The sequence below is a fragment of the Streptomyces sp. CLV115 genome (assembly GCF_038448545.1).
Taxonomy (GTDB): Bacteria; Actinomycetota; Actinomycetes; order Streptomycetales; family Streptomycetaceae; genus Streptomyces; species Streptomyces sanglieri.
On record NZ_JBCEWQ010000002.1, the window covers coordinates 1 to 56546 of the forward strand.

Sequence of the window (56546 nt, forward strand, 5' to 3'; positions counted from 1 at the left end):
CCCCCCGCCCCCCCCCCCCCCCCCCCCCCCCCGGGCTACGACGACGGACCGGGGCGAAGAGGGGGCGCGGAGAGGGCGAAGAGAGGGGGCGGCCGGACCGAAGAGGGCCGGGCCCCGACCCCGGCCGTCTTCGCCGGGCCGCCCCTGCCGCCGTCGGTCCGACCGCCCCGCGCCGCCCGGACCAGGAGGTATCCGTACGCATCGGAACCCTGCGCCGGTAGAGTGACCGGCCGAACCAGGGGAGGCGCCGATGCGGACGCTGTCAGGGATACGGAGGCGGAGCGGGACGTTCGGGGCCCGGGTGGGCACGGCACTCGCGTCGCTCGTGCTGCTCGGCAGCGCCGGAACGGCCGTCGCTGCCGAACCGGGCACCGTGCCGGGCGTCACGGCAACGCCCGGGGTGACCGCCACCACCACGCCGAGCGGCCGGCCCGCCGACGGCGCGACCCAGTCCGAGCGCCTGGCCGCGGAGCTGCGCCGGAACCCGGTCTACGTCTCGGCCGACCGTCCACGCAGACTGCCCCGCTCGCTCGCCCCGGACATCGCCGCCCTCGCCGAGCGCACAGGCGTGCCCACCTATGTGCTGGCGTTGCCCGCGGGGGACGCCACGCTGCTCGGCCTGGTGCACGACCGGCTCGGCGAGGACGGGCTGTATGTGCTGATCAGCGACCACAGCCGCATCACCGCCTCCGCGTTCGGCGTCGACGTCCCGGTCGAGGAGGCCGGCCGTATCGCCCTGTACGGCACCCCGCACGGGGCCGGCCCGCTCGCCGCGTTCGAGTCCTTCGCCGACGCGATCGCCTCCGGCCACGACCGGGCCGCCGCCAGGGCCGACGAGCTGTACGACCGCTACCACGAGGACGGCTCGCCCGACCTGTACATCAGCTCCACCGACCGGCAGAACCAGAACCTGCTGCTCGGCCTGGCCGTGGTGGTGATCCCCGGCCTGGTCCTGGCCCTCGGCATCCGGCTCTCCCGGCGCCGCTCCGACCGGCCGGAGCCGACCGGCCCGCAGAAGGCAACCGGCTCGCGGGCCCCGGCCGTCCGCCTGGAGAAGGGGTCCGGGAAGGGCTCGGGCAAGGGGTCCGGTGCGAGTTCGGGCAAGGGGTCCAGTACTGGCTCGGGCAAGGGGTCCGGCAAGGGGTCCGGTGCGGGCTCGGGCAAGAGTTTTGGCAAGGCCGCTGCGAAGTCGAAGGCCCCGGCCCGTACCACTTGGCCCGCCTACCGCCGACGTGGTGTGCTTCCCGTGACGGTGGTGGCCACGGTGGCCGCCGCGGTCGCCGTGGTGCTGGCCGCGCCCACCGTCTTCCCGCAGACCGTCGACAGCCCGTATCTCGACGTCACCCAGGACGACCTGAACGCGCGGGTGGAGGAAGTAGCCGCCGGGCTCGCCGACGGGCCGGTCTACCAGGACCCGTCCACCGCGTACGTGCTGACCGCCGCCGACCTCCCCACGATCCGGCAGCGGATCGCCGAACTCGCCCCCAGGGGCCCGGTTCACGTACTGGCCACGACGACCGGCAGCGACGACGAGAGCGGCGGCGTCAGCAGCACCCTGCTCGCCCGGGTCCACCAACGCACCGGCCAGAACGGCGTCTACGTGCTGATCGATCCGGTGTCCGGCCGGATCGACCTGGAGACCTTCGGTACCGACCAGGACTCCTCACGCCGCTTCAGGCGTCTGCCGTCCGGCGTCAGCTACCCCGAGTACCGCAGGGACGGCGACCTGCGGGTGGTGCCACGCCTGGAGCAGACCCTGGACGCAGTCGCCGCCGCCCGGCCGGAGAGGGGCTACGACTCGGCGCCCCAGGACACCGAGCTTCCCCCGCTCCACGACAATCGGCTGCCCGCCCTGTTCAGCAGCGACTTCGGCCCCGGGCTCATGCTCGGAACGATGCTGCTGGGCGTGCTGCTGCTGATCGCCTGGCTGGTGATCGCCGTCGCCCGGGCCGTGCTGCGTTCCCGCCGCGCGGGCGCGGCCGACCCCTCGCCGGCGCAGCACTCCGGGCCCGGGCACGCCACAGCGCTGCCGTCTGTCCGGCAACTGCGCTCCTGGGCCACTGCCGACGTCCGCGAACTCACCGGGCGGCTGGCCGCCGCCGACCAGGCCGCGCCCGGCCGCGCCCGCGCCTGGGACTGCCTGGACGCCGCCGGGCTGCTGGCCGACTCCGGTGACGAGCACCCGGACGGAACCACGGAGGCGGGCAACCTGGCCGCCGTCGCGGTGCTCGCCCGGGCCGGGCTCGCCGCACTCCAGGGGCAACCCGACGCCGGCCTCTGCCGGCTCAACCCGCTGCACGGCGCGGCCACCGGGGGCAAGGTCCCCGGATGGTTCGCCGACATCGGCATCGGCCCCAGGTCCGCACGGCTGTGTCCCGCCTGCCACCATGCCCTCCGCGGCAGCGGCGCCGGCCGCAGCACCGCCGACCGGGCCGCCCGCGAACACGAAGCCGCTGAACGTCTGCTGAGCCTGCCTGGCGCGGACAGTCGTTCCCGGACCGCCTGGGACGGGGCCGGGCAGGTCCTGCCGGCCGCCCGTGAAGGGCTCGAAGCACTCATCCTCAGGGCCAGGGAGTCCGCCAGTGTCCAGTGACCGCCCGACCGGCGAACGGCCGACCAGCATCCACCTGAGCAGTGACCGCCCGACCGGCGAACGGCCGACCAGCAACCACCCGACCAGCAACCACCCGACCAGCAACCCCCCGAGCAGTGACCGGCCGAGCCGCTTCCGCCAGGTCGGCGCCCTCCGGGGCCGCGGCGCCGGACTGCTGACCGCGCTGCTGCTGGCCTGCACCTCTCTGCTCGGCACCGGCGCCCCCGCCCGGGCGGAGACCGCGGGTACGGGACCGACCGCCGCGACGATCGCCGAATCGCTGGCCAAGGACCCCGTCCACGTCGACCCGTCGTATGCGGCCGCGGTCGACCCGACCCAGGAGCAGGCCCTCGTCGACCGGATCGCCGCGACCGGCCTGCCGATCAAGGTGGTGCTGGTCCCCCTGAAGAAGGGCGACGCCTTCGACGGCGACGCAGGCACCCTCGCCGCGGTGGTCAAGGAACGGCTCGGTGAGCAGAAGCTGATCCTGATCACCACCGACGAGTACGGGAAGCGGCTCACCGGCACCGAGTGGCCGGCCGACACCCATCAGACCCGCGACGCCGTCTCCGCCGTCGGCTTCCTCAGGGAACTCGACGACGCCGGCCTTGCCGCCCGGGTCGCCAAGGCCGTGGAACTGATCAAGGCCGGCAACGGCACCGAGGTCTACGAGGCCGAGACCGCCAGGATCGACAAGGAGTACTCGGCCCGACCGAAGGACGAGGAGCACGCTTCCGGCGGCGGCTCGACAACCCTGCTCGCGGTCGTCGCGGTGCTGGTCCTCGCCGTCGCCGGTGCCGCCTTCGTGATGCGCCGCCGCCGCTCGCCCCGGCACACCGTCTTCAGCTTCCCCGACGCCGTCTTCGCCGCCGACCAGGCCGCCGACGAGGCGGGGATGCGCCTCCGGGCCGCCGCCGAGCTGCTCGCCCTGGGCGAGGCCGTGGAACAGGCCGACGGCGCCGACACCCCGGGCCTGAGCCGTGCCCTGGACGCCTACGACGCGGCCGGCCGGGTGCTGGACGCGGGGCGGGGCCTCCCCGACTTGGTCGGAGTGCTGGCCCTGGTCGAAGAAGGACGCTCCGCGCTGGTCCCGGCCCCCGGCCTCCCGCTGTGCTTCTTCGACCCCCGGCACGGCACCGCCGTCCGCCGGACCACCTGGCGCCCGCTCGGCCGCCGGGAGCGGGTGGACGTCGCCGTCTGCGAGGACTGCGGCCAGGCCCTGCGCGCCCGCCGCTCGCCACAGGTGCTCGCGGTCCGGGACCGGGGCCGCACCGTCCCCTATTTCGAGGTGCCCGCCGAACGCAGCCTGTGGGCCGCCACCGGTTACGGCTCGCTGCTCTCCGGCCCCGACGACACCCTCGCCGCCCGGGTCGGCACCGGTGAGTTCAGCCGCGCCCGGCAGCGGTCCGAGGACCACGACGGTGCGGCCACGGACTGATCCCGACGAACCGCTGATCCCGACGAACCGCTGAACAGGGCGAACCGCTGACGGGCCGCCGGTTCCCGGCGGCCCGGTCCGCCGGCCGGCGCGGCACATCGGCGACGGCTACCGGCGCCGCTCCCGCTCCCAGTCGGCCCGGACGAGTTCGTACTCGACGTCACCGTGCTCGGAGCCCGGGATCGTCTCCGGCCAGTCCTCGACGAAGGTCCGGAGGAACGCCAGCCCCGATTTCTCCATCACCCGCCGGGACCGGGTGTTCACCGTCATCGTGTTCGCGGTGACCCGCTGCACCCCGAGATCCGTGAACCCCTTGTCGATCAGGGCCCGTGAACCCTGGGTGGCGTACCCCTTGCCCCAGGCCGCCTTGTTCAGCCGGTAGCCGAGCTCGACCACGAACGGGCTCTGCTCATCGACCGGGCGGAACGCGAACCAGCCCAGGAACGTCCCGGTGGCCCTCTCGTCGGCGGCCCAGTAGCCACGGGTGCCGAAGCACGGATGGTCGTGGAGGAGCCGGGGCAGCGTCTGTGTCCGGATCGCCTCACGGCTTGTCGGCCGGCCGCCGTTGATGAAGCGCATGACATCGGGGTCGTTGTCCAGCGCGAACAGACCATCCACGTCGCTGCTGGTGTCGGTGAACGGGCGCAGCACCAGCTGCTCGGTCTCCAGGAAGACATGCATGCCGTGATCATCACCACCGGCGGTCGTACCGGCCACCCAATATCCACGGCAGACCGATGAGCGGCGAGCGGGCTCGGGTCCGGGCGAGGACGGGTCACGGTCGCGCCCCGCAGTCGTACGTACCTCGGTCACCTCGCCGGTACGTATGCCGACGCCATCGGGGTGAGACGGGTCCGGCGGCACAGATACGTGTACCGACCTGCGGTTCAACGCACGCCGGGGCGCCGTTTCGTGCGGCAGGCTGGGCGTGCCGCTGGGGAGGCGGAGTTACTGCACAGCGTCGGCGGACGAGGCTGTCGCAGACCCGAGTGCTCCTCACCCCCAGCGGCGCCGGAAACATGTGCCCGCGCTGTCGGCGGTGCAGGCGCATGACTCCGGCTGTCGGGCCCGGGGTGACGGCCTCGGCCGCCGCCCGCGCCGCGGGGACGGCCGGACACACTCGCCCGCCCGACCGCTCGGCTGTGCGGAGCAGCACCCTCCGCCTCGTCTACCGGCGCCGTGCCTCGACCATGAAACAGCCGAACTCGACCGCACGGACGTGCACGAGGGCCACTTCCGGATCGGCGAAGACCTCGTGCAGCGCGTCGTCCACCTCGGCCGCCCGCTCCTTCGGGATCTCGATCAGCCGCCCGCCGAGGATGTGTCCCTGGTCGTCGTAGGCGCGCAACACCCGTCGGGCACCGTGGAGTTCGACCGGGTATGCGGTGCCGGAACCGGGTCCGTCGCACCCCTCGGCGTGGACGAAGACCGGACCGCACTCGTCGTACGGTCCGGGCTCGGCATTCGTCTTTGCCGCCCAGCGCCGCAACGGCGCGTACGAGACGAGGACGATCCGCTCACCCGCCTCGCTGTGCCGCAGACAGCAGCGCAGCGGGGCACCGCCCTCCGGATCGGTGACGGGCGTCCGGGCACGGCCGGCGTCGTCCCGCTCCCGAAGCTGCTTCAGTACGGTGGGGTCGATGGCCCGCACCTCGTAAGTGGTGGTCATGGCTCCAGCATCCGCAGCCGCCCGTCCCGGTGCTGGCGGAAATCGGACGCGGCCCTGTCTGACATCGGCCGCTTCCGGCGGTGGACGCCCGGTGACGCGCACGACGCACCGGCCTCGCAGTCCGCGCCCACCAGGTGGATCGGGTCGACGGGATCCGGCTTTCCCGCAGTGTGCAGGAGAGAACGTCGTGGCAGACCGGCAGACAGGCAGACCGGGGGACCGGACAGCACAGCCGTGCCGGTCGCACTCTGGTGGGCGATGCACGTTCAGGTCGATCCGGTGTCGAGCAGCTGGGCCGGCAGCAGAAAGGCCTGCTCCTGGCCACCACCTGACGGCCGGAAGACTCCGCCCGGGCCGACGCTACCCGGCCGGGCCCAGGGCATCGCGGACGATCGCGGCGGACGCCCTGGCCGCCGCGAGGACCGGAGCCGTGTCGTGGGCCGCGCGGCCGAGCATGAAGGCCCCTTCCAGCAGGGCGATCACCGAACCGGCGGTGTCCCGGGCGGTCTGCGCCTCGATGCCCGCCCCGGCGTAGAAGCCGGCGAGGGCATCGACCCACGAGGCGAAGACGTCCGCCGTCGCGCGACGCAACCCCTCGTGCGTACTGGCGACCTCCAGCGCCACGGTGGCGATCGGGCACGGGTCGGTGAAGTCCAGTTCCCGGAGAGTCTCGGCCGCGCCGGTGAAGGCGGCGGCGGTGGCGGCTGCCGGATCCGCCTCGGGATCGGCGAACAGACTGCCGATCAGCTCCAGATACGCGGCTCCGGAGGTACGGATCACCTCCTCGCCGAGCTGGCCCTTGCCACCCGGAAAGAAGTGGTACGCCGAGCCGTACGGAGCCCCGGCCGCCGCGACGATCTGCTTCATGCCGGTCGCCGCGTAGCCCTGCCGCCGGAAGAGTTCGGTGGCGGCGGTGACGATCCGCTGCCTGGTGTCGCCGGTGGTCCTCATGCCGGATAGTCTCTCACTAGATCGGTCTATCAAGTAACGGTCATGGGGAGGCCACGCGATGCCGGAGATCGAACTGAGCGCCGGAACCATCGAGTACACCGACACCAGTACCGACATCGATGCCGACACCGGTATCCATGCGGGCACCGGGGACGGAGCGAGAGAGACCGTGGTGCTCGTCCACGGCCTCGCCTTCGACGAATCGGTCTGGGACGCGATCGTGGCGGAGCTGCGCGAGGACTTTCGCGTGGTGGTCCCCGTCCTGCCGCTCGGCAGTCACCGCCACCCGATGCGGCCGTCGGCGGATCTGTCCGCCCAGGGGGTCGCGGACCTGCTCGCCGAATTCCTGGAGCGGCTGGACCTGCGTGCGGTCACGCTGGTCCAGAACGACGCGGGTACCGCTCAGCTCCTGCCCGGCGTGCGCGACGAGCGCATCGCCCGGCTGGTACTCACCTCCTGCGAAGCCCTCGACAACTACCCGCCGGGCGTCCAGGGCCGCACCCTGCTGGCGGCGAGCCGGGTGCCGGGCGGGCTGTTCCTGCTGCTCCAGTCGTTCCGGGTGCCCTTCCTGGTGTCGATGCGCAGCTCACTGGGCGGCATGACGGCGCGCGGGATCCCGTACGAGCGGGTGCGCCGCTGGTACCGGCCGCTGCTCACCGACCGGGCCGTCCGCGCGGACCTCGCCCGCTTTCTGCGCTCCACCCGGAAGGACACCTATCTGCGGGCCGCCGAACGGCTGCGGCACTTCGACCGGCCGGCACTGGTGGCCTGGGGCGCGGAGGACCGGATGATGCCGCACAGGACCGGCCGGCGCCTGGCCGAACTGCTGCCCCGGGGGCGATACGTCGAGATCCCCGAGGCCGGCACGCTGGTCCCCATGGACAACCCGGCGGCACTCGCCCGGGAACTGCGCCGGTTCATCGAGGAGGACGCCTGAACGCTCGTCCGCCGGCCACCGCGGGGCAGCCCGTAGTCTGTACGGAGCAATACGTGCGCGGGCACGAAAAGAGGAAGCATCATGTCCTTCGCTCCCCTCGGCCGGCACAACGGCGAGCACAGCGACTACTGCAACACCAGCCTGTGCTGCCGCTGCCAGCAGCGGAACTGGACTACCCAGCAGGGCAACGAGCGGCTGTGCGGGCCGTGCGCGGCCTGCTGCCGCGAATGCGGCAGAGCGCCCGCGTCGCACCTGGACGGGCTCAACGACGGGATCTGCGTGGACTGCCGCGGACTGTGCACCCGCTGCCACAGCCCGCTGCCGGACGGGGGAGCCTGCCACTGCCAGCAGTGGAAGCAGAGCCCGGGCAACGACCCGATCCGCTTCATCATGCAGGGCTTTCCCCAGCCGCTGCTCCAGGCCCTCGGGCACCGGGTTCCACGCACCCTGCCCGACATCCTGTTCGAGGAGCTCAAGCACCGCACGGCCGCCCAGCTCCTCGACCGTATCGAGAGGCGCTGGAGCAACCGCTGGTCGCACGCGGTCCATGAACGCGACGAGGAGAACCGTCGCCGCTGGGCGCCCCAGGAGATCGCCGAGGCGCTCGTATGCCCCGGCAGCTGTTCGAACCGGGCGTGCGAGGACGGCTACCTCCTCGCCGACGGAGCGCCCTGCCCCTACTGCCGCCGGCCGGCCCACCGCTTCGTCCCCGCCACGGCGGAGGCGATCTCCACCTCGGAACACGCGCGGGCGACGGCGGCGCAGATCCGGCAGGCGCTCATCGGCAACCGTTCCACCGGAAGGAAAATCAGCCGCGGAGCGCCGTCGGGCGCCCGGCCGGTCTCTCCCACCGACTGACGGCCGAGAGCGCCGGCCCGCACCGATCGGCCGATCGGTACGGGCCGGCGCTCTCGGCGCCCCTTCGGGATCAGTGCGTCGACTCCACCGCAGCGGCGTTCTCCTGCGCGAGCCGTTCCATGCCGCTCTGCGTCTTGAGCGGCTTCTCCTTGATGAACAGCACCGCGACCAGGGCGAGGAACGCGAAGGGGGCTCCGATCAGGAAGACATCCGCGGTCGCGACCCCGTACGCGTGCTCGACGATCTCCCGGGCCGGTTCGGGAAGCTTGGAGAGGTCGGGAACGCCGTGGCCGGCGCCCCCGTTGTCCGCCGCCCCACCGAAGCCCTTGGCCATCTCGCCGGCCACCCGGTGACTGAGCACGGCACCCAGCGCGCTCGTGCCGATCGCTCCACCGAGGCTGCGGAAGAACGACAGCACCGAGGTCGCAGCTCCCAGCTCCGAGGCGGGTACGTCGTTCTGGGCCGCCAGCACCAGGTTCTGCATCAGCATCCCGACGCCCACACCGAGCACCACCATGTAGACGCTGAGCAGTCCGAACGAGGAGTCCGCGCTGATCGTGGACAGCAGACCCATGCCCGCGGTCATGATGATCCCGCCCGCGATCAGGAAGCCCTTCCACTTGCCCCGGGCGGAGATGATCTGCCCGGCGACGGTCGTGGAGATCATCAGACCGAGGATCATCGGCAGGCTCATCAGACCCGCGGCGGTCGGCGTCTTGCCGAGCGAGATCTGGAAGTACTGGGAGAGGAACACCGTGCCACCGAACATGGCCACGCCCACCAGCAGGCTCGCCACGGTCGTCAGTGCCACGGTGCGGTTGCGGAAGATGTCCAGCGGGATGATCGGTTCCTGGACCTTGGACTCGACCAGTACCGCGGCGAGCAGCAGGACCACACCGGCGGTGACCAGTGCGGCGGTCTGCCACGAGGCCCAGTCGAACCGGTTGCCGGCGAGGGTCACCCAGAGCAGCAGTGCGCTGACCCCGCTCATGATGAGTACGGCGCCGAGATAGTCGATCTTCACTTCTCTGCGGACCGTGGGCAGCTTCAGGGTGAGCTGGAGCAGCACGATCGCCAGCAGAGCGAACGGCACACCGATGAAGAAGCACCAGCGCCACCCCAGCCAGGAGGTGTCCACCAGCACACCGCCGATGAGCGGTCCCGCGACGGTGCCGACGGCGAACACGGCGCCGAAGATGCCGGAGTAGCGGCCGAGTTCACGCGGCGGGATGATCGCGGCCATCACGACCTGGGCGAGCGCCGTGAGGCCGCCCGCGCCGATGCCCTGGACCACACGGCTCACGATGAGCAGGCCGACGCTGTGCGAGAAGCCGGCGACGAGCGAGCCGACGACGAACATCGAGAGGGACAGCTGGATCAGCAGCTTCTTGTCGTACAGGTCGGACAGCTTGCCCCAGATCGGGACGGTCGCCGTCATCGCCAGAAGCTCGGCGGTGACCACCCAGGTGTACGAGGACTGGGTGCCGTTGAGGTCGGCGATGATCCGGGGAAGCGCGTTGGAGACCACGGTGGAGGCCAGGATGGCCACGAACATGCCGGCCATCAGGCCCGACATGGCCTGGAGTATCTGACGACGCGACATGGCTGGTGCGGCCCCCTCGGGCGCACCGGCCGTGCCGGCTTCGGGTGTGACGGCAGCGCTCATCGGCTGGCGTTCCTCATTCTCTGGATTCTCGGGTGTACGGCCCCGGTGCGGGACCTTCGAATGTGCTTCAGTCGCCCAGGCCGGCGGCCAGCGAGGCGAACGCCTCGTGGTAGATGCTCTGGAACGTACGGGTACGGCCGGAGGCCACCCAGAGCTCGACGGCGGCGCGCACGGCGGCGAGCGTCACGTGTGCGAGGAGCCTGGGGTGGAGATCGGACTCGGGATCCTGGCCGAGGCGCTCGGCCACGGCGGCGATCAGCGCGCGCTCGTCAGCGCCCCGGGCGGCCAGGAAGCCGGGCAGCAGCGAGGGGCTGGTCCTGAGCAACGCCATCTGGAGCTCCCAGCGCTCGTGGTCCTCCTCGATGTGGGCGAGTTCCTGGCCGATCGCCTGGCGCAGGGCATCGAGCGCCGTGAGTTCGTCCGGCGCGTCGAGCACCGCCCGACGGATCCGCTCGGCGTTGTCCTGGGCGGGGCGGGTGATCGCGTCCTCAAGACCTGCGAAGTAGTTGAAGAAGGTGCGCACGGACACGCCGACCGCATCGGTGACCGCTTCCACGGTCACGTGCTCGATCCCGCGGTCCGCGGCCATGCGCAGTGCCGCGTCCGCCAGTGCGTTGCGCGTCGCGCGCTTCTTGCGCTCGCGCAGCCCGAGGGCCGGGTCGTCGGCGTTGGCGGTGTTGTCGGCACTCATGAAGTGCATGCTATGCAAAATTGCGTGATGTGCAAAATTCTCTGCCTGGTGCGCGTGTGCCCGGTCGGGCCGCCGGAACCGGAACCCGGGGTCACGGCCGGAGGGAGGATCCCCTGCCGTGGCGCGTCATGACACTCCTGGTGGTCGGTGCGCCATGAACCGGGCATTCTCGCGGCCGGGGAACCGGGCACTCCCGCCGCCCGGTGCGACGGGCTCGACGCCTCACGCCTGCCCTCGGGCCTGCGGGCGGGCAGCACCCTTCCCGGAGGGTTCGGCATCCGCCTCGACAGTCGCGCCACCCGGCGCCGGCTCCGTACGGCCCTGTGCGGCGCCCATAGGTTCCCTGCCGGAGAGGCCCCAGCCCGTGTGCCGGGACGGGCGGCGCGGGAGGGAGCCCCCTGCCGCCCACCCGAACCACCCCACCCGCGCCCCCATTCGGGGAGGCCGGAGAGATCAGGGAGTCTCGTGTGCCGAGGCCGGGTACACCATCCTGTCCACGGACAGGAGCTCGTCGATCCGCTCGGTGAGGTCCTGCGCGAGCAGCGGACCGCCGTCCGCCGAGCGGATGCCCGGGGTCTCACCCGTCAGTACCCGGCCCAACCGTCCGCGCCCGGCGCTCAGCACCTCGCCCGTGACCGGCACCCCGTCCGCGAGCAGCGCGGCCACCACCGGCGCGACCGCCTCGGGCGGCGCCTCCTCCCGCATCCGCTCCAGCACCTCCGGCGGGACGCCCTCGGTCGCCGCCGACATCCGCGACCAGGCCACCGGGGCCACGGCATTGACGCGGATGCCGTACGGGGCGCCTTCGGCGGCCAGCGTCCGTGTCAGCCCCACGATCCCCGCCTTGAGCAGGGAGTACGCGGCGTTCCCCGCCATGCCGTAGAGACCCGCCGACGAGGTGACCAGGACGATCCGGCCCCGGCCGCGCTCCGTGAAGTGGGGCCAGGCGGCCCGTACCAGTCGCCAGGCGCCGAGGGAGTGAATGGCCGTCATCCGCTCCAGCAGCGCCTCGTCGATGTCGGTGAAGTCCAGTCCCGGCCGGTAGATTCCGGCGTTCGCCACGATCCCGTCGACCGAGCCGAACTCGGCACGTGCCAGAGCGATCAGTGAGCGCGTCCCCTCGACGCCGCTCGCGTCCGCGGTACTCGCGACGGCCGTTCCGCCGGCCGCCCGGATCTCCGCGACGACCTGCGCCGCCGGGCCCGCGTCCCGGCCCCCGGTGCCGTCCGCAGCCGTCCCCAGGTCGTTGACGACGACACGGGCGCCGCGCCTCGCGAGATCCAGGGCGTAGGCCCGGCCGAGGCCCCGGCCCGCGCCGGTGACGACGACGGAGCGCCCGTCCAGCCTCAGTGTGTCCCGCCTCATGCCGAGACCCCCGTACCGAGAGCGAAGCCCCGGTAGCCGGACCGCGCGACTTCCTCGCACCGTTCCCGGTAGTGGTTGAGCCCACCCGCGTACGGCATGAACACCCGTGCCTTTCCCTCCACGTTGGCACCCACGTACCAGGAATCGGCGCGCGGGTAGAGGGTCGTGTCGGCGACCTCGTTGACATGGGCGACCCAGGAGTCCTGTGCCTCGGGCCGCGCCTCGATCCGGTCCACCCCGTCCTCGCGCAGCCGCCGCAGGCAGTCCACGATCCAGTCGACGTGCTGCTCGACCGCCCGCACCATGTTGACCAGCACCGACGGGCTCCCCGGTCCGGTGACCGTCAGCAGGTTGGGAAAGCCGGCCACCGCCAGGCCCAGGTAGCTGCGCGGTCCCGAGGCCCACTGCTCCTTCAGGGCCCGGCCGCCCGAACCGCGGATGTCGATACGGGTGAGCGGTCCGGTCATGGCGTCGAAACCGGTCGCCAGCACCAGCACGTCGGCCGGGTAGGCGCCGGTTTCGGTGCGGATGCCGTTCTCGGTGATCTCCACGAGCGGTTCGGCCCGCAGGTCGACGAGGTCGACGTTCTCCCGGTTGTACGCGGAGAAGTAGCCCGTGTCGACGCAGATGCGCTTGGTGCCGATGGGGTAGTCCAGCGGAACGAGCTTCCGTGCCGTCTCCGGGTCGTCCACGGCGTCCCGGATCTTCTCGCGGACGAACTCGGCGAGGTGCTCGTTGGCCTTCCCGTCCGTCAGTATGTCGCTGAAGACCGACATGATCTCGGTCCCGCCGATGGCCCACTTGCGTTCGAAGACGGCCCGGCGCTCCGCGTCGCCCACATCGAGGGCCGAGCGGCCGGTGGAGGCGATGTAGAAGCCGGAGAATCCGGAACGGGCATACGTGCGCAACTCCTCCAGCTCCGATTTGGCCCGCCAGTTCTCCCGGCCCGACAGCGGCCGGTTGCGGGCCGGGAGACTGTAGTTGGGCGTTCGTTGAAATACCGTCAAGTGGCTTGCTTCCGCCGCGAGTTCGGGTACGGCCTGAATGCCCGAGGAGCCGGTGCCGATGACGGCCACGCGCTTGCCGGCCAGATCGACGCCCGCGTGCGGCCAGCGGCCGGTGTGGTGCACCTCGCCGCCGAAGCCGCCGAGACCGGGCAGGTCGGGCACGCGGGACGCGGACAGGCAGCCCACGGCGGTGACCAGGAACCTCGCCCGGGCACGGCGGCCGTCATCGGTGGTCAGGAGCCAGGTCCTGGTCTCCTCCTCCCAGACGGCCGAGGCCACCCGGGTCTGGAATGAGATCATCGGCCGCAGGTCGAAGCGGTCCGCGACGTGTCGGGCATAGCGCAGGATCTCGGGCTGGGTGGCGAAGCGTTCGGACCAGTCCCACTCCGCGTGCAGCTCGGGGGAGAACGAGTAGCAGTAGTCCAGGCTCTCGACGTCGCAGCGGGCTCCTGGATAGCGGTTCCAGTACCACGTGCCGCCGACGTCGTCGCCCGTCTCGAAGGCGTGGCAGCTGAACCCGTGCGCGCGCAGCCGGTACAGGGCGTAGAGGCCGCCGAACCCGGCGCCGACGACGAGTGCGTCGTACTCCGGTACGGAGGTTGCTGAGTCGGTCATGTGCGGCTCCTTGCGGGGGAGTGGGGTGTGTCAGACGGAGAGGCCGCGGCGCAGCGCGCCCAGCGCACCCTCGGTCATGCGGCGGGTCACGGCGGTGTCGGGCATGAAGCCCGCCGCGCCGTGGAAGGTGCCGGGAAACAGGTGCAGTTCGGTGGGAACACCGGCCTGCACCAGACGTCGGGCGTAGTCGAGGCCCTCGTCGCGCAGCGGATCGAGGTCGCTGACCGCGACGTACGCGGGCGGCAGCCCCGTCAGGTCCTCGGCGCGGGCGGGCGCGGCATAGGCCGGTACCGGGTCGTCGGGGTCGCGGTCCGCCCCGAGATAGGCCCGCCAGCTGTGTACGGCGTTGGGACGGTTCCACACCGGTGTGCCGGTGAACTCCCGCATCGAGGGTGTCTCCAGGCGGTCGTCCAGTTCGGGTATGTCCAGCAACTGGAAGCACAGTGCCGGTCCGCCGCGGTCCCTGGCCAGCAGGGCGAGTGCGGCGGCCAGACCGCCCCCGGCACTGATCCCCGCGACGGCGATCCGGGCCGGGTCCACCCCCAGGCCCGCGGTGTTCCCGGCCAGCCACTCCAGAGCGGCGTAACAGTCGTCGGTGGCGGCCGGATAGGGGTGCTCGGGAGCCAGGCGGTAGCGTACGGAGACGACAACGGCACCCAGGTCGGCCGCCCAGCGTGCGGCGAGGGCCCGGTCCCCGTCCCCCTCCTCCAGGATGAACCCGCCGCCGTGCACGTAGAGCACGGCGGGCAGCGCGGTCCCGGCCCCCGTCGGACGGAAGACCGTCAACGGAACCCCGGGGGCGTCCGGCGCCCCCGGAACGCTGTGCGCGCTCACCTCGACGTCCTCGGGGACGACGAAGGGCGGCGCGGCGGCGCCCATCGCCTCCACGGTGGCCCGCGCGGCGGCGGCATCACCGACATCGAGAGCGGGCAGCAGGGCGAGCCACGGGGCGAGTTCGGGATCCACGGGCAGGGGAAGGGGCACGGGGGCCTCCGGCGGACGGCACGGAGCGGCCCCGGACGGAGAACTGGACCGCCCGGGAGAACCGCTGCTGACGTCCGTCAGTCTGTGTCCGCCGCCCCGACCGGGTCATGAGCCGGGTGGCGCGCGATCCGCCCCCGTCCGAGCCGGTTGGCGGCTTGCGCCGGGGAGAGGAAGGGGACAGGGACATGTCCGTTCGACGGCCTCCTCTTCCCTTCCTTTCCTTGGCCTCCCTTCTCTCTCTTCTCTCATCCCCCTTCCTTTCCCGTCCCGTCCTCTTGGCTCTCTGCCGCGCTGCCTGCGTGGTCGGCGCTACGCCGGGTTGTCCCGCAGCCGGCGCAGGGCGAGGGCCAGCGCGAGGCGGAAGCGGCCCACCGTCTCGCCCAGTCCGTAGCCGAGCGCGGCCTCCGCCCGGGCGACCCGGACCGCCACCGAGTTGTGGTGCAGGTGCAGTTCCCGCGCTGCCGCGCGCAGCGAACCCGCCTGCACCAGGACTTCCAGGGTGGTCAGCAGCTCCGGGCCGCTGCCCGGTTCCGCCGCGAGCGCGTCCAGGACGTCCAGGTCCCCGATGCCGGCGATGGCCGGCCCGGACAGTTCCCTCGCGAGCACCTCGAAGGCGCCGAGCGAGGAGTGGTAGATGGCGGGCTCCTCCGCGACCGGAGCCAGCCCCACATCCGAGCGCGAGGTTCCCGCGAACCGCAGCGCCCGCATCGCGCCCTCCCAGGAACGCGGCGCCTCCGTCGCCGTGACCTCGGGGCCGACTCCGATCCGGAAACCCGCTGGGGCGAGCAGCCGCTCGGGCAGCGGGCCCGCCACGGCCACCGCGTGCACCGGGCCCAGCGCGGCCGTGCGGCGCCGCCCCGCCGGGGCGGTGGGGAGCCGTTCGAGGACCGGCACCAGCCCCTGCGGGCCGTGCCCGCCGTCGACGGCCAGGACGGTGAACTGGCCCGAAGGGGCGAAACCCAGCAAACGCAGTGCGCGTGCCCGCTCGGGCAGCGGGGCGGTGGAGCTGATGGCGGTCTCCAGCAGCGCCGGGTCGAGCGGCACCGCCTCATTCCCCCGACGGCTCAGCACGGTGTCGCAGGCCAGTGCCAGCCGCTCCAGGAACAACCCGTCCAAGGGCTGAGGCCCACCCTCACGTGCCAGCCAGGCACACTGCCCGCCGCGCAGCTCCCGTACGGCCGCGCCCGGAAGAGGCCCGCCCGGCCGGGTACTGCCGTCCGGCCCGGCCGCCAGACCGTCGGGACCGGGACCGGCCAGACCGACCGGACACCCGGCGACCCGGGCCGCCGTCCCCAGTACCCCGTCGAGCCCCAGCCGCTGTTCGACGAGGGTGTCGAAGAAGCCGATCAACCGCATGGCGCTCTCCGCCCCGGCATTGAGCCCGGCCAGCCGCAGTACGAGACCCCGCATGTGCCCACCCCGATCTCCCCGTCGCAGAGTGCTGTGATCTTGCGACGAGTGTCGTCCACTGCGACGGACCGGGGAAGAGGCACGGGCCTGCCGGGGCCGCCCGGCCCGTGCCCGCCGGGTGCTCGTCGAACCGGGTGGAGCGCCGGCCGCCCCGTAGGCCGCGAGGCAGACGCCCTCATGTCAGATCCTGTGCTCATGTCGGTTCCCGTGCTCATGTCAGCCCCTGTCCACCCGTCCCCGCGTCGGCTCCTGTCCTCTGTGCGGGAGTCGACGGCGTTTCGGCCAACATCGCTCCGAGCCGTCCCCGTACACGGCAACGGTCGGTGCATCCCGCACGCTCCGCTTCTCGCTCTGCCGTACGGAATCCGCCTCGGCTCAAATACATGTGTTCGAAAAATCTGCCCTGTCGTTGAGCTTCATGACATGCCCAAGCGACCTTTCAGGAGGCTCACTTGACCTCGATCGGCACAGAGGAACAGCAGCTCACGGCGTCACCCCCACTCCCACCCCCACCGCTTCCGGCGGAGATCGACTACAGCGGGCAGTACGCGGTCAATCCGCTCGCCGAGGTCTCCTTCCGGAAGATGTGCGGGCAGATTCCACGGGTCCTGCGCCGGATCGCCCGACTGTCATGGCAGACCGACCGCCGGGCGGTGCAGCTGCTGCTCGGGTGCCAGTTGGCGACGGGACTGGCCGCGGCCGCCCTCCTGACGGCGACAGCGCGGGCGATGAAGCCCGTGCTCGGCACCGGAGCCGTGGCCGACCGGCTGCACGACGCCCTGCCCGCGCTCCTCCTGGTGGCCGTCGCCGCCGCCCTCGCACGGGCAGCGGGGGCGCTGGGGGCGTACGCCGAGCGGCGCATCACCCCGATGCTGACCACCGAGACGGACACCGCCCTGGTCGAGGCGGTCTGCCGGGTGGAAGCCGCGGCGTACTCGGAACACGGGTTCGCGGACCGTCAGGAGGCCGCCGAGATGGGCGTGCTGCGCACCCATGTGATGGTCGCCGACGCCCAGAGGTTCATGTCCGCGCTGATCCGGATGATCACGGCCGGCGGCGTCCTGTCCGCACTGAACCCGGCGATGCTGCCGCTGTTGCTCCTCGCTGTGCTGCCCGCCGGGATCGGAGCCGTCCTGACCGCCCGCGTGGACTACGAGATCCACTACGCCAACGTGGCCGACCGCAACGTGCGCGGGATGATGCGCTGGTGGTCCACCACACCCAAGTACGGTGACGAACTCCGCGCCAACGGAATGACCGACTACCTGCTGTTCTGGTTCCGGTCGCTGTCCGCACGGTGCGACCGGCGGACCCTGGCCGCCGCCCCGCGCACCCTTCGTATCGCGCTGCTCTCCTCCCTGGCCGGCGGTGCCTTCCTGGTCCTGACCTGGGCCGCACTCGCCTGGCTCGCCGTGACCGGCCGGATCGGGCTGGCGATCGCCGCGACCGCCGTACTCGCGGTACAGACCACCCTGGCGTCCCTCTCGCAGGTCGTCATCAACGGAGCCGCGGTCTTCCACACCAGCCTCTACCTCGGCGACATGCAGGCCTTTCTCGACGCCGCTGCCGACCGGGCCCCCAAGCGGGGGAAGACCGCCGTCACCGGTCCGGTCGACGAGATCCGGCTCGACGAAGTCGTCTATCAGTACCCGGGGAAGGAGAAACCGGCTGTCGCGGGTGTCTCGCTGACGCTGCGGCGCGGTCAGATTCTCGCGATCGTCGGGACGAACGGCTCCGGCAAGTCGACCCTGACCAGGCTGCTCACCGGCATCAACCTGCCCGACAAGGGCAATGTGACCTGGAACGGAGCCGATCTCGCCGAGGTCGACCCCGCCACCGTCTGGAGCCGTACGGGGCTGGTCCCGCAGATCTTCGCCCAGTGGCCGCTACGGGTGCGGGAGAACGTCAACCTGGGGCAGCCCCGCACCATCGACGACGGACCCGTGTGGGAGGCGGTCGACGCGGTCGGGATGCGCGAGGCGGTCGAGGAACTGCCGCACCGTCTGGACACCCTCCTTGCCCGCGAGGTCTTCGGCGGTGCGGAGCTGTCCGGCGGACAGTGGCAGCGGCTGGCGTGTTCGCGCGCCCTGTACCGCCGGCCGTCACTCCTGATTCTGGACGAGCCCACCTCGCAGATGGACCCGCGAGGCGAGCACCGCATCTTCGAACGGATCAAGGCAATCGCCGGCGACCGCATCACGGTCGTCGTCACCCATCGGCTGGAGAACACCAGGATCGCCGATCACATCGTCGTGATGGAGCACGGCCGGATCACCGAACAGGGCCGGTACGAGGACCTGGTCCACGCCGACGGCACCTTCGCCGAACTCCTGGCACTCTCGCAGGAACGCTGACCGACACCAGGACTGCCGACCGGTCCGTCAGTCCGCGGTGACGGGCAGGTGCGGGCAATCGTCATCCGCGCAATCGTCATCCGCGCGCTCCGCCTCCGACCGCTCACTGTCCGGGCAGTCGGCCGGCAGCAGTTCCACCACGGCATGACCGAGCCGGGGGCGGATCCACTCACCGTCACGGGTGATACCGAGCACGCCCCCGAGAAAGGCCATCCGGTGATCCCCGGACGGCGTCTGCCAGCGGAACGGGACCTGCGAGAGGTGCGAGGGAAACTCCTCCTCCACGGAAGTCCCCGGACCGAACGACTCCTTCGGAACGGGGCCGTCGTCGGTGTACCGGTGGGCGAAGAAGGCGGTGATCCACCCCGTGACCCGGTCCCCGCCGGACGCCGACTCCCACTTGTACAGCGAACGCCAGAAGTCCTTGTCCGCTCCCCACCCCGAAGCCGTCGCACTGATCGCGTCCAACACGGGGTGCAGGGCCTTGAACCACGGCCGCAGGCCGTCGAACCACTCCTCCAGTTCACGTACGCGGCCGGCCAGCAGGCGCCAGTCCCGGCCGGAGCCCTCCAGCCTGATCCGGGGGATGCCGCAGAGCGAGATCCACCGGAAGCGGTAGTAGGGGCTGACCGCGTCCATCAGCGCCACCAGCGCGGCAGTGGCGTCGTCCGGGGTGGTGGTGGAGAACGCGGGCTGGAACAGATCGGCCACGTCGTCGCCGATCCGGGTACGCAACGGCCGCTGGACCAGGTTGATCGAGCGCCCCCAGTCCGACGCCGCCAGATCGTCACGGACTGCGATCTCCTGCTGCTCGCCTGGTGTGCTGGTGAACAGCCCCTCATACGTATGGGAGTTCAGCCGGATGTGGACGGCCGTCTCGTGCACGATCGCGTACCAGAGCAGGTCCGGCGACAGGCTCAGGGGCAGGTGGGCGGTGAAGCACAGATGGATCGCGCGCAGCAGGAGGCTGGAGGTGGGTTCGCCGGCCTCCGGATCGTGACCGGGGCGGCCGATGAGCCGGTCGGTGCTGCGGTGGTGGAAGCGTGCCGGACCGGGCAGTGTTGCCCGCAGAAAATGTTCGTTGCCGATCTCGGTGAGCGTGGAAGCGAGCCGGAAAGCATCGGCATCGGCCCTGGCCCGGCCCTCGGGGGCGGTGTCCTCGCCGAGCGGCAGGTCGATCTCGACCGCCATGCCACCCCCCAGGAACAACCCTCACCAGCAACGACCGGACCCGATTCTACCGAGCCGGTGTGCCCGGGGGCGGTCGCCACCGCCCCCGGGGCCGGATCCTAACCGGGGAGCATGGCCCGCCGCCCGGGGGCGGCGGAGGACTGCATGGTCATCCCGCCGTCGACGACGAGGAGTTGGCCGGTGAGGTAGCGCGACTCGTCGGAGGCGAGGAACACCATGGTGTGGCCGATGTCCTCGGGAGAGCCCAGGTACGGCAGGGCATTGCCCCTGCGCAGCGCCTCGACGACGTCCTCGGGGAGGTTGTTCTCCAGCGCGGGGGTCATGACCGCGCCGGGAGCGATGGCGTTGCAGCGCACGTTCTGCGGCCCGTACTGGACGGCGATCGACTTGGTGATGCTGACCACCGCGGCCTTGACGGCACCGTAGGAGGTCTGCAGGACGTCGCCGACGAGCGCTGCCACGGAGGCGGTGTTGATGATGGATCCGCCACCGGCGCTGATCATGTGGGGCACCGCGTGCCGGGAACCCAGCAGGGTGCTGCGCACATTGAGGGCGACGGCCCGGTCGAACTCGTCCATGTCCATGCGGAGCAGGTCCAGGTCCCTGCGCGGGTTCGTTCCGCCGACGTGGTTGCACAGGACGTGCAGGCCGTCGAACTCCCTGATGGTCGCGGCGACCATGTCGGCGACCGAGCCCTCGTTGGTGACGTCCACGGTGACCGGCAGCGCCTGTCCGCCCGCGGCCTCGATGATCGCGGCGGTCTCCTCGGCGGCCTGGGCGTTGTGGTCGGCGACCACGACGCGGGCGCCCTGCCGGCTCATCAGTTCTGCGGCGGACCTTCCGATCCCGCTGCCCGCGCCGGTGATGACCGCGACCTTGTCCTTGAGGCGTTCCATGGCCATGTCCTTTCGTCGTACCTGTTGGTGCTGTGGTGCTGTGTGCTTGTTGGTTCAGCAGGCCTGGCCGGTTCCGCAGGCCTGGCCGATTCAGCAGGCCTGGCCGATTCAGTGCTTTCCGGTGGTGGCCCGGGGCTGTACGGCCTCCATCCCGGCGACCTGCTCCGCGGAAGAGCGCCGGACGCGCGGGATGGCGAGGGTGAGGAGGAGCCCGACGACCGTGGCGACCATCGCGACGACATAGGTCATGCGGAACCCGTGCTCGGCAGGAACCGAGGCCGGGCCGAGCCGCATGGTCATGTTCGCCAGGATCGCGGCCATCACCGCGCTGGACGTGGAGGTACCGATCGACCGCATGAGCGCGTTGACCCCGTTGGCGGATGCCGTCTCGGTCAGCGGCACGGCGTCCATGATCAGGGCGGGCATCGCGGCATAGGCGATGCCGACACCGGCGCTGACGATCATCGAGGTGATGACGATCTGCCACACCTCGGACATCAGCAGCAGGCCCACGCCGTAGCCGATCCCGATGACGCCCACGCCGAGCAGCAGCGCGGAGCGGGCACCGTGCCGGGCGGTGATCCGGGCCGAGACGGGTGACAGGGCCATCATGACCAGGCCGCCCGGTGCCAGGGCGAGACCCGCCGCGAGCGTGGACTGGCCGAGGCCGTAGCCGGTGGCCTCGGGCGACTGGAGCAGCTGCGGCAGGGTCAGGGACATCGCGTACATGGCGAAGCCGACGAGTACGGAGGCCAGATTGGTGAACAGCACGGGCCGGCGCACGGTGACACGCAGGTCCACCAGCGGCTGGGGGACGCGCATCTCGTAGACCGCCCAGAGAACCAGGACCACGATGCCGCCCGCGAACAGCCCGAGCGTGGCGCCGCTCGTCCAGCCCCAGTCGCCGCCCTTGGTGACCGGCAGCAGCAAGCACACCAGGCCGACGGCCAGCCCGATCGCACCGGGGGTGTCGAACCGCCCGGGCGCCTTGTTCGGGGACTCGGGTACGAGGAAGGCCACCAGGGCGAGGCAGGCCAGTCCCAGCCCGGCGGAGAGCCAGAACAGGACGTGCCAGTGGGCGTACTGGACGATGGCGGCGGAGACGGGAAGCCCGATCGCACCACCGACCCCGAGGCTCGCGCTGACCAGGGACACGGCACCGCCGACGCGCTCGGCGGGCAGTTCGTCGCGCAGGATGCTGATGCCGACGGGGATGACGCCGGTGGCCAGGCCCTGCAGCACCCGGCCGGTGATCGCCGGGACGAGGCTGTCGGACAGGGCGCACACCACGGAGCCGACGACGAGCGCGACGAGGCTGGCGATGAGGATCCGGCGTTTGCCGAACATGTCACCGAGGCGCCCGGATATGGGTGTCACCACGGCGGCCGCGAGGAGCGTGGCGGTGATCACCCAGGACGCGTCCGACGGCTCGGCGTGCAGCAACTGCGGGAGCTGCGGAATGATCGGGACGACGAGCGTCTGCATGAGCGACACCACGACGCCGCTCAGCGCGATCACGGCGGTGACCGCACCCGGTCCCACCGCGCGGGTGGTTCTGGCTGACAACTGGGGCTCCTTGAACGGATCGGCACCCGACGGGCGCCGATGGACATGAACGGGCGGTTCTACTGCGGTGCGGGCATCCCGGCCGCAGGCACCGCGGGTGGCGGGGGACCGGCGGACCGGGGATCGGTGAGCAGTTCCCGGCGCAGGCGCAGTGCCTCCCTCGGTGAGTTCCAGGCGAGTACGGCGACGGGTCGGCCGTCCAGCCGGTAGACACCGGTGAAGCGGTCACGGTCCGGATCGGCCTCAAGGGGCATGAACTCCGCGCCGGGCGTGAGCAGGCCGTGCACGACGATCTTGTGCGGTCCCTGATCCGTCCAGAAGAAGGGGACGGAGTCCAGTACCTCCGTGCCGCCCAGCAGATTGGCGGCCACGACCCGCGCCTGCTCGCCGGCGTGCATCCGGTGTTCCAGACGCAGGTGCCCACCGTGGCGGGGGTGGTACCAGGACGCCACGTCACCGCACGCGTACACGCCGGGTGCGGCCCGGCCGCCCGCGTCGCAGCGCACCCCGTCGGACAGGTCGAGTCCGGTCGGATCGAGCCAGTCCGTCGCAGGCTCCGAGCCGATCGCGCCGAGTACGACATCGGCGGGCAGCCGGGTGCCGTCGCTCAGCAGGACGGTCGGGCGCCCGGCTTCGGGAAGCCCGTCCCGCTGGTGCACTGCTCGGACCGTGCGCCCGTTCAGCAGGGTGGCGCCGGCCGCACACAGCCTCTCACCGGCCAGGGAGCCGACGTGACTGCCGAGGACCGCCAGTGGATTCGCGGCGCGGTTGACGAGTGTGACCTCGCACCCCAGCGCAAGGGCTGTCCACGCGGTTTCCGTACCGAGGAAGCCGCCACCCGCGATGACCACCCGTCGACCGGGCCGTAGCTGCTCGGCCAGCGCCCGTGCGTCGTCCAGGGTCTTGAGCGTCCCGGCACGGCCGGGGCGCCCGATGTCGCCCGGCTGTCCGTCACCGTCCGGCGGCCCGGTGCCGGTGAGCCCGCGGGGAGCGACGCCGGTGGCGACGACCAGGTCGGTGTACGTGAGCAGGGTCCCGTCGTCCAGGGTGACGGTGCGCGAGTCGAGGTCGGCGGCGACCGCCCGGCGGCCGCGGTACATGGAGAGCGCGAGCCGGTCCAGGGCTTCGGGCCCAGCCAACCGGAGCTGCTCTGCGCTCAGTTCACCGGCGAGGAAACGCTTGGACAGCGGAGGACGGTCGTAGGGTGGATGGTTCTCCGCGCCGACGAGCGAGAGGTCACCGTCGTAACCGAGGCGGCGCAGCTGCTCCGTGACGGCCAGTCCCGCTGCCGCGGCGCCGACGACGACGATGTGCCGGTTCACCGGCCGTCCACCCGGATGGCCGCGGCGGGGCAGATCCGGGCGGCCTCCTCGACCGCGCCGCGCTCCTGGGCCGGGGGATCCTCGGTCAGCAGGACGGCGACCCCGTCCTCGTCCCGCTGGTCGAAGACCTCGGGAGAGACCAGTACACACTGGCCGGCGCCGACGCACTTGTCCTGATCAATGTCGATCTTCATCGGATTGGCTCTCCTACCAGGCGACTTGGAGCGAGTTGAAACCGTGGACACGGCTCTGGGTGTTGACGTCGAAGCCCTCGGAACCGTCGGAACTGTCGGCCAGTCGCAACGTGGGCACCCGGGCGAACAGGGTGCGGAAGGTCAGCAGCAGCTCCAGCCGGGCGAGCGCCTGGCCGAGGCACTGATGGGTGCCGTGGCTGAAGGCGAGGTGCCCGCGGGCGGTTCGGCCGATGTCGAACGTGTCGGGGGAGTCGAACTCCCGCGGATCCCGATTGGCCGACGGCAGCGAGATCAGTACACCGTCCCCGGGCGAGAGGGGGCATCCGGCGACGGTCACCGCGCTCTGGACCGCCAGCTGGCGCGGGTGCTGGGCCACCGAGAGGTATCGCAGCAGCTCCTCCACGGCGTTGGCCCCGAGGGTCTCGTCCCCGGCCATGAACAGGTCCCGCTGCTCGGGATGGCGGAGGAAGAGCGCGGTGCCCAGCCCGATCATGTTGCCGGTGGTCTCGAAGCCTGCGACGAGCAGCGTCATGGCGACATTGACGAGCTCCGCCCGGTCGACGGTGCCCGGTAGCAGCAGGTCGCGGGCCAGCTGTGACAGGACGTCGTCGCCGGACGTACGCGCCTTCTCCTGGACGAGTACGTCGAGGTAGTCGCCCAGTTCACGCAGGGCGATCCGCACGTCGGCGGGGTCCGCGTCGCCCGCCAGGGCCCGGGCGGCCGCCTGCTGGAAGAAGGCGTGGTCCGCATAGGGCACACCGAGCAGCAGGCAGATGACCCGTGCCGGAACGGGGCGGGCCACCAGCGCTACCAGATCGGCGGGCGATCCCGCGTCCAGCAGGTCGTCGAGCGCGGAGTCGACCACCTGCTGGATCTCGTCGCGCATGGCGTGTACCCGCTTGACCGTGAAATGCCGGGTCAGCCGACGGCGCCGGGTGAGGTGGTCGGGGTCGTCGCTGCGGATGAGGCTCTCGACCCGGTCGTCGCGCTGCTGCACGTCGCCCGGGCTGAAGAGAGGGAAGCCGGGACTGTCCAGCCGCGCCGAGAACGCCGGGCTGGCGAGTACGGCCCTGGCGTCCTCGTACCGGGTGATCAGCCAGGGGCGTGCGTCCTCCAGCGCGCGCGTGCGCGGGAGCCCGGGGAGGGCGCGGAGCCGGGCGAAATCGGTGGGCGGGTCGAAGGGGCAGGTTCGTGCGGTCGGATACGTAACAGCTGTTTCGTCCTCGGGCTGGTCTGCGCTCATGCGGGACTCCGTGCCTCGGGTGTGTCGGACAAGTGGGCTGTGCGGTCAGTGCCGACCGGTGTAGGCGTCATGCACATAATGTTCAAGATACACATGATGTGCATAGTGCACAAGCTTGGTTCGTGGTGTCCGCCGGGACGGGGCGGGGATGCGCGATGATGAGTGGGAACCGACGGTGGAAGAGGACCAAGTACATGAGTGAGCAAGCGCACCGGCTGAGCGATCTGGAACGGGAGCTGACCTTGCTGTCCCGGCATTTCATCGCCGCACGGGGCCCCCGCATCGGCCAGAGCCTGGAACGCTCGGCCTACGTCCTGCTCACCCGACTCGAAGTCGGTGATCCGCTCACCCTCAAGGAACTGGCGCACACCTTCCAGGTCGACGTCTCCACCATCAACCGCCAGGTCAGCGCGATGCTCCGGAACGGTCTGGTGGAGCGCATCCCCGACCCCGAGGGCGGGATGGCGCGCAAATTCCGCCCCACCGCACTCGGCCTGGAACGCCTGGAGGCGGATCGCGCCATCAGCCGGGCGGGTACCACGCGCCTCATCGAGGCGTCGGGGTGGACGGGAGAGCGCACCGAGCAGTTCCTCACCCTGCTGGTGGAGTTCAACCAGAGCATCGAACAGCTCGAAGGCCTCACCTGGTCCCGCGCGGGCCGGCCGGACACCCCCTCGTCCGCGACGGACTGACCGGTACCGCCCCCCAGGGTCGTTCCGGTCGTTCCGGTCGGCCGATTCACCGGTTCGGGTATCCGCCCGCCGGGACTCGCCGTGGTCGGGCAGGGTTGCCGGCGGGTCGGCCGGGCCCGGTGTACTTCGACGCCGGGAGCGGGCCGACGGTGCATCAGAGCACCGACTGGTACGTCTGCGACGGCACGCTCGGCGCTCCGGTCGCCACCGAGATGCGCGGTGCGTGTTCGTGCGGCCGGCGCGGCACGCCCCGCCCGCTCGGCCGGGAGGCCGTCGAACGGCGGAATCCGTACCTGTTCGACACAGCGGCCCGGAAGCTGACCGGGACGCACACATCACCGACGTACAGGCCCGAGCGGTTCCCCTGCCGGTCGACCTCACGGCCCTCCTCGACCAGGTCGAGACACGTCTCACCGCACTGGCCGCCGACGACCCACTGGCCGCGACCCGGGCCGCCGCCACCCTGGAACGCGACCCGGCGCGCGGCCGCGGATGCCGCGTACAGCCTCGACGCCGTGGACGGGCCGGACCGGGACGGTGCCGCCATGGCGCTCGGGGTCAGCCGGCGGACCGCCCGCTCCCGCCTGACCCACTGCGCACTCCGCCGCTGACGAGTCGGTGCGCCCCCTGTGGCCGTGGCGGCTCAGCCCTCGTGGCCGAGCTGCACGGCCTTCTCAAGGAGTGTGAACGACTTGGGTGTGCCGCCCGGTTGTAGCTTGCCTGCCTTGTGTCCGACGACCCGGTAGCCGTCGTTCACGTAGTAGGCGCTCAGGGCGGCATTGCCGGCCAGGCAGTCCAGACGGACGAACGCCCGCCCCGCCGCGGCCACCCGCTGCTCCGCGGCCCGCAGCAGCCGCAGCCCCGTACCCGGCCGGGCGCCGGCGCGGTCCACCATCAGCCGGTGCACATAGCCGGCCACCGGCGGTTGCGGCCCCCAGGCGTCCTCGTCCGCCCACCACAACTCCCAGGCCCCCGCCGGGCGGCCGTCGGCCTCGGCGATCCAGACCTCACCACGCGCCATGATCCGGCGGAAGTGGTCCTCGTCCAGTTCGCCGGGCTGCCACTGCCCGGTGATGCCCCGGGCGAGCATCCAGCGGGCGGCGTCGTCGCGCAGCCGGACGAGAGTGGGGAGGTCGGTGTCGTCGGCGAGGCGGAAGCGGAGATCGTCCTTCATGTCGCGATCCTCGCACCATGCGGTGCCGGGCCGCGCAGGGCCGGCACCGCATGGTGCGCTCCCGAGTGCGTGCGTGGAACGACGCTTCCACTGCAAGCCCCGGAGGCGTTCCGGGAACGACTACCCGGCGACCGGGGGTCTCTCGCGGAATTCGTGGACGAGTTGGATCTCGCCGACGATATGGGCGTTGAACTCGTCGAGCTCCTCGGCCGGCACCCACAGCTCAAGAATCGTCCGCCCGCCGGCCTGCTGGACGGGATAGCGGCACAGGAACTCCGAATCGACCTCGAAACGAGTGACGAACCCGGCACCGTCGTGCTTCACGTTCCAGTCCCTGGCGATCCGGATCGCGTAGTCCTCGTTGAGAACCGGGTAGAAGATGGGCTGCTCGGGAAGACGGGGCGGCCATGCGCGCCAGTTCAGTTCCCGGACCAGATCCAGCTCCTTGGGGCCGGTCGGGCGCCAAAGGGTCGTCGTTGCCTGCCGGGTGCTCATCGGAATCGCTCTCTGGGGAGGGGGCGGAGGCCGCCGGAGCGGCTGATCCGGGGGACCGGACGATACCCGCACGACAAGGCGGTCGGCCACGACGTTTCCGTACCCCGGCCGGCACCTCCCGCAGCCGGGCCCGTTCCGCCCGGCTGGTGGCACGGGCGACGGTGAGCATGGCTCGGCGGTGCGGCTCGGACGGGCGCATGGCGCGCGGTGCGTGATGCGCGCCTGCCCAGTTCGACTTCGCGCTCCGGCAGATGGCGTAACCGCCGCTGGGACGCGCTCGTGATGATCAATAACGTGACGCCCGGCGCGTGACCTCGTGCCTGTCGGACAGAGAAGGCGAGCGACTCCCAGTGGAACTCCCGATGTTGCAGCGCATGGCCTCGATCACCGCAGCGGCCGCGCTGCTGACGATCCTCGGCAGTGCCCCGGCCGGAGCGGACGCCGGCAATTGGCAGAAGGTCGGCGGTGACGCCCGTAGCGGAGTCAGCGGTCTCGCCTACGAAGGCCGCACCGCGGACGGAGAAGGGGTGTACGCGCTGGCTGTGCACGACAACAAGCGGTCCGGGCAGCAGCGCCTTTCCCGGATCACCCACCGCAACGGCTCCGACGTTGTCTCCCCGATCACCTGGGACGGACCGGAACCCGTCGACCTGGAGGCCATCGAGGCCGTGCCCCAAATGCCCGGGGAGTATCTGGCGCTCGCCAGTCGCGGCATCGTCTACCGTCTCAAGGTCTCCGGCTCCACGGCGGAAGTCGTCGACTACACGCCGCTGCCCGGAATCACCGAGGGCGACGACTTCGAGAGCTTCGCGCTCGTCGCCCGGGACGGGAAGGTCGCCGCGCTGTGGGCCGATCGGGGAGCCGGTGCGGACCGTCCCGCCACACTGAACGCGTCGGCTCTGTCGTTCGCACCGTGGGGGCAGCCGCAGTTCGGTGCCGTGACACGGCGGTCCTACGTCGCGTCGTACCCGACCGGCGAGGGCACCCGGCACATCTCCGACATCTCGGTGACCGGCTCCGGCCGGATCGTTGTGAGCTCGGCGTCGGACGCCGGTGACGACGGCCCGTTCGACTCCGCGGTGAGCGACGCGGGCCGGGTGACCGTGTCGGCCGCCGGCCGGGTACGGGTCGCGCTCGCGGCGTCCCCGACGGTGCTCGGGACATTCCCGCAGTACAAGATCGAGGCGGTGGAATGCCTGCCCGGCTCCTCCGACGCCCTCCTGGGTACCGATGACGAGAACCTCGGCGGCTACGTGAGGACCGTCCCGCTCTGCGGAGCCTGATCCTGACCCCGACTCGCGCTGCGGCCCCGGCACCGTGTGGTGTGACGTCGGCCCTCAGGATCCGTACGTACGGATCCTGAGGGCCGACGTTGTCGTACGGGAAGGCCGCAGCCCGGCGGGTGCCGAGTGGGCATCGCTCGGCCCGCGATTCCCGAATCCCGACGGTTCTCCGAGCTGCCGGGACCTCCGCTCGTCGCGGGTGGCTACTCGGCGGGGGCCCTGCGCGCGTAGGTGAGGAAGACAGCTCCGGACTTCAGTACGGTGTGGTCGGTCAGATCCCAATTGCACGGATCGAACACTGCCTTGTGGGAGAAGAGCGGAATTCCGGAGCCGATTGTCATCGGACTCAACTTGATGATCAGCCCGTCTATCTCGGAATAGAGCGCACCGGCCAGCTCGGCGCCGCCGACCAGCCAGATGTCCTTGCCGTCCTGCTGCTTCAACTGGCGCACCGTCGCTGCCGGATCGTCGGCGATCAGTTCCACGTCGGGGTCCGGGCTCTCGCTCAGCGTCCGGGAGAACACCAGATGCCGCAGGTGCGGGTAGGCGTTCGTCAGACCGGCCTTGAGCCCGATCTCGTAGGAACGCCGTCCTTCGACGACGGTGTCGAAGTGCTTGCCGCCGTCCGTGATGGAAAATGCGGCACGGGCCGGTCCGGGGAGGGTTTCCGGGTACTCGGTGACGAGGTGCTGAATGTAGTCCTCGGGGATCGGCCAGAAGCCGTCCGCACTCGAAGGGTCGGAACCGTCCGGTCCCGCGATGAATCCGTCGAGAGAGGACGCGATGTAGTACACGAGTCTGCGCACGGACAACCTTCCGTTGATCAATTTGGCAGTGGCGATCGGATTGCGGGGCGAGGTGACGCAAGCCGTGGGCCCAAGTGCCAGAGTCTCCATGATCACTACGTGCTTGTCACGAGCACGAGCACGAGCATGCGGCTGCGCGTCCAGGAGCCTCGGCTAGGGTCGGCCGCATGACCTGGAGTGAGACGGAGTACGTCGAGTGTCTTCGGGCCGAGCGGCGTCATTACGCGTGGCTGATGCAGCGGCACGGCGAGCTGGCACCGGAGGAAGCCCGGGCGGCGGCCTTGGAGCGCTACCCGTACGAGCCGAGTGACGCGCCGTTCCGCGGACTCGTCTTCCACGACGAGGCGTGGCACTGGGCGATGCTCGCGATCCACGGAGACCGGTACACCGTGGCGCACCCCGAACTGGCCCAGCCGTCGGCCGAGTACAGGGCCCTTGAATGAACGGCAAAGGGACCGGAACGGGGTGCGGGGTGTCAGGGCGCGAACTTGGCGACGTATTCGTCGAAGGGCTCGATGCCGACCTGCTCACGTCGGTCGTCCATGCGCTCGGGCTCCTCGCAGGGCCACGGAACCGGCGCCCCGTCCTTCACACCGGCGATCTGAGTGCCGTAGACCTGTTTGCGCCCCTCATTGACCAGTGTGCGGTCGCGCAGAAAAGCCAGTTCACGCCGGCCGGCCGCGCCTGCCGACACCGCCTGTTGCATCAGATGGAGGGCACGGCGCTGGACGTCGAGCTGCCGGTCGGCGTGCTGAGCGATCAACCACGCCGCGCGTGCGGCCTCCTCACCGACCAGAGCGGTCGTCGGCCAGCCGTACTCGTCCATGATCTCGCGGAGCCGGTCACCGTGCCGTGCGGTCAGGCGGCGCCATGCCAGCTGCTCGGCCGGATCGTCACTGTTCGCACCGAGCGAGGAACGGTGATCGGCCGCAGCCATGTCCGTGAGCTCCACCGCCAGCGCGGCAACGTCGTGCGTCACTTTCAACTCCCTGGATGGATAGGTGTGTTGTGTTCTCCGACCGTAACCCTAAAGGTGCATCTCGGGCGTAAAGATCATTCTGGAGAACGGTGACAGGTGCCTTCTCGCGGGGGGACAATGGATCTACGGCCGGGGCGGTGGCGGCTGCGCCGGAGGGGTGCGGGGCGGACTTCCGACGTGAGCTGGCAGCATGACCGCATGGATACAGTGGACATGGGCGATTTCTTCGTGCGCCGCGCGAGTGAGTCGGACGCGGACGCGCTGGCTGGGATCGACGCGATCGCGGTCGAAGGTGACGACGGGCGACGGGCGAGCATCCGAAGGTGGTGCCGACGGGGCCTGGCGGTCGTGGCGGAGGACGCGTCCGGCCCGCTCGGCTACTGCGTGGTTGAGTACACGTTCTTCGAGCAGGGGTTCGTCACGATGCTGATGGTGGCGCCCGCCGCCCGTGGCAGAGGCGTTGGCCGCCGGCTGCTGGACGCCGTGGCGGCCTCGTGCACGACCCCGAAGCTGTTCACCTCGACCAACGTCTCCAACCAGCCGATGCAGCGACTGCTCCAACGAGCCGGGTGGAGCCCTGTCGGCCTTCTCCACGGCCTCGATGAGGGCGACCCCGAGCTGTTCTACCTCTGCCGGTCGCAGGCCGAGGCGACGGCCCCCGACGGTCGACCACTGGCGCCCGGCTTCGACTGACCGGCTGCCACCCGCGCCAGGGACGCACTGCTCCGTAATTACTTGCTTGCAGGTCGGGAGCCAGGGGGCCGAGGGTGGCTGTATGCATGATGTGAACCTTTCAGATGGGGTCGTGGTTCTGTCTCCTCCGCGTCTGGACGATGTCGACGCACATCTGGCCGGCGACGACGAGCTCCTGGTCCGGTGGCTCAGTGGGGAACCGGCAACCCGGGCCGGCACCGAGGCGTACTTCCGCCACTGCATCGAGCAATGGGCCACGTGCGGACCGCTGCGTGCGTTCGGGATCCGTACGGCCGCCCGGCGAACCCTGGTGGGCTACATCGACCTGCGATTCGATGTGGTGGGCTTGGAGCCCGGGCAGGGCAACATCTCCTATGCGCTCTACCCGGACTGGCGGGGGCAGGGACTGGTGACCCGTGCCGTCCGCCTGATCTGCCGGTACGCCGCAGCCGAAGGGGTGACTCAGGCGGTGATCCGGGTGGACCCGGAGAACCGCGCGTCGGCAGCAGTCGCGCGACGGTCGGGCTTCATCCATGACAAACAGCTCCTGGAAGACGACGGCAACCGAACCGACTGGTACCTCCTCGGCCTGCCCGACGAGGGCGTTCTGCCGAGCGCATGAATGCCCCTGGCTGCGTGGAGCGCGCGAACCCCTAGGGAAACCCGGTGGTGTCTGCCCTACGCGGAGCGGGTGGCAGGCGTCATGTCCTTGTGGAGACGCCAACAGGCAGGATCCACACATGACTTCACAGCACAAGCGCACCCCGGCCCGCCTGCTGATCGCCATGGCGGTCCTCGGCGCCGGTGTGGCCCTGGCCGTGCCGGCATCGGCGGCGAACTCGTCCGTGTACGCCGAGGGCCGGCCGGCTCCGGCCCAGCAGGCCTCGATCGGCGACACCCCAATGCGACCGGCGCGGGCCGGCTCCATCGTCTCCTCCCGGCAGGTGGCCGATCTGACGGCTCAACAGGTAGCCGCGGAGCTGCAGGGAAAGGTCGACTCCTCCCAGGTACGCCACGGTGTGACGGCATACCAGGTCGTCTACCGCACCACGAACAGCGCGGGCGAGCCCACCACGGCGAGCCAGCTCCTCGTGCTGCCCAGGACCTTCGGGCGTCATCTGCCTACCGCCGCCTGGCTGCACGGCACCATCGCCTACCGCAAGGACACCGCGTCACAGAACCCTGCCTCCAGCGACCGGCTCGCCGCGTTCCTGCTCGCCTCGACCGGCCGCGCGGTGTCGGCGCCCGACTACGTGGGCCTCGGTGTGGGCGAGGGCTTCCACCCGTACGGCGATCCACGGGCCACTGTTGCCGCCACCGTCGACGGGTTGCGGGCGGCGCGGGCCTTCGCTCATCGAAGCGGCCGGGAGCTCGACCGCAGGGTCCAGGTCAGTGGGTTCTCGCAAGGCGGGCCCGCGACCATGCTGGTCGGCCGGGCCCTCCAGGAGGAGGGTGCCGACCAGTACTTCCGGCTCGGAGCGCTCGCCCCGGTCGCCGGGCCGTTCCACCTGTCCGTCTTCGAGGCGGCCGCGGCGGACGACAAGATCGACAAGTCCGGCCTCTACCTCGCCTACTTCGCGACGGCCTGGAACAAGACCTACGGACTCTACAGCTCGCCGAGCGAAGCCTTCCGTGCACCGTACGACCAGATTGTGGAGGAGCTCTTCGACGGCGATCACACGACCGAGCAGATCGCCGGTGCGTTGCCGCCCGCATCCAAGGATCTGTTCACCGAGGATTTCCTGGACAGGATCCGTACCCCCGGTGGTGTCCTCAAGCAGCGACTCCACGCGCTGGACACCACGTGTGACTGGAAGCCGAACGTGCCCGTGAGCATCTTCCACGGCCGTGGCGACAAGGACGTCGATGCCTCCCACTCCGCATACTGTGCACGGCAGTTGACGGACAACGGTGCCGACTTCCGGCTCACGGACGTCGGTGACTACGACCACAACAGCTCGGTGAAGCAGGCTCTTCCGCGCATCGTCCGCTTCTTCGACGAGACCGCTGACGCCCACTGAGACGTTCCGGACGGGACTCGGACTCGCCGACGCCCCTGGAAGAAGTCGTCGGTGTACTTCCTGTACTCCTGCGCGGTGTGGTGGATCGCCGTCCTGCCCGTCACCGGTGACGAGCGACACCCGCTCCTCACGGCAGTACTGCCGGACAGCGACGGCGTACTCCGCGCCCGTTGGCGGACCGAGCCGACGCCCAGCGACCGGGACCGGGCCTTCCTGAAGACCCTGCGGCGCGGTCAACTCGTGACAGGCACCGTGAAGTTGATCGCGGACTTCGGTGTCACATTCGTCGACATCGGCGGCTTCACCGCGATGATCAACGTTCCGGAGCTGTCCTGGCGTCCTTTCGACCATCCGACCGACGTCGTCGGTGTCGGCCAGGAGATCACGGCAGAAGTGCTCGACGTCGACATGTCCCGGGAGCGGGTTCCGCTGTCGCTGAAGGCGGTGCAGGAGGACCCGTGGCCGCTGCTCGCGCAGCGGATCGGGCAAGTTGTCACCGGTCCGGTCACAAAGGTCGTGCCGTTCGGGTTCTTCGTGCGCATCGAAGACCGGGAGGACGGCATCGCGGCGCTGGTGCACGTCGAAGGGCCGGCCGGCACAGCTGTCGAGAGATCCGAGGACGCCGTGCGAGTGGGCGACATTCTCACCGTCGAGATCCTCGACGTCGACCTCACGCGCCGCACCGTCCTCGCCCGTACTCAGGTCCGTGCCGCTGACGTGTGAAGGACGAAGGGGATGCGCCGAGGCCCCGGCTTCTTGCGCGACTGTTCACAACATCCCTTTCGAAAGAACTGTTGTAGGTCTATCTTCGGTGCATGGCCGCTTTCTCCGCTGTATCCGCCGAGCCCCCGGAGCGGGACGTCGAGTCCCTGGAGCAGGACGTCGAACTCGACACCGCCGCCCTGCGCGTGCTCGCTCACCCGTTGCGCCTGAACGTGCTCACCCTGCTGCGTGAGCGGGGCCCCTCCACCGCCACTCGCATGGCGGAGGAACTCGGCATCAACCCCGGCGCGGCGAGCTACCACCTGCGTCGTCTCGCATCGGGCGGGCTGATCGTGGAAGAGCCGGGCAGGGGCACCGGGCGGGAGCGATGGTGGAAATCCGTCCACCGCCAGTCCATCCACGACCCCGCGACCGCACCCGCGGAACAGCGCGAGGCCGGGCGCGCATACACTCAGGCGGTCGCCGTGGCCGCCACCGACCGACTGCGCAGGGCCGCGCAGGAGGTGGCCCTGCTTCCTCAGGAGTGGCTTGAAGTCACCTCGTACAGCGATTTCCTCCTGCACCTGACCCCTGTCGATGCGGACCGGATGAAGTCCGAGCTCTTCGAGGTGATCGAACGTTACCGTCGCGGAGCGGGCGAGGCGCCCGAAGGATCCGCCCCCGTGGTGCTGCAAATGCAGGCGTTTCCGGTGCCTGGCACGGCTCTGACACCGGCCGACGACGCGTGAGCACATCCGGCCCGGCCGCCGTCGCGCGGCCTGCACACCGGGATGTCAATGTCCTGCGCTGGCTCTCCGCGTACACGGCTTCGGTCACGGGCGACGTCGTGTACTTCCTCGCCCTGTCCTGGGCCGCCACGCGGTCCGGCGGGCCGTCGCAGGCGGGCATGGTGGTCGCGGCCGGGGCGCTTCCCCGGGCGGTGCTGATGCTCGGTGGTGGCGTGGTGGCCGACCGGTTCGGGCCGCGCCGGGTCGCCGTCGTCGGTGATGCGGTCCGCTGCGCGGTGATCCTCGCCGTGGCCGTGGCCGTCATGTCGACCTCGCCGGGCGTGTGGCTGCTCGTCACGGTCGCGCTGGTCTTCGGCGTGGTCGACGCGGTGTTCATGCCGGCGGTGGGCGCTTTTCCACCACGCATCACATCACCCGGGCAACTCGCCAGGGTCCAGGGGATGCGCGGGCTGTCGATCCGGCTGAGCAACGCCGTCGGCCCGCTCCTGGCGGGATCGGTGCTGGCGATCGGCGGTGCGGCCGGTGCGTTCACGGCCGCGGGGTTCCTCTTCGCCATGTCGCTCGTCGTCCTGCTCACCGTACGGATCACCACACCGGGCGTGATGCCCCGGCAGGCCTCCGCCTGGCGTGAGTTGGGTGACGGATTGCGCTACGTCCGCCGCCACCGGATGCTCGCACCCCTGGTCGCGGTGATCGGTCTGAGCGAGATGTGCTTCAGCGGCCCGGTCGCCACCGGACTGGTGCTCCTGGCGGACGAACGCGGCTGGGGCGCTTCGGGGATGGGCTGGGTCGCGAGCGCGTTCAGCGTCGGAGGAGCGGCCGCGGGGCTGCTGCTCACCGTGTCGCCCCGGATTCCGCGTGCGGGGCTGGTGATGTCCGCGGCGCTGCTCGGGACCGCTGCCGGAGCGGTCGCTCTGGGGCAGTCGCCCTCGTTGCCCGTCGCCGTGATGTTCGGAGCGCTGATCGGACTGGCGAGCGGTTTCACCACGGTGGTGACGGGCGCTCTCCTCCAGACGGAGACCGACCCCCGATACCTTGGCCGGGTCACCTCGGTCACAACCCTGTGCACCTTGGGACTCGCCCCTGCGCTCTTTCCCGTCGCCGGTGTGACGGTGGCCCTGTGGGGTGCCGGTGTCTTCTTCGCCGGATGCGGCGCCGTCTGCCTGCTTGCCGCAGCGCTCGGCCTGGCTGTTCCCGTGCTACGACGCGCCGAACTCCGGACACCCGGGCCCGCCGCGCCGAACGGACGGTAACCGCCCTGCGGAGTCCTGGAGTTCGACCGCTCTTTGCCTCCGGCCCTCCCGCTTGCGCCGGTTGTGCCGAGGGCCGGGCGACGGCTCCGCGTCGCCCGGCCCGGTCACGGGGCTACACCCGCGGCAGAAGTGCCAGCGCCTGCTTCATGTTGTGGTCGGCGACCCCCTGCATGAACGCACGGTCGGGGAAGTCACCGTCGAGCAGGCGCAGAGGACCGGCCACCAGCGAGAGTCGCATCGCGAGCATGTACAGGTCGAGCCGTCGGGGATCGAGACCGGGCCGGTCGAGAGCGGCGTACCGCTCGCCGAAGCGGAGCCGGAGGAAGACATGCTCCCACTCGACGTCGAAGTACATCAGGTCCTCGATGTCGATCAGGACGGGGCGCCCGTCGGCATCGACCAGGACGTGGTCGGGTCCGAGTTCGCCGTGGACCAGCCCGTACTCCGTGCGAGGACTCACCCGTTCGGCCAGCTCCCTCAGGCGGTCGTGCAATGCGGCTTCGGCCGCCGCGATGCTGTCGGCACGCCCCGCCGCCTCCTTGAGATCCTCCAGGGCGCGATCGAGGACCCGACGCTCGCACGAGACTTCGGACACGCCGTCGCCCCGCTCCAGCAAGTACACGCTGCCGTAGTTCCGGGCCGGACTCCGGTGCATCACACCGAGCATCTCGGCAAGATCGCCGAGTGCCCCCGAGGCGCGCTCGGGATCACTCTTGAAGAGGGCTTCGAGCGTGCCGCCGGTCACGTCCTCGATCACGGCGACGTCTGCCGGATACCGGCGTCGGCTGTCGTCCGCCAGCAGCACATGCGGAACCCGAACTCCAATGCCGTGCAAGGTCCGTTGCGCGGCCAGGAAGGGGACCATCCCGGAGGCGGGCACGAAGGGGTCGGCCGGATCACCCGTCGGTGTGCTCGGCCAGAAGTTCTCGTCCTCGGCCCAGCTGTAGACGATCACGCTCCCGGCACGGGGGCCGTCGAGCCGAACCCGGTACACGCCTTTCCTGGTTCCCCCGCGCAACCGGTCCACCGCGACGACGCGGTGTGCTGTCCCCAGCGCATCATGCATAAGTTCCGACAGGTCCTCGATCTCCGCGAAACGACGCATCCGCAGAAGCTACACGGGACGATGCCGCGTGCACCACCGGATACTTGCTCCGGAGAGCCCGTTCACCTGTGTCGGCGCGCAGCGTCTACTACAGTGGTGTCCGGACCGTGACTGGCGCTGGGGTGGAGTACCACCGGGGAGCGGTCTGACGAAGAGTCGATGCCGTGCGCCTGGGCGAGTGGTCAGCAACGCCTGGAGGCGACGATGTCCCGGACTCGGACGGCTCAGCTCATGGACGGCACCAGCCTTGCCGGACGCATGACTGAAGAGACGGCTGCCAACGCGGCGGCCATCACGCGGCGGACAGGGACCAGCCCCTGTCTGGCGACGGTGCTGGTGGGGGAGGACCCCGCTTCGGTCACCTATGTCCGTATGAAGCAGGCGCGGTGCGCGAAGGCGGGGATCAAGTCCCGGTACATCGGCTTGCCTGCCGAGACCACAACGGCAGAACTGATCGACGTCCTCGCCGGTCTGTCCGACGATCCGGAAGTACACGGCATTCTGCTCCAGCACCCTTGCGGCCCGCACATCGACGAGCGAGCGGCGTTCGAGGCCATCGCCCCGGCGAAGGACGTGGACGGGGTCACGATGCAGTCCTTCGCCGCGATGAGCTTCGGCCTGCCCGGCTTCATGTCCTGCACACCGGGCGGGATCATGCGGCTTCTGGACGCGTACGACGTCGAACTCGACGGCAAGCTCGCTGTCGTGGTGGGGCGGAGCGCGATTCTCGGCAAGCCGGTGGGGATGCTCCTGCTCGCCAGGAACGCAACAGTGACGTACTGCCACTCCCGCACGGCGGACCTGTCGTCGCTCGTCCGGGAAGCGGACGTTGTGGTGGCTGCCGTGGGGCGGCCACGGTTGATCAGGGGTGAGGACATCAAACCCGGAGCTGTGGTGATCGACGCCGGCTACAACCCGGGCAACACCGGCGACGTGGATTTCGACACGGCTCGCACCCGCGCCCGTCTGATCACTCCGGTGCCCGGTGGCGTCGGGCCGATGACCATCGCCGTCCTGCTCGCACAGACCGTGGAAGCTGCCGCGAACCAGCTCGGAATCCAGCAGAGCTGACCTGCTGATCGGGGAGCATGCCGATGCCGTGACCCGTGACGATGCCGAGCACGGCACGTCACGGGGGAGCGGTCCGGTCGCGGCCGGCGCGAGGGCGTCGATGACGGCTCGGGTCACCGTCGCTCGCGGCCGGGGCGTTCACCGGTCGATGCCTTCGCCGATCCGACCGGACGGGGACGGGGACGGCGTGGGCCCTGTCGCGTTCCCGCCCCATTGGCCGGTTGAACAGTCGCCCTGCTGCTGCGCCCGCTCGATGTCGGCGACAGGGTACGGGGTCAGTTTGCTCTCGGAGAGCAGCCGACGGTGGAACTCGTCCACAACAGAGGCTGTCCGGGCATGCCGATTGATGACCGTGGCCATGGCGGGTGGGACCTTTGCGGAACTTTCCCCCGCGATCCAGTTGCGCAGGAACGCCCCGTGCTCCGTGCCGCCGCGCAGGTTGTCGGGCAGATGGTGACGGATGAGGTGGTTCGCGACGTAGCAGCCGTCGTACGTGAGGTGGTCGGAGAGGAACTCGGTTTCGGCCTGCGAGAGTTCGAAAGCGGAGCTCAGGGCGAGGCCGAAGTCCGCGAAGTAGATCAACCGGCCGTCGGTCAGGACGTTGTCGAAGTGGGCGTCGAAGTGGACGAGCCCCCGGGAGCTCATGAAGTCGGCTCCACGTGTCAGGGCCTCCTCCGCCCACACGTACCTCGGGGCGTACGGACCGTCCGCTGCGGCCGCTCCGTGGTCGCCGAGCCACGTGCGGAGAGTCTGTGGCACGTGTTCCAGGAAGATCACAAGACTGGACGAGGATCGACCGATGGCCTCCAGCCGGTCACGCACGGCCGACGAGCCCTCCCAGTGGGCCACCGCACCCTCGACGCCGCCGAATTCGTCGGCGAATGCCGGGGGAGGGGAGTCCGGCAGGACCCGCCAGTGGTACGTCAGCGGAAAGCCTTCGTACTCACAGCCGAGAACCCAGCCGGTGGTCATCGTGTGCACGGCCAGCTCACGCCATGCGCCGAACCCGGATGAGCCCACCCCGTACTGGTAGAACGTCGGCAGCCCGAAGACGTTCGCCGTCGACCGTACGTTCTCCGGCCGCAACTCGATGTCCGTCAGAGGGACTCGCTTGACGAAGACTCGGGTTCCGTCGAGATCGAGCTCCGCGGACCTGCCGCCGATGCCGGACCCGAGAGGGGCGGCCGAGGCCACGACCTCGCCGAGTCGACGGTCGCTCAACAGCGACAAGTGGGTGGAGACGGATAGGTATGCGGCCAGGCGTGCCGCGTGCCGTGGGTCCGGATGGTGCATGAACGACTCCTCGATGCCTGAACGCAACATCAGCGAACTCACTGGCGTGATCGATCCTATGCGTGGCAACCGGGTTACGCCCCTGAGCGCCGATGTGCAGGGCCGGACAGGTGATCGCCCTGCCGTTCGTCAGTGCCCGGCTCTCCAGGAGTTGTCCCGTCACGGCAAGCGGCCTGGCGGCACCGGGCGAGGTCACGGTCTTCGAAATGCGCACCAACGCCTTTGTCACTGCCCGGACGCCGGGCCCGATGGGGCCTCCAGCCGTATCGCGCATCAGCGCGCAGTCACACGACATGGTTTCCGGCCCGCTGCGAAGCCGCCGTTCTGCTGTCGGCTGATGCTGTCGCGTTCCCGGTGGACAGGACGGCAGGATCGTCACATGCAGCCGATCTTCGTTCTCGTCCACAGCCCGTCCGTAGGCCCCTCGACCTGGCAGCCCGTGGCCGAACACCTGACGGCCGCGGGATACGCGGTACGGGTGCCGTCCCTGCTGCACATCGGCGCCGGTGCTCCGCCCTTCTGGCCCCGCGTCGCCGATGCCGTCCGCGACGACCTGCGGCAGGTCCCGGTCGGCAACCCGGTGACGCTGGTCGCTCACAGCAACGCCGGCTTGTTCCTCCCGACGATCCGTACCGGCCTGGACCATCCGGTTGCAGGCTCGATCTTCGTCGATGCCGTGCTGCCGGCCCGGACCGGGCCGACACCTGTCGCCTCTCCCGAATTTCAGGAGTTTCTCCGCCCGATGGCGGTGAACGGCCGGCTGCCGCGCTGGACGGACTGGTGGGACGAGACGGACGTCGCACCCATGTTCTCCGATCCGGCGGTGCGGAAGACGGTCGTCGAGGAACAGCCGGCCCTGCCGCTGTCCTACTACGAGCAGCGCATCCCGGTCCCCGACGGCTGGGACGACCACCCCTGCTCCTACTTGCTGTTCGGCCCGCCGTACGAGGACTGCTCCGCCGAGGCGCACGAGCGAGGCTGGCCCGTGGCGCACCTGCCCGGCGCGCACCTCCATCAGATCGTCGATCCTGCCGGCACAGCCCGGCACCTCGTGGAACTCGCCGGTTCGACCGGATCCGCCTGATCTACCTGATCTGCCTGATCCGCACGACCCGCCTTGTCCGACAGGTCCGCTCCCGGTGGCGAGGTCGGCGGCCTCATCGACGACCTGCCGTCCGCGGCTGATCTGGTCGGCTCCCTGGCTGTACAGGCCGAGGCGGCGCTGTCCCGAACAGGAAGACGCCGATCGGGGACCGGTTGCGTGCCCGCCCTGGGGACGGCCGTCGGGGCCGGTCTCCCGGCTCCGACGAGGAGGGGTGTCAACTGCCGGAATGTGTCGCCGAGTTGCCCGACCACCCACACCGTCCCTCCCGTCTGCATTGCGCGAGAGCCGCCCAGAACCACTCCTTGTGAAAGACAGCTGCGCAGCAGGCGCCGGCCGTACCGGACCACATACAACGAGCCGACTCCCGCGCCGCCGAGCAGTGCCCCGAGCAGAGTCCGCCGAACGGAGCCCGTGCCACGCACCGGAACGGGCGAGAGCCCCGTACGTTCACCCTCGAAGCATGGCGGCGGCCTCGCGTACCAGCGGATCCGGGTCTTCCCTGCTCAGCTGCGCCAGCCGCGCGTTGTAGCGGTGGCGCTGCTCCGCGCTGAGCGGTGCGTCGGACAGCACGAGGAGTGCGTGGCGCCGGACGACAGGCAGCGCCGAGGACAGTGCCGCGAGCGCTGTCCCGGCCTCGTCCGGGCCGATCGAGCAGAGCCCCCTTCCCGGGGCGAGCTGCTCGGACACGGCGGGACGATGGTCCGGGCACTCTGCCAGTGCGCTCTCCAGCGGCGCGTAGTCGAGGGGGCCGTGGGCACCGTGGTCGCGAAACGATGTATATGGTGCGGCGAAGCCCTGAGCCGCCACCCCCGGCGGAATACTGTCGAGCCGCTTCACCACCAGATCCATCCGGCCCAGACGCGAGAGCGCGGCCGCGGCCCAGGACCGGTCCGGCTCGTCGAGGTGCTGGTTCGTCATGGTTCGTTCCAGCGCGTCGGACACCCCGGCCGACGCGATGTTGATCTCGGCCAGGAGCTTCGCCCAGAGCCACTTGTCGGGCGAATCGTCCAGACGCGCCAGCGCGGCGGGGACGGTGAGCTCACCGAGCGTCCGAAGCCACTGCACGGCCTGTTCGGAGGGCAGCGGCGACGAGTGCGACCCGACGATCGCGACGAGCTCGGCCACCTGCTGCTCCGGGGGCAGCGCGGCCAGTCGGTCCGTCTCGCGCTGCTCGGCGTCCAGCTCGGGAAAGTGCTTGCGTACCTGTGCCCGGGTCAGACTCAACGGAATGAGCTCCCACGCCTCGTCCGTCGCGACGACGACGAAGTCCCTGCCGACGATCCCGTCGGCCACCAGCTGCTTCCTCGCTGCTGTGCAGGCCTTGGCAGCGGTACGGAGATAGCGCCGGTGGACCGTGTCCCAGTGCCGGCCGTCCCCTGCCGTCGCCGCTGCCTCCAGCCGGGAGGCCCACTCCTTCTCGGCCGCCCCCGGGGCGAGTTGCCATGGCCAGTCCGCCGGGCTCCACCGCAGAGCCCGGGCATCGAGTGCGTCCGGCGCGGCGGCCGCGAGTCCCTCCTCGCTCGCCACGCCGACGAGCGTCCAGGCGATGGTGCCGCCGTGCTCGGCGTAGAACTCGTGGACGGCCGCACCGTAGATGTGCTCGTCGGGATGCTCGGCGCACATGCGCCGGACGAAGCCGACGACCTGGTCCCGTATCGCCGCTTGAAGACCGGCCCAGTCGAAACGCATCCGTGGACCCTACCAAGGGCGTAGAGGCCGGCAACCATGCACCTGGAGGGCCTGCGGGCCACCGGGCGCGGTGCCTTCCGCGCGGAACGCTCACGCCCGTGGCCCGCAAGAGCACAGGGGCTTTCGCTCCGGCGGCCACGGTCGCAGCCCGGCTGCCACTGGTCGGACACCGCCGATCCCCACGATCCTCCGGACGGGGCACAGCCCGCCGGCCCTCCCGGCGATCAGCTCCCGTGCCCCGATCGCCCGGTCGGCCCACCACCGCGCGGCAGCCGGCTCAGCGCAAACCCCAGCAGCACCACCACGTACCCGCACAGCACCGAGATCCCGGCCCACCACGGAAGCGGGAAGTACCCGGTGGAGGGCGCGTAATGGTCGATGACCTGCGGGTGTTCGACGAGGGTCTGCCGGGCCGCGAAGCCGGCGGAGGGGGTGAGCCGCAGCAGCCACCGCGACAGACCGTCGGGCAGCAGTGGGACGGAGGTCGCGGCGTACGGACCCACGATCGTCAGTACGGCCACCAGAAGCGCGAGCCGGACACGGTGCCGGAGCAGGGCGCCGAGTGCGGTCGCGAGCACGGCGGAGAGCGCGAGCACAGCGGACGTCCCGACGACGACCCGCACGCCGGTGAGCACGGACACCCCGGCGACGGCGGTCCCGTTCTCCTTCAGGACCGCCGCGCCGACCGTGATCACGACGCCCACGGAGAGAAGGCCGGTCACGAAGGCGACGGCTCCGACGACGACCGCCCTCGCCACGAGCATCCGGCGGGTGACCGGCATGCCGCATCCGGGTCCGTGGCGGTACTCGGAGGCGGCGAACCGTACGGCGACCACGAGCACGATGAGCAGCCCGGGTACCAGACCGCCGAGGCTGCGTTCCACCGGGCGGCCACCGCCCTCGGTACCTCCCGGCCCGATGTCGCCGGTGCCGGTGACGCTGATCGTGCCGTTCTCCTGCACCGCACCGGACGCCCTGTGGTACTTCTCCCAGTCGGTCCGGTTCATTTCGCCGACGGCGTCCGAGCGCCAACCCCCGGCGGACGGAGCGTTCTTGAGGACGACCCGGTCGAAGGTGCCGCCGGCCTGCGTGAAACGCACCTCCTCGGTGGCGCCGCCGAGGCCGGCCGACCGCAAGGTCAGATCTCCGGGAGACGTGGCGAACAGACCGGCCTGCACGGTCCCGGGCAGGCCGGACAGCTGCGCCGTGCCGACCTTCGTCCATTGCCGTCCGTCGGCGGACTCGTAGCCCGTGATGGTGTCGGCCGACCGCGTCAGCCGCAGCCAGCGCGGCGACCCGGCCGAAACCCGCCCGCCGCTTCCCGCGATGTCATGACGGTAGTCGTACTGCATCCGCACACCGTGGCCGCCGGTGAGCATCAACGCCGCGTAGGAGGATCCCTGGCGGACCCCGTCCTTGATGATGATCCCGGCCTTCGCCCACGGCACCAGGCCGGGGACGATCCGGTCATGGTCCGGCGGCGGATAGGTGATCGTGCCCGACATGGACGTCATGCGGACCGTGATACTGCCGTTCTCGCCCAGATCACGATGCAGGAAGTAGAACTGGTCATTGACGCGGGAGCCGTCCGGCCCGGTCGGTTCGGGCGGGCAGGGACCGTCGCAGGACGTGTGACCGCCGAACGCGGGGAGCAGACCGAGGGCGATGACGACCAGCGCCGCAGCCGCCGTCGCGGCCAGCCGACCCGGACGCCGGAAGCCGGTCCACTCCTGTCGGACCTCGCGGATCTGCCGGATCCGCCGGAGCTGTCGAATCCGTCGAAGGAGTTCGTTCGTCGTGGGTATGTGCATGGCATCGGTTCTACGGACCCGCCCATGACATGGACCGAACCGCCGCTGTCATCCCGCTGTTATGTGCTGTGGGGCAATCTGGGTGCGGCTGCCGCATCCGGGAAGGAAGGCCGCCGGACCCGAGGAGGAAGAGGAACGTGGGAAAGCAGTGGAGTGCGACCGTCGGCCGGCGATTCACGATCCTTTACTCGGCCGGGTTCCTCGGGTCCGGAATCGTGCTGCTCGCCCTGACCTACCTGATGTCCGGCAGCCGGAGAACCGGCGTCGCCCCCGAACAGCCCCCGCCCGGCCGGACCGGCCTCGCCGCCGCCGAACAGCAGATCCAGGATCTGGGAAGGCAACTCGCGGATGTGCATGCCCAACAGAGCCACCAACTGCTGGTCGGCTCGCTGAGCGCACTGGTGGTGATGGCCGGCGTCTCGCTCCTGCTCGGCCGCTTTCTCGCCGGCCGGGTCCTGCGCCCGCTGCGACTGATCACCGCGGCGACACGGCGCATCTCCGCGGAGAACCTGCACCGACGGCTCGCCGTGACCGGACCCGTCGACGAGGTGAAGGAACTCGCCGACACGGTCGACGGCCTTCTGGAACGCCTCGAAGCCTCATTCGTCGCGCAGCGCCGGTTCGTCGGCAACGCCTCGCACGAACTGCGTACACCACTGGCGACGATGCGGGCCTCGCTGGACGTTGCCGTCGCCAAGCCGGAGCCCGCGGCACAGACCGTCGCGCTGGCCGGCCGGCTGCGGACCGAACTCGACCGGGTGGACCACCTGCTGGACGGCTTCCTCGTCCTCGCACGGGCCCAGCACGGCGCCCTCGCCGACCGGAGCTCCGTGTCGCTGGGCGGGCTCGTGCGGGAGGCGCTGACCGCCCGGGCCACCGACATCACCGCGAAGAGGCTGACCGTCGGCGACGAGACACGACCGGACACCTGGACGCGGGGCAGCACCGCGCTGCTGTCCCGGATGGTGGAGAACGTGGTCGACAACGCGATCGTGCACAACCAGGAGAGCGGCTGGATAAGGATCTCCACCGGCCATGACGACACCGGGGCACGCCTCGTCGTCGAGAGCGGCGGACGTGTCCTGGACCAGGCCGGAGTGGACCGGCTGACAGAGCCGTTCGAGAGGCTCGGCGCCGACCGGACCGGATCGGAACGGAGTTCCGGCCTGGGGCTGTCGGTCGTGGCGGCGATCACCGAAGCGCACGGCGGCCGCCTCGCCCTGCTGGCCCGGCCCGACGGCGGCTTGTACGTCGGTGTGACACTGCCGACGGCGGCGGTCTCCGGAGAGGTGACACGGTGAGGGTACTGGTCGTGGAGGACGCGCAGTCGCTCGCCGAAGTCGTCGCCGAGGGACTGCGGGATCAGGGAATGGCCGTCGACATCGCGCACGACGGCCTGACCGCCGCTGCCAAACTCGGCCACAATGCGTACGACGTCGTGGTCCTGGACCGTGACCTGCCCGGCATCCACGGCGACACACTCTGCCAGATGATCACCGAGCGGGACCATCGCGCGATGGTGCTGATGCTGACCGCGGCCGGGACACCCGGCGACCGGGTCAGCGGCCTCACCCTCGGCGCCGACGACTACCTCGCCAAGCCCTTCCACTTCCCGGAGCTGATCCTGCGCATTCGCGCTCTCGCCCGACGCAGGCCGACCGCCCGGGCCCGCACACTGCGCGCCGCCGACCTCGAACTCGACCCGGTACGCCGGACTGCCCTGCGAGGCGGCCGCCCGCTTGAGCTGTCGGTGAAGGAGTTCGCCGTCCTGGAGGCGCTGCTCCGTGCAGTCCCCGGCTTTCTGAGCGCCGAGGACCTACTGGAACAGGTGTGGGACGAGAACGCCGATCCGTTCACCAACACGGTGACCGTCACCATCGGCCGGCTGCGCCGCAAACTGGGCGGCCCGCCGGTCATCACGACGACCCCCGGCGTCGGTTATCGCATCGGTGAGGCTCCGGCCTCCTGACGCGGCGGGGCGCGCCGGGACCGGGCAGTGAACAACCCCATGTCGCATGTCCCATGGCCTCTGCCCGGACCGAGCCCGCCCCCGGCCGCCGGTCTCCCCACGTTGCCGGACGTCTGGTGCGACTTCCGGCGTGGGACGCCCGGGGCCCGCATCCGTGGCGGTCATGCCTCCTCGTACCTGCTGATACCGCGCGCACCCCACCGCTGCGGGGTCGAGACCGCCCGGGAGGAGGGGTGAGGATGGAGAGGCCATACGATTTTGGAGAATCCGATGAAGTTCATCGATGAGAAACTGCGTGCGCCGCCCGAGTCGGGGGCCCGCGTTCCGGAGAAGACTTCGGTATCCGCCGGTGACTGCGGGCTGCTGCTCGTCAGGATGACCTTCGGTCTTCTCATGGCCGGGCACGGATCCCAAAAGCTCTTCGGAATACTCGGTGGCGACGGCCTCGACGCAACGGGCAGGGGCTTCGCCGCTCTGGGATACCGCCCCGGAGTGCTCTATGCCGTCATGGGCGGCGGATCGGAGTTTCTGGGCGGCCTGGGGCTGGCCCTGGGGCTTTTCACGCCACTGGCGTCGGCTGCCCTGATCGGTGTGATGATCAACGCCATGGCGACCGTAACCGCGGCACACGGCCTGTGGGAATCGCAGGGCGGCGTCGAGTTCAACGTGTGCATCGCGGTGGTGGCCCTGGCCGTCGCCGCCATCGGGCCCGGGCGGTACGCCCTCGACAGAGCATTCCGCTGGGGGCGGGGCGGCTGGCCGGAGGCCGCATTCGCACTGTTCGTGGGCGGCATCGGAGCTGCCGTAGTGCTGAGCCTTTGAGTGCGACGCCCCCGCACCAACGGGCCGTGCGGTCTCGGGCCGTCAGAAGACCGGCGGCCACGGGTGTCCGGGCGTGGACCAGGACTGTCCGGTCAACGCACGTCGTGGCCGGGATGCTTCCGGTCGTAGTCGTGCCGGGCTTCGGCGATACCTGCTCGATGTGCCAAGGACCACTCGGCGAGCGCCTTGACGAGGTGGGTCAGGCTCGCGCCGGTCTCGGTGAGGCGGTAGTCGACCTGGGACGGAACGGTGGGGTACACCGTCCGCAGGACGAGCCCGTCACGCTCCAGCCTGCGCACGGTGAGCGTGAGCATGCGCTGAGAGATGCCCTCGATGGCACGTTGCAGTTCCCGGAAGCGGCGCGGTCCGCCGGCGAGCTCCACGATCACGAGGACCGACCACTTGTCGCCGACCCGGTCCAGTACATCCCGGATGCCGCAGTCGGGGTGGTCCTTCTGCCCGCAGGGGTCGAGTTCAGCGGGCTCGGGGGTTACTCCGTGTGCGTGAGTGACATCGAACTGCCTTCTTGTGGCCGATGGGCGGACGGGTCAGGATCCCATCGTAGTTACTGAAGAGAACCACGAAGGAGACGGCGACCCATGATCCTGGTGACCGGCGCGAACGGAAACCTCGGCGCACTCACTCTCGCCGCTCTGCACGCCCGCGAGGCGGACGCGGCCGGCAGCAGCCGAACGCCCGGCGACGCGACGCGGCTGCTGGACTTCGACAACCCGTCCGGCCTCGACCTGGCCGGTGTCACCACCCTCGTGCTGGTCTCCGCGGGCTACGCGGAGGACGACCGGGTGATCCGGCGGCACGCGGCAGTTGTCGAAGCCGCCGTCCGCGACGGCGTCCAGCACATCGTCTACACGAGCCTGACCGGCGCCGGCGACCACCTCGGCTTCGCGCTCGCCCATCGCGCCACCGAACAGCTCGTCACAGCCGGCGGGCCGAGCTGGACGATCCTGCGCAACGGCCTGTACGCCGAACTCTTCGGCGCCTTGATGACCTGGGACGGCGATACGCTGGAGTCTGCGTTCGGCACGGGCGCACTGGCAGCCGTGGCCCGTGCGGACCTGGCCGATGCGGCGGCGATCGTGGCAGTCGATCCGGAGCGTCACGCCGGACGTGTCTACGACCTCGTCGGCGTACCGATCACAGCGGCGTCCGTTGCCGGTCACCTGGGAACGAGCCACCACACCATCGGGTTGGCGGAGTACCGGCGCAGGCTCCTGGACACCCCTGGGCTCCTGCCGTTCCAGCCGCCCATGCTCTCCTCCATCGCCACGAGTGTCCGCCATGGATTCCTCGGCACCACCAGCACGGACCTTCAGGACCTTCTCGACCACCCTGCACGCGACGCGCTGGCCATCGCCGCCGCGGCGGCCTCCGCCGCCCGGCCGCAGTCCAGTTGAACTCCATGCCGCACGCCGACGTGCCGCTGCCGTCGCAGGGCCACCGACGACCGGAGCCGGCCGCCCGCCTGTCCCGACCGGCAAACCGCACTGCTGCGCGACCGTGCGGGACGACCGTTCGCGGAGGCAGCGGTCCGGCTGCCGGGGCACTACCGCTCGTGGCGTCTACGCGCGAGATGAACAGTGACATCGGCGGCGATCTCGACGGTCCGAGGCAGAACCCGCACGATCTGGTCGAACGTCTGCTTCCGCTCGACGGGCGGCAGGACGAGGTAGGCGGAGATGGTCGAGAGCTGGCCGACGTATTCACGAGCGCTCAGCGTCAAGCGTCGTTCGATCACGTGCTGTTGGACATCGGTGAACCACTCGGACCGCTGGAGCTCCGTACCCGGCCACTGCATTTCACACTCGGGAGGCGTCCCGTCCGGGGGCGGGATCTCGTCACTCTCCAAAAACGGTGCTCGTGCTGCGCGCACCGCCTCCTTCACGGCGGGGTCGGCCAGTTGGATCGGCCCTCCGAACGAGGCGAACACACCACCCGGCTCCAGCAGCGCGGCCATACGGGCCCATCGGCCCTCCGGAGCCGTCCAGTGCAGCGCCGCCGCCGCATAGACAAGCCCGTACTCCTCGCCCGGCCGCAAGTCCTCGAAAGCGGCCCGCACCGTCCTGACGCCCGCCGGAACGTGCTCGCGCAGCTTGTCGAGCATGGCCTGGTCAGGCTCGGTCGCGGTGACCGCGACGCCCTGTTGCGCGAACACACGGGTGGCCTTGCCCGTTCCGGCGCCGATCTCAAGGGCAGACCGGACCGGACGACCCGCGTACGCCATCACCACATCGAAGAGTTCCACGGGATACCCCGGCCGGAACTGCTCGTAGGCCTCCGCCATCGCTCCGAAGCTCCGCGCGCGATCAGACATGCCGCACATCCTGACACGAGCCGCGACCGCGGTGGCCGACCCCGACAAGGTCGCACACAGAGCAACGGGGAGGCGCCACTCCTGCGATGCGGCCCGGCGTTCGCCCCCGGTACTTCCCTGGGACTTCGACGGCTCGCGACCCCGCCAGGTCGAACATGATTGCGGCACGGGTCGGTCGGAACAGTAGACTCCGGGCATGACTGAAGTCCCGCATCCGCCACCACTGTCGAACCGGTGGCGGGCGAGGCCGTCGGGCTTGGCCTACGCGCCGCAGGATTCCGCGGAACTGCGGCAGAGCCGGCAGCGGGCCGCCCTGCTGACCGTGCCCCTGGTGTTGGCAGCGGTTGCCGGTGTCATCGCCTGCGTCGGCGCGGTGGCCCGGTGGGGCCAGGATTACATTGAGCTCGCCGGCCGCTCCGGTGCGACGGCGGCCTACCGTCCGGTCGTCGTGCTCGCCGGTGGCCTGGTCCTGCTGATCGCTGCCGGACTCGGAGCGGCCGGCGCGCGGGCCGTGGCCCGACCACGGAAGCCGGCAGTCGAGCTGACGCCGGACGTGGTGCGTTCGAACTGGCTCGGAACGGTGGAGGTGCCCTGGTCCGACGTGGTCGGGGTCGAGGTGACCAACGGGCCGCACCTGCGGCTCGCCCGGCAGATGGGTGCCTACCGTGTGGCGGGGAGGCCGCGCCGTGAGGACAACGGAACTCTGCTCCGTCTCTACGCGCCCGCGAATGATGTCCTTCCGCTCGTGGAGTGGCTACGGGCACACCCCCGAGTGCGTGCGACGGCCCTCGTCCCGGGCACGAGGCTCCTGCCCGCCGAGCACGGCGGCACCGGTTCGTGACCGAGCGGGACCGGGCGCGACCGGGCACCGGGTCGGACTGACCGCAGCCCGGCCGTCCCACGGCGCGAGGGAGTCTGCCGACGCCGCCACCGGTCAACGGTGGCACGCGTGGACATCTCCTGTGCGCTGGGCCCGGTGCCGTCGTGCCGAAGCCGTTCCCGGAACTACCGCACGAGGTCGAGCCAGCAGCGGTACACCGACGAGAAGGGTTCGATGCCGTCGCGCCCGCGACGGCTCGCCTCCATCAACCACTGGCAGGTCTGTCGCGCCTTGCCGGCAACGCTCTCGGGAAAGCCATGGCTCACTTGGTGTTCGGCGAACTCGTCCTCGTCCTCGATACGGGATTCCCCGCCACGGTCCCGGACGACGTCGAGATCGAGGTCCACCATGCGCAGGACCGTCCCGTCCGCGTCCCACTCGGGTGCCGTGCACACGTCGCAGTACATCTCCGGGCCCGGCGCCGCGCAGAACGTGGCCGTCCACCACTCACCGCGCGGGACCAGCATCACGTAGCGGAACCGGCTCGTCCAGCCGCCCGTGTCCGAACTGACGGGGACACCCCGAGCCGTGCCCAACCACACGCCGTGCTCGTCCTCACCGAGTCGGTCAGTGGTCCACCGCGCACTCAGGCTTCCGTCGTACTTCCGGATGTCGACCAGCACCGTGGCATTGCCTGCGATCACGTCAGGAGGCTTACCCGACAGTGCCGAAGGAATGCCGGAGGGCGGTGCCGGCCGACATCCGGCAACCGGGGCCGGCTCAGAGGACGCTCGGCCCGGTACGTACCTTCGCGACCCGGACGGCGGGGGTCCTCACGAGGCGCCCACGCTGAACAGGGCCTCGCGTGCGGCGGCGACGTCGGGGGCGGTCCAGCCCCCTACGGTGATCCGTGCCTCCTCGCCGGGGAGCAGCGTGATCAAGCCCCGGTCCGCCACGGCGTCGGGCGCCAGACGGTCGGGCTGCAGCAGCAGATCGCGGACCAGAGTGCGGGCCGTGACGACGACGTCGACGGCGTCGGTTCCGGACCGGGCATCGAGGCGCACGTCGTACCGCGGAGCCGGGTAGGCGAACTCCTTGTCGAGCACGGAGAAATGCACCGCCCGAAGTCCGTCGGCATCGGCCACGAGGAACTGCCCGGTGGAGTCCGCCGGCAGCAGAGGGCCCGGCACCGTCAGCCGGGTGACCGATCGCGGGCCCGCCTCCAGGTCCAAGGACGCCTCGTGCAGCACGGATCCCTGCGTGTCGAGTCGGCGCAGGACGACCGTCGCCCGCCAGGCGGAGCCGGACTGGTTGTCGAGGGCCAGCACGGGGCCGTCATCGGTGGGCACGAGGGAGAGCAGCCGGTCCGCGTAGAGCCGTCGCAATTCGTGGTAAAGCGGCTTGAATCGGCCGTCGCCGTCGATGGCCGCCCACGAGCTGACCGGCCAGCAGTCGTTGAGCTGCCAGACCACGGTGCCGGCGCACACCGGCCAGTTCGCCCTCCAGTGCTCGATTCCGGCGGCGACGGCGCGCGCCTGGACGACCTGCGCCAGATAGTGCCACCGGTCGAAGTCGCCCTCCGCCTTCTGGTGGTGCGTCATGCCGGGGGAGTCGGGGGCGAGCCGTTCGCCGGGCAGGGCACGGTGGAGCGTCGCGAGGGAGGGGGGAGCCTGCCAGCCGAACTCCGCGCAGAAACGGGGTACGTCCGCCCGGTACTCGGCATAGTCCTGACGGTTCCACACTTCCCACGAGTGGTGAGTGCCGTGCCGGGGATCGTTGGGATGGTGCTCCCACGAGCCGGACCACGGGCTGCCCGCCGTGTACGGGCGGGTCGGGTCGAGCTCGGCGACGATCCGGGGCAGCATGCCGAGGTAGTAGCCCTCGCCCCAGGAATTGCCGGCCAGCGGCTGCTCCCAGTCCCAGTCCCGGAACCCCCAGAGGTTCTCGTTGTTGCCGTTCCACAGCACCAGACTCGCGTGCGGCATCAGGCGGATAACGTTGTCACGGGCCTCGGCCTCGACCTCTCCGCGTAGCGGCTGCTCCTCCGGATAGGCGGCGCAGGCGAAGAGGAAGTCCTGCCAGACCATGAGCCCCAACTCGTCGCACACGTCGTAGAACGCGTGATCCTCGTAGATGCCCCCGCCCCAGACCCGGACCAGGTCGACATTGGCCTCGGCGGCCTGGGTCAGTCGTGTGCGGTAGCGCTCGGGCGTGACCCGGGAGGGCAGGACGTCGTCGGGGATCCAGTTGACCCCGCGCGCGAAGATCCGTACGCCGTTGACGACGAAGGTGAACCCGGTGCCCCGGGCGTCCGAGGAACGGTCGATCTCGACCGTGCGGAAGCCGATGCGGCGCGTCCAGGCGTCGAGCCGGTCACCTCGCTCGTCGAGCAGCGTCACATCGAGGTCGTACAGCGGCTGTTCGCCGTATCCCCGCGGCCACCAGAGCGCCGGCTCGTCGACGTCCAGGACCAGCACTGCTTCGTCGCCCTCGAAGGCGACCTCCGTACCGGCACCGGCACCGGCGACGGAGGCGCGCAGCGTCAGCTGTCGGCCGGCGCCGTTCGCGGTGCGTTCCGTGCGCACCCGGAGTTCGACGCGGCCGGTGGTGCCGTCGACCGAGACGAGGGGGCGGACGTCGGCGAGGCGAGCGGTGGACCAGTGTTCGAGGCGTACCGGCCGCCACATGCCGGCGGTCACGACGGTGGGGCCCCAGTCCCATCCGAAACTGCAGGCCATCTTTCGGATGTACTGGAAGGGCTCCGGGTAGGCGTTCGGGCGCTCCGCGGTCAGGGCGCGGATGCGGTCCGCTTCGGCGTAGGCCGAATCGAATCGCACTTCGAGCTGCCCGGTACGTCCTGTGACGTCGAAGCGGTGAACCCGGTGCATGTTGCGCGTGGTGCCGAGACTCTCGCCGGCGAGGACGACGTCGGCGGCGGTGTCGAGTCCGTCGAAGACCAGATCGGTCCGCTCGTGCTCGTTGCCGTGGTGCAGCTCGGTCACGTACGACCAGTCCCGCCGTCCCACCCAGGCGATCTCGGTCTCGTTGCGGCCGATGAAGGGGTCGGGAATGACCTGGGCGGTGAGCAGATCGGTGTGGACGCAGCCGGGGACTTCGGCGGGCAGCAGAGCGTCCTCGTGGCGCAGGCTCCAGCCCTCGCTCAGCTGGGTGACGTCCTTCATGGTGTACGGCTCCAATCGCCTGGCAGCTGACGGATGCGTTTACGGGGTTTGGTGAAGTGTCCGGTCCGTGCGGCACACACGGGGTTCGGGGGCGGCGGACCGGTCAGGCGCTCGCCGCACCGTCCATGAACCGATCAAGCTGCGGTCGGCTCACGCACGGTCGGCAACGGCGGCCGCACGAGCCTGACTTGTGCTGATTTTGGTGCGAGGGCATCGACGCCGGGCAGCGGCCGCGGATCTGAACTTTACCGGTTCAGCTCCTGCTGGCATAGGGCCTCGGCCAGGTGCGACGGATCTCTGCTCAGCGCGAGTGCGGGACGCCGCCCGGCGACGGCGGGCCGGTACTGCCTCGCGGGACGAAGCCGGCGCATTCCATGCGGATGTCCTTTGCCGGCTCACCCGCGACGAGGGACAGGAGCGCGCTCGCCGCGCGGGCGCCGTAGGCCGGGATGTCGCGGGTGAGCACCGAGAGCGCGGGGCGGACGACCTGGGTGAGTGGCGATTCGTCCCACGCCACGATCGAGAGGTCGGCTGGAACGGAGAGATCCAGTTCCTGGGCCACGGAGAGTGCCGCGACGGCCATGATGTCGTTGTCGAAGACGATCGCCGTGGGGCGCCGGGGCGAGATCATCAGGCTCCGCGCCGCGCGGGCGCCCTCGTCGCCCGTGTAGTCGGTGTGGATCACGGTCGCCTCCGGGATCCCGGCCTCCTGGCATGCCCTGCTCAGCGCCGCGTCCCGCACCGCCGTGTGCGCCAGACCTGCGGGCCCGGCCACACGGGCGATCCGGTGATGGCCGAGTGCCGCCAGGTAGCGGACGATCTCATGGACGCTCTCACCGTCGTCCGACCAGATCGCGGGGAGCCCGCCAGTCACATGAGGCGGTCCGATGGCGACCGCGGGCAGGCCGAGCGCCTCGACGGCGGGCGGGCGGGGGTCATCGGTCTGAAGGTCCATCAGGAGAATGCCGTCGATGCGCCTCTCGCCCCACCAGCGGCGACACAGTTCGATCTCGCTCTCCTGCGAGTCGACCATCTGCAGCATCAGCGCGTACGACCGCTCGACGAGGACGCTCTCCACCCCGCTGATGAACTCCATGAAGAACGGTTCGACGCCCAGTGTCCGGGCGGGGCGCCGCACGGCGAGGCCGACTGCCTGCGCCCGACCGCCGGTGAGGGCGCGGGCGGCGCTGTTGGGGCGCCAGCCCAGCTCCTCGGCGATGTTCTTGATCGATGCGCGAGTGGTCTCGGAGACGCCCGGCAGATCATTGAGCGCGTACGAGACCGCCACCTTGGAAACGCCGGCGCGGCGTGCGATGTCCGCCATGGTCGGCCGCTTCACACGCCGCTCCTGTTCTGCGCCGAGCTGATCTCGGTGGGGGAAGTCTGGGGAGACCCTACCGTTCGGCCGGGCCGCCCTCCGACGGTCCTTGCGGGAGGGCCGCCCGGCTGTGGCTGCTACGAGGCGTTGCCGGCGTCGGCCGTGGCCGTCGGCCGCAGCGGCCCGGCGACACCGCGGCCCTGGTACGCGCCGGTGTTGGGCGGATTGCCGACCGGGTTTCCGTACAGGTCCCGGCGCGGGGAGCCCGGGACGGGAGTGCCCGCGCGCAGGGCGGGGGATCCGGTGTGCAGGCGCAGTCCGTCGGGGAGTGCGCCGGTGGGGTCGGTGAGCCGGGGGTCGGCGGTGGTGCCGTCGGGGTTGTCGGGGGTGTTCTGGATGTTGGTGAGGGTGTTGTGGGAGAGGGCGACGGCGTTGCTCCTGAGGTTGAAGGCGGCGTTGCCGGTGCCTTCTTTGACGACGATGTTGTTGGTGAAGGTGATGTCGTGTTTGCTGGTGGTGTTCTCGTTGATGACGGTCTGGCTGATGCCCTGGCCGATGTAGATGGTGTTGTTGTGGGCGCGGACGGCGTCGAAGGAGCCGGAGCAGGTCTCGATGCCGCGGTAGTGGTCGTTGCGGCTGATGTTGTAGCGGATGACGGCGTCGCCGAGTGTGCCGGTGGCGGTGCAGACGAGGAAGAAGCCGCCGGCGTTGTCGTGGCTGGTGTTGTACTGGAAGACGGTGCCGAACGTGCCCTCGTCGATGTCGTAGGCCATGCCGTCGCGGGTGGTCTCACCGCCGGAGACCTCGTTGTACTGGAAGAGGGTGTGGTCGGCGTTCCACGGCCACATGCCCGCGTTGTAGCCGGCCGAGCGGCGCTGGAAGCCGTCGAGGCGGTTGTGTTCGACGAGGGTCTTGTCGGTGGCGGTGATGACGATGCCGTCTCCGCCGAGGTCCTTGAGGGTATTGCCGCGTACCACGACGCGGGTGGAGGGCAGGTACGCGGGTCCGTCGGGGTCGTAGTCCCCGTGCACCGGGCGGTTGTTCCACGTGGAGGCGAAGTAGATCCCCTCGCGGTCGACGGTGCGGACGGTGTTGCCGGAGACGACCACGTCGTCGAACCTGGTCGGCTTCTTCGAGCCCGTGACGGAGAAGAGGATGCCGGCTGAGCCCTCGGTGCCCTTGGTGTCGTCACCACGGATGTCGTGGATGTCGAGGCCGGTGAGCCGGTAGTGCGTCCCGGTCCCGAAGTCCTCCAGCTGGACCCGCACGCCACGCTTGTTGCGGCCGGGATTCCCGGAGTTGGTGATCTCCAGGTCCTTCGCCTCGACCCACTGGGTGTTCTTCAACAACAGCGTCTCGGCGTTCCCACCGCCATCGATGACGGGCTTGGCGCCGCTGCCGTACGCCCCGATCTCCATCGGCGCGCCCTCCCGGCCGGAGCCGTTCGGCGCGAGGGTGCCGGTGCAGCGACTGCCGCGCCTGAGGAGGATCGAACTGCCGGTCTTCAAGTTCAGGCGGTTGACCTGATCGAGTGTCCTCCAGGGCTTGTTGCGCGAGCCGTTCTCCTTTCCGGACGCGGCCCCGCAGTCGACGTACTGAACCTGTCCGGAGTCGCCCCGGACGGTGGTCGGCGCGGACGCGGAAGCGGCCGGTGCTGTGGATGCGGCCAGTGCGACGGCGACGAGCGCTGCGCCTGCCGCGCGTACGGTCTCGGAGCGGCGTGGCATGGGTATGGTCATCTGTCTCCGCTTTCCTCGGTTGCTTGCCCGACGCGGTCGGAGTCGGCCGTCCGGGCGTGGGTTTCGGTTCGCAGGGGCGCGGCGTTGCCTGCCCGGTGCGCTGTTGTGGAGCTGCGGAGCGCCGCGAGGCGGCGGCTCGGACGAGGGCGGGACGGGAAGCGGATGAGTCGCTTCTCTCCGCCCGGCTCAGTGCTCGGCCCGGCTTGGCTCATGCCCGGCTACGCCCGGAACGGTCCGGATACGCCCGGAGCGGCCCGGCTCGACCCGGACACGAAGGTGGTGCGGGCCGGTGAGCGGCCGCAGGACGTCGGACGAGCCGGGCACGGTCCGGGAGGCCGGCGAGCCGGGCGGCCTCCCGGTGGTCCTGCTGTGCCGCGGTGGCACGTCGGCCCGTGTTACCGGATGCTGATTTCGACCCGCAGCGGCCGGTGGTCGGAGACCGTCACGTCCAGCACCCGGGCCCGTCGCGCCTCGACGCCCGACGAGGCGAACA

At 70.6% G+C, this 56546-nt stretch carries 52 protein-coding genes and 1 riboswitch (1 of these 53 running past the window's edge); of the genes, 21 read left to right on the forward strand and 31 right to left on the reverse strand.

Features of this window, described 5'->3' with window-relative positions:
* Nucleotides 1-250: 250 nt before the first annotated feature.
* Both AADR41_RS00680 and AADR41_RS00685 read left to right on the forward strand, forming a co-directional pair.
* On the forward strand, nucleotides 251-2593 hold the full coding sequence (locus AADR41_RS00680) for a hypothetical protein (protein WP_342279377.1): 2343 nt from the start codon (nucleotides 251-253) through the stop codon (nucleotides 2591-2593).
* Complete coding sequence (locus AADR41_RS00685; RefSeq protein WP_342279378.1) at nucleotides 2583-4031, forward strand: hypothetical protein; 1449 nt, start codon at nucleotides 2583-2585, stop codon at nucleotides 4029-4031. The genes AADR41_RS00680 and AADR41_RS00685 overlap by 11 nt, the downstream gene beginning before the upstream one ends.
* A 108-nt stretch (nucleotides 4032-4139) precedes the next feature.
* Here AADR41_RS00685 and AADR41_RS00690 read toward each other — a convergent pair whose 3' ends face one another.
* The 3 genes from AADR41_RS00690 to AADR41_RS00700 all read right to left on the reverse strand — a co-directional run bounded on the left by AADR41_RS00690 (nucleotide 4140) and on the right by AADR41_RS00700 (nucleotide 6651).
* On the reverse strand, nucleotides 4140-4712 hold the full coding sequence (locus AADR41_RS00690; protein ID WP_342279530.1) for a GNAT family N-acetyltransferase: 573 nt from the start codon (nucleotides 4710-4712) through the stop codon (nucleotides 4140-4142).
* 487 nt (nucleotides 4713-5199) lie between these two features.
* The gene (locus AADR41_RS00695) at nucleotides 5200-5700 is read right to left on the reverse strand and encodes a DUF1203 domain-containing protein (RefSeq protein ID WP_342279379.1); all 501 of its coding nucleotides are present in this window, start codon (nucleotides 5698-5700) and stop codon (nucleotides 5200-5202) included.
* Between the two features lie 360 nt (nucleotides 5701-6060).
* Nucleotides 6061-6651 carry a TetR/AcrR family transcriptional regulator gene (locus tag AADR41_RS00700; protein WP_342279380.1) on the reverse strand — a complete coding sequence of 197 codons (591 nt, stop codon included), beginning with the start codon at nucleotides 6649-6651 and terminating at the stop codon, nucleotides 6061-6063.
* 58 nt (nucleotides 6652-6709) lie between these two features.
* Between AADR41_RS00700 and AADR41_RS00705 the strand changes: the two genes are divergently transcribed.
* Together AADR41_RS00705 and AADR41_RS00710 are read left to right on the forward strand one after the other, a co-directional pair.
* The gene (locus AADR41_RS00705; protein WP_342279381.1) at nucleotides 6710-7588 is read left to right on the forward strand and encodes an alpha/beta fold hydrolase; all 879 of its coding nucleotides are present in this window, start codon (nucleotides 6710-6712) and stop codon (nucleotides 7586-7588) included.
* Between the two features lie 81 nt (nucleotides 7589-7669).
* On the forward strand, nucleotides 7670-8446 hold the full coding sequence (locus AADR41_RS00710; protein WP_342279382.1) for a hypothetical protein: 777 nt from the start codon (nucleotides 7670-7672) through the stop codon (nucleotides 8444-8446).
* Between the two features lie 70 nt (nucleotides 8447-8516).
* On the opposite strand, the gene AADR41_RS00715 is transcribed toward AADR41_RS00710, so the two are convergent.
* From AADR41_RS00715 to AADR41_RS00745, 6 genes are all read right to left on the reverse strand, one after another.
* Nucleotides 8517-10112, reverse strand: coding sequence for an MDR family MFS transporter (locus AADR41_RS00715; RefSeq protein ID WP_342279383.1), 1596 nt, complete (start codon nucleotides 10110-10112; stop codon nucleotides 8517-8519).
* A gap of 67 nt (nucleotides 10113-10179) precedes the next feature.
* Nucleotides 10180-10803: a TetR/AcrR family transcriptional regulator gene (locus AADR41_RS00720; RefSeq protein ID WP_342279384.1), complete on the reverse strand. Its 624-nt coding sequence runs from the start codon at nucleotides 10801-10803 to the stop codon at nucleotides 10180-10182.
* A gap of 453 nt (nucleotides 10804-11256) precedes the next feature.
* Entirely contained in the window at nucleotides 11257-12168 is a 912-nt protein-coding gene (locus tag AADR41_RS00730; RefSeq protein WP_342279385.1) for an SDR family NAD(P)-dependent oxidoreductase, read from the reverse strand.
* On the reverse strand, nucleotides 12165-13790 hold the full coding sequence (locus tag AADR41_RS00735; protein WP_342279386.1) for a flavin-containing monooxygenase: 1626 nt from the start codon (nucleotides 13788-13790) through the stop codon (nucleotides 12165-12167). The genes AADR41_RS00730 and AADR41_RS00735 overlap by 4 nt, the downstream gene beginning before the upstream one ends.
* Nucleotides 13791-13820: 30 nt before the next feature.
* Nucleotides 13821-14774, reverse strand: coding sequence for an alpha/beta hydrolase (locus tag AADR41_RS00740; protein ID WP_342279387.1), 954 nt, complete (start codon nucleotides 14772-14774; stop codon nucleotides 13821-13823).
* A gap of 309 nt (nucleotides 14775-15083) precedes the next feature.
* The gene (locus AADR41_RS00745) at nucleotides 15084-16184 is read right to left on the reverse strand and encodes a helix-turn-helix domain-containing protein (RefSeq protein WP_342279388.1); all 1101 of its coding nucleotides are present in this window, start codon (nucleotides 16182-16184) and stop codon (nucleotides 15084-15086) included.
* Nucleotides 16185-16636: 452 nt separating this feature from the next.
* Between AADR41_RS00745 and AADR41_RS00750 the strand changes: the two genes are divergently transcribed.
* Nucleotides 16637-18538 (forward strand): ATP-binding cassette domain-containing protein, encoded by a 1902-nt coding sequence (locus AADR41_RS00750; RefSeq protein ID WP_342279389.1) that lies wholly within the window; start codon nucleotides 16637-16639, stop codon nucleotides 18536-18538.
* 27 nt (nucleotides 18539-18565) lie between these two features.
* Here AADR41_RS00750 and AADR41_RS00755 read toward each other — a convergent pair whose 3' ends face one another.
* From AADR41_RS00755 to AADR41_RS00780, 6 genes are all read right to left on the reverse strand, one after another.
* Complete coding sequence (locus AADR41_RS00755) at nucleotides 18566-19729, reverse strand: DUF4419 domain-containing protein (protein WP_342279390.1); 1164 nt, start codon at nucleotides 19727-19729, stop codon at nucleotides 18566-18568.
* A gap of 98 nt (nucleotides 19730-19827) precedes the next feature.
* Nucleotides 19828-20625 carry an SDR family NAD(P)-dependent oxidoreductase gene (locus AADR41_RS00760; protein WP_342279391.1) on the reverse strand — a complete coding sequence of 266 codons (798 nt, stop codon included), beginning with the start codon at nucleotides 20623-20625 and terminating at the stop codon, nucleotides 19828-19830.
* A gap of 108 nt (nucleotides 20626-20733) precedes the next feature.
* Complete coding sequence (locus AADR41_RS00765; RefSeq protein WP_342279392.1) at nucleotides 20734-22191, reverse strand: MFS transporter; 1458 nt, start codon at nucleotides 22189-22191, stop codon at nucleotides 20734-20736.
* A gap of 59 nt (nucleotides 22192-22250) precedes the next feature.
* Nucleotides 22251-23513 carry an NAD(P)/FAD-dependent oxidoreductase gene (locus tag AADR41_RS00770; RefSeq protein WP_342279393.1) on the reverse strand — a complete coding sequence of 421 codons (1263 nt, stop codon included), beginning with the start codon at nucleotides 23511-23513 and terminating at the stop codon, nucleotides 22251-22253.
* Complete coding sequence (locus AADR41_RS00775) at nucleotides 23510-23707, reverse strand: ferredoxin (RefSeq protein WP_342279394.1); 198 nt, start codon at nucleotides 23705-23707, stop codon at nucleotides 23510-23512. The genes AADR41_RS00770 and AADR41_RS00775 overlap by 4 nt, the downstream gene beginning before the upstream one ends.
* Nucleotides 23708-23720: 13 nt before the next feature.
* Nucleotides 23721-24950, reverse strand: coding sequence for a cytochrome P450 (locus AADR41_RS00780; protein WP_342279395.1), 1230 nt, complete (start codon nucleotides 24948-24950; stop codon nucleotides 23721-23723).
* Nucleotides 24951-25144: 194 nt separating this feature from the next.
* Between AADR41_RS00780 and AADR41_RS00785 the strand changes: the two genes are divergently transcribed.
* Entirely contained in the window at nucleotides 25145-25642 is a 498-nt protein-coding gene (locus AADR41_RS00785) for a MarR family winged helix-turn-helix transcriptional regulator (RefSeq protein ID WP_342279396.1), read from the forward strand.
* Between the two features lie 154 nt (nucleotides 25643-25796).
* On the opposite strand, the gene AADR41_RS00790 is transcribed toward AADR41_RS00785, so the two are convergent.
* The 3 genes from AADR41_RS00790 to AADR41_RS00800 all read right to left on the reverse strand — a co-directional run bounded on the left by AADR41_RS00790 (nucleotide 25797) and on the right by AADR41_RS00800 (nucleotide 27311).
* Nucleotides 25797-26189 (reverse strand): hypothetical protein, encoded by a 393-nt coding sequence (locus AADR41_RS00790; protein WP_342279397.1) that lies wholly within the window; start codon nucleotides 26187-26189, stop codon nucleotides 25797-25799.
* Between the two features lie 96 nt (nucleotides 26190-26285).
* The gene (locus AADR41_RS00795; RefSeq protein ID WP_342279398.1) at nucleotides 26286-26816 is read right to left on the reverse strand and encodes a GNAT family N-acetyltransferase; all 531 of its coding nucleotides are present in this window, start codon (nucleotides 26814-26816) and stop codon (nucleotides 26286-26288) included.
* A gap of 120 nt (nucleotides 26817-26936) precedes the next feature.
* The gene (locus AADR41_RS00800; RefSeq protein WP_342279399.1) at nucleotides 26937-27311 is read right to left on the reverse strand and encodes a hypothetical protein; all 375 of its coding nucleotides are present in this window, start codon (nucleotides 27309-27311) and stop codon (nucleotides 26937-26939) included.
* A 362-nt stretch (nucleotides 27312-27673) separates the two neighbouring features.
* On the opposite strand from AADR41_RS00800, the gene AADR41_RS00805 reads away from it, so the two are divergent.
* Nucleotides 27674-28594: a hypothetical protein gene (locus tag AADR41_RS00805; RefSeq protein WP_342279400.1), complete on the forward strand. Its 921-nt coding sequence runs from the start codon at nucleotides 27674-27676 to the stop codon at nucleotides 28592-28594.
* A gap of 203 nt (nucleotides 28595-28797) precedes the next feature.
* Here the strand turns inward: AADR41_RS00805 and AADR41_RS00810 are convergent, their stop codons facing one another.
* Nucleotides 28798-29400, reverse strand: a complete 603-nt coding sequence (locus AADR41_RS00810; protein ID WP_342279401.1) for a dihydrofolate reductase family protein — start codon at nucleotides 29398-29400, stop codon at nucleotides 28798-28800.
* A gap of 167 nt (nucleotides 29401-29567) precedes the next feature.
* Here AADR41_RS00810 and AADR41_RS00815 point away from each other — a divergent pair, with 167 nt between their 5' ends.
* Nucleotides 29568-29843 (forward strand): hypothetical protein, encoded by a 276-nt coding sequence (locus AADR41_RS00815; RefSeq protein WP_342279402.1) that lies wholly within the window; start codon nucleotides 29568-29570, stop codon nucleotides 29841-29843.
* A 32-nt stretch (nucleotides 29844-29875) separates the two neighbouring features.
* On the opposite strand, the gene AADR41_RS00820 is transcribed toward AADR41_RS00815, so the two are convergent.
* Nucleotides 29876-30379, reverse strand: coding sequence for a DUF6624 domain-containing protein (locus AADR41_RS00820; protein WP_342279403.1), 504 nt, complete (start codon nucleotides 30377-30379; stop codon nucleotides 29876-29878).
* A gap of 198 nt (nucleotides 30380-30577) precedes the next feature.
* Here AADR41_RS00820 and AADR41_RS00825 point away from each other — a divergent pair, with 198 nt between their 5' ends.
* The 6 genes from AADR41_RS00825 (at nucleotide 30578) to AADR41_RS00850 (ending at nucleotide 35797) form a co-directional block, all read left to right on the forward strand.
* On the forward strand, nucleotides 30578-31072 hold the full coding sequence (locus AADR41_RS00825; protein WP_342279404.1) for a GNAT family N-acetyltransferase: 495 nt from the start codon (nucleotides 30578-30580) through the stop codon (nucleotides 31070-31072).
* A gap of 112 nt (nucleotides 31073-31184) precedes the next feature.
* Nucleotides 31185-31694: a GNAT family N-acetyltransferase gene (locus AADR41_RS00830; RefSeq protein ID WP_342279405.1), complete on the forward strand. Its 510-nt coding sequence runs from the start codon at nucleotides 31185-31187 to the stop codon at nucleotides 31692-31694.
* Nucleotides 31695-31812: 118 nt separating this feature from the next.
* A complete protein-coding gene (locus AADR41_RS00835; protein ID WP_342279406.1) occupies nucleotides 31813-33093 on the forward strand; it encodes a lipase family protein in 1281 nt (426 codons plus the stop codon).
* A gap of 51 nt (nucleotides 33094-33144) precedes the next feature.
* On the forward strand, nucleotides 33145-33816 hold the full coding sequence (locus AADR41_RS00840) for a S1 RNA-binding domain-containing protein (RefSeq protein ID WP_342279407.1): 672 nt from the start codon (nucleotides 33145-33147) through the stop codon (nucleotides 33814-33816).
* A gap of 92 nt (nucleotides 33817-33908) precedes the next feature.
* Nucleotides 33909-34544 carry an ArsR/SmtB family transcription factor gene (locus AADR41_RS00845; RefSeq protein WP_342279408.1) on the forward strand — a complete coding sequence of 212 codons (636 nt, stop codon included), beginning with the start codon at nucleotides 33909-33911 and terminating at the stop codon, nucleotides 34542-34544.
* The gene (locus AADR41_RS00850) at nucleotides 34541-35797 is read left to right on the forward strand and encodes an MFS transporter (protein WP_342279409.1); all 1257 of its coding nucleotides are present in this window, start codon (nucleotides 34541-34543) and stop codon (nucleotides 35795-35797) included. Before AADR41_RS00845 ends, AADR41_RS00850 begins: the two co-directional genes overlap by 4 nt.
* A gap of 112 nt (nucleotides 35798-35909) precedes the next feature.
* Here the strand turns inward: AADR41_RS00850 and AADR41_RS00855 are convergent, their stop codons facing one another.
* Nucleotides 35910-36902 (reverse strand): phosphotransferase family protein, encoded by a 993-nt coding sequence (locus AADR41_RS00855; RefSeq protein ID WP_342279410.1) that lies wholly within the window; start codon nucleotides 36900-36902, stop codon nucleotides 35910-35912.
* A 97-nt stretch (nucleotides 36903-36999) separates the two neighbouring features.
* Nucleotides 37000-37085, forward strand: a riboswitch (ZMP/ZTP riboswitch).
* Nucleotides 37086-37106: 21 nt separating this feature from the next.
* Here AADR41_RS00855 and AADR41_RS00860 point away from each other — a divergent pair.
* Nucleotides 37107-37973 (forward strand): bifunctional 5,10-methylenetetrahydrofolate dehydrogenase/5,10-methenyltetrahydrofolate cyclohydrolase, encoded by an 867-nt coding sequence (locus AADR41_RS00860; RefSeq protein ID WP_342279411.1) that lies wholly within the window; start codon nucleotides 37107-37109, stop codon nucleotides 37971-37973.
* A gap of 138 nt (nucleotides 37974-38111) precedes the next feature.
* Here AADR41_RS00860 and AADR41_RS00865 read toward each other — a convergent pair whose 3' ends face one another.
* Entirely contained in the window at nucleotides 38112-39266 is a 1155-nt protein-coding gene (locus AADR41_RS00865; RefSeq protein ID WP_342279531.1) for a protein kinase family protein, read from the reverse strand.
* 379 nt (nucleotides 39267-39645) lie between these two features.
* Between AADR41_RS00865 and AADR41_RS00870 the strand changes: the two genes are divergently transcribed.
* Nucleotides 39646-40350 (forward strand): alpha/beta hydrolase, encoded by a 705-nt coding sequence (locus AADR41_RS00870; RefSeq protein ID WP_342279412.1) that lies wholly within the window; start codon nucleotides 39646-39648, stop codon nucleotides 40348-40350.
* A 468-nt stretch (nucleotides 40351-40818) separates the two neighbouring features.
* Here the strand turns inward: AADR41_RS00870 and AADR41_RS00875 are convergent, their stop codons facing one another.
* Both AADR41_RS00875 and AADR41_RS00880 read right to left on the reverse strand, forming a co-directional pair.
* Entirely contained in the window at nucleotides 40819-42060 is a 1242-nt protein-coding gene (locus AADR41_RS00875; RefSeq protein WP_342279413.1) for a DUF4303 domain-containing protein, read from the reverse strand.
* 224 nt (nucleotides 42061-42284) lie between these two features.
* On the reverse strand, nucleotides 42285-43871 hold the full coding sequence (locus tag AADR41_RS00880; protein WP_342279414.1) for a hypothetical protein: 1587 nt from the start codon (nucleotides 43869-43871) through the stop codon (nucleotides 42285-42287).
* Between the two features lie 137 nt (nucleotides 43872-44008).
* Here AADR41_RS00880 and AADR41_RS00885 point away from each other — a divergent pair, with 137 nt between their 5' ends.
* The 3 genes from AADR41_RS00885 (at nucleotide 44009) to AADR41_RS00895 (ending at nucleotide 46662) form a co-directional block, all read left to right on the forward strand.
* A complete protein-coding gene (locus AADR41_RS00885; RefSeq protein WP_342279415.1) occupies nucleotides 44009-45172 on the forward strand; it encodes a sensor histidine kinase in 1164 nt (387 codons plus the stop codon).
* Complete coding sequence (locus AADR41_RS00890) at nucleotides 45169-45840, forward strand: response regulator transcription factor (protein ID WP_342279416.1); 672 nt, start codon at nucleotides 45169-45171, stop codon at nucleotides 45838-45840. Before AADR41_RS00885 ends, AADR41_RS00890 begins: the two co-directional genes overlap by 4 nt.
* Before the next feature lie 270 nt (nucleotides 45841-46110).
* Nucleotides 46111-46662, forward strand: coding sequence for a DoxX family protein (locus AADR41_RS00895; RefSeq protein ID WP_342279417.1), 552 nt, complete (start codon nucleotides 46111-46113; stop codon nucleotides 46660-46662).
* A 92-nt stretch (nucleotides 46663-46754) separates the two neighbouring features.
* Here the strand turns inward: AADR41_RS00895 and AADR41_RS00900 are convergent, their stop codons facing one another.
* Nucleotides 46755-47096, reverse strand: coding sequence for a winged helix-turn-helix transcriptional regulator (locus AADR41_RS00900; protein ID WP_342279532.1), 342 nt, complete (start codon nucleotides 47094-47096; stop codon nucleotides 46755-46757).
* 165 nt (nucleotides 47097-47261) lie between these two features.
* Here AADR41_RS00900 and AADR41_RS00905 point away from each other — a divergent pair, with 165 nt between their 5' ends.
* Entirely contained in the window at nucleotides 47262-48077 is an 816-nt protein-coding gene (locus AADR41_RS00905; RefSeq protein WP_342279418.1) for an NmrA family transcriptional regulator, read from the forward strand.
* 149 nt (nucleotides 48078-48226) lie between these two features.
* Here the strand turns inward: AADR41_RS00905 and AADR41_RS00910 are convergent, their stop codons facing one another.
* The gene (locus AADR41_RS00910; protein ID WP_342279419.1) at nucleotides 48227-48994 is read right to left on the reverse strand and encodes a class I SAM-dependent methyltransferase; all 768 of its coding nucleotides are present in this window, start codon (nucleotides 48992-48994) and stop codon (nucleotides 48227-48229) included.
* Nucleotides 48995-49190: 196 nt separating this feature from the next.
* Here AADR41_RS00910 and AADR41_RS00915 point away from each other — a divergent pair, with 196 nt between their 5' ends.
* Nucleotides 49191-49835 carry a hypothetical protein gene (locus AADR41_RS00915; RefSeq protein WP_342279420.1) on the forward strand — a complete coding sequence of 215 codons (645 nt, stop codon included), beginning with the start codon at nucleotides 49191-49193 and terminating at the stop codon, nucleotides 49833-49835.
* Between the two features lie 164 nt (nucleotides 49836-49999).
* Here AADR41_RS00915 and AADR41_RS00920 read toward each other — a convergent pair whose 3' ends face one another.
* From AADR41_RS00920 to AADR41_RS00940, 5 genes are all read right to left on the reverse strand, one after another.
* Nucleotides 50000-50518 (reverse strand): DUF402 domain-containing protein, encoded by a 519-nt coding sequence (locus tag AADR41_RS00920; RefSeq protein ID WP_342279421.1) that lies wholly within the window; start codon nucleotides 50516-50518, stop codon nucleotides 50000-50002.
* A gap of 129 nt (nucleotides 50519-50647) precedes the next feature.
* Nucleotides 50648-52996, reverse strand: coding sequence for a glycoside hydrolase family 2 protein (locus AADR41_RS00925; RefSeq protein ID WP_342279422.1), 2349 nt, complete (start codon nucleotides 52994-52996; stop codon nucleotides 50648-50650).
* A 301-nt stretch (nucleotides 52997-53297) separates the two neighbouring features.
* Entirely contained in the window at nucleotides 53298-54335 is a 1038-nt protein-coding gene (locus tag AADR41_RS00930) for a LacI family DNA-binding transcriptional regulator (protein WP_342279423.1), read from the reverse strand.
* Between the two features lie 116 nt (nucleotides 54336-54451).
* Nucleotides 54452-56053: a right-handed parallel beta-helix repeat-containing protein gene (locus AADR41_RS00935; RefSeq protein WP_342279424.1), complete on the reverse strand. Its 1602-nt coding sequence runs from the start codon at nucleotides 56051-56053 to the stop codon at nucleotides 54452-54454.
* 395 nt (nucleotides 56054-56448) lie between these two features.
* A protein-coding gene (locus tag AADR41_RS00940) for an endonuclease/exonuclease/phosphatase family protein (protein ID WP_342279425.1) crosses the window boundary here: on the reverse strand, nucleotides 56449-56546 show its final stretch. It continues 613 nt past the right edge of the window; 98 of the gene's 711 nt are visible here — the last part of the coding sequence; its start codon lies beyond the right edge, outside the window; its stop codon occupies nucleotides 56449-56451.

Bases quoted from the DNA above. Each gene is read 5' to 3' on its own strand.
- AADR41_RS00680 (WP_342279377.1), top strand. From the start codon at position 251: ATGCGGACGCTGTCAGGGATACGGAGGCGGAGCGGGACGTTCGGGGCC.
- AADR41_RS00690 (WP_342279530.1), bottom strand. From the start codon at position 4,712: ATGCATGTCTTCCTGGAGACCGAGCAGCTGGTGCTGCGCCCGTTCACC.
- AADR41_RS00695 (WP_342279379.1), bottom strand. From the start codon at position 5,700: ATGACCACCACTTACGAGGTGCGGGCCATCGACCCCACCGTACTGAAG.
- AADR41_RS00700 (WP_342279380.1), bottom strand. From the start codon at position 6,651: ATGAGGACCACCGGCGACACCAGGCAGCGGATCGTCACCGCCGCCACC.
- AADR41_RS00705 (WP_342279381.1), top strand. From the start codon at position 6,710: ATGCCGGAGATCGAACTGAGCGCCGGAACCATCGAGTACACCGACACC.
- AADR41_RS00710 (WP_342279382.1), top strand. From the start codon at position 7,670: ATGTCCTTCGCTCCCCTCGGCCGGCACAACGGCGAGCACAGCGACTAC.
- AADR41_RS00715 (WP_342279383.1), bottom strand. From the start codon at position 10,112: ATGAGCGCTGCCGTCACACCCGAAGCCGGCACGGCCGGTGCGCCCGAG.
- AADR41_RS00720 (WP_342279384.1), bottom strand. From the start codon at position 10,803: ATGAGTGCCGACAACACCGCCAACGCCGACGACCCGGCCCTCGGGCTG.
- AADR41_RS00730 (WP_342279385.1), bottom strand. From the start codon at position 12,168: ATGAGGCGGGACACACTGAGGCTGGACGGGCGCTCCGTCGTCGTCACC.
- AADR41_RS00735 (WP_342279386.1), bottom strand. From the start codon at position 13,790: ATGACCGACTCAGCAACCTCCGTACCGGAGTACGACGCACTCGTCGTC.
- AADR41_RS00745 (WP_342279388.1), bottom strand. From the start codon at position 16,184: ATGCGGGGTCTCGTACTGCGGCTGGCCGGGCTCAATGCCGGGGCGGAG.
- AADR41_RS00755 (WP_342279390.1), bottom strand. From the start codon at position 19,729: ATGGCGGTCGAGATCGACCTGCCGCTCGGCGAGGACACCGCCCCCGAG.
- AADR41_RS00760 (WP_342279391.1), bottom strand. From the start codon at position 20,625: ATGGAACGCCTCAAGGACAAGGTCGCGGTCATCACCGGCGCGGGCAGC.
- AADR41_RS00775 (WP_342279394.1), bottom strand. From the start codon at position 23,707: ATGAAGATCGACATTGATCAGGACAAGTGCGTCGGCGCCGGCCAGTGT.
- AADR41_RS00780 (WP_342279395.1), bottom strand. From the start codon at position 24,950: ATGAGCGCAGACCAGCCCGAGGACGAAACAGCTGTTACGTATCCGACC.
- AADR41_RS00785 (WP_342279396.1), top strand. From the start codon at position 25,145: ATGAGTGAGCAAGCGCACCGGCTGAGCGATCTGGAACGGGAGCTGACC.
- AADR41_RS00790 (WP_342279397.1), bottom strand. From the start codon at position 26,189: ATGGCGGCACCGTCCCGGTCCGGCCCGTCCACGGCGTCGAGGCTGTAC.
- AADR41_RS00795 (WP_342279398.1), bottom strand. From the start codon at position 26,816: ATGAAGGACGATCTCCGCTTCCGCCTCGCCGACGACACCGACCTCCCC.
- AADR41_RS00800 (WP_342279399.1), bottom strand. From the start codon at position 27,311: ATGAGCACCCGGCAGGCAACGACGACCCTTTGGCGCCCGACCGGCCCC.
- AADR41_RS00805 (WP_342279400.1), top strand. From the start codon at position 27,674: ATGTTGCAGCGCATGGCCTCGATCACCGCAGCGGCCGCGCTGCTGACG.
- AADR41_RS00815 (WP_342279402.1), top strand. From the start codon at position 29,568: ATGACCTGGAGTGAGACGGAGTACGTCGAGTGTCTTCGGGCCGAGCGG.
- AADR41_RS00825 (WP_342279404.1), top strand. From the start codon at position 30,578: ATGGATACAGTGGACATGGGCGATTTCTTCGTGCGCCGCGCGAGTGAG.
- AADR41_RS00835 (WP_342279406.1), top strand. From the start codon at position 31,813: ATGACTTCACAGCACAAGCGCACCCCGGCCCGCCTGCTGATCGCCATG.
- AADR41_RS00845 (WP_342279408.1), top strand. From the start codon at position 33,909: ATGGCCGCTTTCTCCGCTGTATCCGCCGAGCCCCCGGAGCGGGACGTC.
- AADR41_RS00855 (WP_342279410.1), bottom strand. From the start codon at position 36,902: ATGCGTCGTTTCGCGGAGATCGAGGACCTGTCGGAACTTATGCATGAT.
- AADR41_RS00860 (WP_342279411.1), top strand. From the start codon at position 37,107: ATGTCCCGGACTCGGACGGCTCAGCTCATGGACGGCACCAGCCTTGCC.
- AADR41_RS00865 (WP_342279531.1), bottom strand. From the start codon at position 39,266: ATGCACCATCCGGACCCACGGCACGCGGCACGCCTGGCCGCATACCTA.
- AADR41_RS00870 (WP_342279412.1), top strand. From the start codon at position 39,646: ATGCAGCCGATCTTCGTTCTCGTCCACAGCCCGTCCGTAGGCCCCTCG.
- AADR41_RS00875 (WP_342279413.1), bottom strand. From the start codon at position 42,060: ATGCGTTTCGACTGGGCCGGTCTTCAAGCGGCGATACGGGACCAGGTC.
- AADR41_RS00880 (WP_342279414.1), bottom strand. From the start codon at position 43,871: ATGCACATACCCACGACGAACGAACTCCTTCGACGGATTCGACAGCTC.
- AADR41_RS00895 (WP_342279417.1), top strand. From the start codon at position 46,111: ATGAAGTTCATCGATGAGAAACTGCGTGCGCCGCCCGAGTCGGGGGCC.
- AADR41_RS00905 (WP_342279418.1), top strand. From the start codon at position 47,262: ATGATCCTGGTGACCGGCGCGAACGGAAACCTCGGCGCACTCACTCTC.
- AADR41_RS00910 (WP_342279419.1), bottom strand. From the start codon at position 48,994: ATGTCTGATCGCGCGCGGAGCTTCGGAGCGATGGCGGAGGCCTACGAG.
- AADR41_RS00915 (WP_342279420.1), top strand. From the start codon at position 49,191: ATGACTGAAGTCCCGCATCCGCCACCACTGTCGAACCGGTGGCGGGCG.
- AADR41_RS00925 (WP_342279422.1), bottom strand. From the start codon at position 52,996: ATGAAGGACGTCACCCAGCTGAGCGAGGGCTGGAGCCTGCGCCACGAG.
- AADR41_RS00935 (WP_342279424.1), bottom strand. From the start codon at position 56,053: ATGACCATACCCATGCCACGCCGCTCCGAGACCGTACGCGCGGCAGGC.